General features: G+C 50.6%; 60 protein-coding genes and 1 riboswitch (2 of these 61 running past the window's edge). Of the genes, 47 read left to right on the top strand and 13 right to left on the bottom strand.

Features of this window, described 5'->3' with window-relative positions; genetic code table 11:
- Window positions 1-467: the 5' portion of a polyphosphate polymerase domain-containing protein gene (locus tag AC1VOR_RS18875; protein WP_482620089.1), read on the bottom strand. It extends 247 nt beyond the left edge of the window; the window shows 467 of its 714 coding nt (coding positions 1-467); it begins with the start codon at window positions 465-467; its stop codon lies beyond the left edge, outside the window.
- A gap of 193 nt (window positions 468-660) precedes the next feature.
- On the opposite strand from AC1VOR_RS18875, the gene AC1VOR_RS18870 reads away from it, so the two are divergent.
- Window positions 661-840, top strand: a complete 180-nt coding sequence (locus tag AC1VOR_RS18870) for a hypothetical protein (RefSeq protein WP_482620087.1) — start codon at window positions 661-663, stop codon at window positions 838-840.
- A 335-nt stretch (window positions 841-1175) separates the two neighbouring features.
- On the opposite strand, the gene AC1VOR_RS18865 is transcribed toward AC1VOR_RS18870, so the two are convergent.
- Both AC1VOR_RS18865 and AC1VOR_RS18860 read right to left on the bottom strand, forming a co-directional pair.
- The gene (locus AC1VOR_RS18865; protein WP_482620085.1) at window positions 1176-2954 is read right to left on the bottom strand and encodes a SulP family inorganic anion transporter; all 1779 of its coding nucleotides are present in this window, start codon (window positions 2952-2954) and stop codon (window positions 1176-1178) included.
- Window positions 2955-3057: 103 nt separating this feature from the next.
- On the bottom strand, window positions 3058-3387 hold the full coding sequence (locus AC1VOR_RS18860; protein ID WP_018753832.1) for an ArsR/SmtB family transcription factor: 330 nt from the start codon (window positions 3385-3387) through the stop codon (window positions 3058-3060).
- A gap of 289 nt (window positions 3388-3676) precedes the next feature.
- Here AC1VOR_RS18860 and AC1VOR_RS18855 point away from each other — a divergent pair, with 289 nt between their 5' ends.
- From AC1VOR_RS18855 to AC1VOR_RS18830, 6 genes are all read left to right on the top strand, one after another.
- Window positions 3677-4741, top strand: a complete 1065-nt coding sequence (locus tag AC1VOR_RS18855) for an ABC transporter ATP-binding protein (protein WP_482620082.1) — start codon at window positions 3677-3679, stop codon at window positions 4739-4741.
- A 35-nt stretch (window positions 4742-4776) separates the two neighbouring features.
- Entirely contained in the window at window positions 4777-5109 is a 333-nt protein-coding gene (locus AC1VOR_RS18850) for an antibiotic biosynthesis monooxygenase (RefSeq protein ID WP_482620080.1), read from the top strand.
- A 102-nt stretch (window positions 5110-5211) separates the two neighbouring features.
- Window positions 5212-5967: an exodeoxyribonuclease III gene (locus tag AC1VOR_RS18845; RefSeq protein WP_482620078.1), complete on the top strand. Its 756-nt coding sequence runs from the start codon at window positions 5212-5214 to the stop codon at window positions 5965-5967.
- Between the two features lie 226 nt (window positions 5968-6193).
- Window positions 6194-6661, top strand: coding sequence for a flavodoxin (locus AC1VOR_RS18840; protein ID WP_482620076.1), 468 nt, complete (start codon window positions 6194-6196; stop codon window positions 6659-6661).
- Window positions 6658-7383 (top strand): hypothetical protein, encoded by a 726-nt coding sequence (locus tag AC1VOR_RS18835; protein WP_482620075.1) that lies wholly within the window; start codon window positions 6658-6660, stop codon window positions 7381-7383. Before AC1VOR_RS18840 ends, AC1VOR_RS18835 begins: the two co-directional genes overlap by 4 nt.
- Before the next feature lie 186 nt (window positions 7384-7569).
- Window positions 7570-8979 carry a deoxyguanosinetriphosphate triphosphohydrolase family protein gene (locus AC1VOR_RS18830; protein WP_482620073.1) on the top strand — a complete coding sequence of 470 codons (1410 nt, stop codon included), beginning with the start codon at window positions 7570-7572 and terminating at the stop codon, window positions 8977-8979.
- Between the two features lie 63 nt (window positions 8980-9042).
- Here the strand turns inward: AC1VOR_RS18830 and AC1VOR_RS18825 are convergent, their stop codons facing one another.
- On the bottom strand, window positions 9043-9612 hold the full coding sequence (locus AC1VOR_RS18825; RefSeq protein WP_482620072.1) for a thymidine kinase: 570 nt from the start codon (window positions 9610-9612) through the stop codon (window positions 9043-9045).
- A 272-nt stretch (window positions 9613-9884) separates the two neighbouring features.
- Window positions 9885-10373 (bottom strand): hypothetical protein, encoded by a 489-nt coding sequence (locus tag AC1VOR_RS18820; protein ID WP_482620070.1) that lies wholly within the window; start codon window positions 10371-10373, stop codon window positions 9885-9887.
- 267 nt (window positions 10374-10640) lie between these two features.
- Between AC1VOR_RS18820 and AC1VOR_RS18815 the strand changes: the two genes are divergently transcribed.
- From AC1VOR_RS18815 to AC1VOR_RS18805, 3 genes are read left to right on the top strand one after another with little or no spacing between them, the layout of a single operon-like run.
- Complete coding sequence (locus tag AC1VOR_RS18815) at window positions 10641-11855, top strand: ABC transporter substrate-binding protein (RefSeq protein ID WP_482620068.1); 1215 nt, start codon at window positions 10641-10643, stop codon at window positions 11853-11855.
- Between the two features lie 17 nt (window positions 11856-11872).
- The gene (locus AC1VOR_RS18810; RefSeq protein ID WP_482620066.1) at window positions 11873-13714 is read left to right on the top strand and encodes an ABC transporter permease; all 1842 of its coding nucleotides are present in this window, start codon (window positions 11873-11875) and stop codon (window positions 13712-13714) included.
- A gap of 9 nt (window positions 13715-13723) precedes the next feature.
- The gene (locus AC1VOR_RS18805) at window positions 13724-14827 is read left to right on the top strand and encodes an ABC transporter ATP-binding protein (protein ID WP_482620064.1); all 1104 of its coding nucleotides are present in this window, start codon (window positions 13724-13726) and stop codon (window positions 14825-14827) included.
- A gap of 14 nt (window positions 14828-14841) precedes the next feature.
- Here the strand turns inward: AC1VOR_RS18805 and AC1VOR_RS18800 are convergent, their stop codons facing one another.
- Window positions 14842-15684, bottom strand: a complete 843-nt coding sequence (locus AC1VOR_RS18800; protein WP_482620063.1) for a MurR/RpiR family transcriptional regulator — start codon at window positions 15682-15684, stop codon at window positions 14842-14844.
- A gap of 167 nt (window positions 15685-15851) precedes the next feature.
- Here AC1VOR_RS18800 and AC1VOR_RS18795 point away from each other — a divergent pair, with 167 nt between their 5' ends.
- The 6 genes from AC1VOR_RS18795 to AC1VOR_RS18770 all read left to right on the top strand — a co-directional run bounded on the left by AC1VOR_RS18795 (window position 15852) and on the right by AC1VOR_RS18770 (window position 19835).
- Window positions 15852-16613: a PHP domain-containing protein gene (locus tag AC1VOR_RS18795; protein ID WP_482620062.1), complete on the top strand. Its 762-nt coding sequence runs from the start codon at window positions 15852-15854 to the stop codon at window positions 16611-16613.
- Window positions 16614-16624: 11 nt separating this feature from the next.
- A complete protein-coding gene (locus AC1VOR_RS18790; protein ID WP_482620060.1) occupies window positions 16625-17521 on the top strand; it encodes a Cof-type HAD-IIB family hydrolase in 897 nt (298 codons plus the stop codon).
- 80 nt (window positions 17522-17601) lie between these two features.
- Window positions 17602-18015, top strand: a complete 414-nt coding sequence (locus AC1VOR_RS18785) for a DUF4183 domain-containing protein (protein ID WP_482620058.1) — start codon at window positions 17602-17604, stop codon at window positions 18013-18015.
- A 257-nt stretch (window positions 18016-18272) separates the two neighbouring features.
- Window positions 18273-18935, top strand: a complete 663-nt coding sequence (locus tag AC1VOR_RS18780; RefSeq protein WP_482620056.1) for a TetR/AcrR family transcriptional regulator — start codon at window positions 18273-18275, stop codon at window positions 18933-18935.
- Between the two features lie 16 nt (window positions 18936-18951).
- A complete protein-coding gene (locus tag AC1VOR_RS18775) occupies window positions 18952-19173 on the top strand; it encodes a hypothetical protein (protein ID WP_482620055.1) in 222 nt (73 codons plus the stop codon).
- Window positions 19128-19835 (top strand): alpha/beta fold hydrolase, encoded by a 708-nt coding sequence (locus tag AC1VOR_RS18770; protein WP_482620121.1) that lies wholly within the window; start codon window positions 19128-19130, stop codon window positions 19833-19835. Before AC1VOR_RS18775 ends, AC1VOR_RS18770 begins: the two co-directional genes overlap by 46 nt.
- Before the next feature lie 118 nt (window positions 19836-19953).
- Here AC1VOR_RS18770 and AC1VOR_RS18765 read toward each other — a convergent pair whose 3' ends face one another.
- The gene (locus AC1VOR_RS18765) at window positions 19954-20499 is read right to left on the bottom strand and encodes a DUF1697 domain-containing protein (protein WP_482620053.1); all 546 of its coding nucleotides are present in this window, start codon (window positions 20497-20499) and stop codon (window positions 19954-19956) included.
- A gap of 90 nt (window positions 20500-20589) precedes the next feature.
- On the opposite strand from AC1VOR_RS18765, the gene AC1VOR_RS18760 reads away from it, so the two are divergent.
- The 5 genes from AC1VOR_RS18760 to AC1VOR_RS18740 all read left to right on the top strand — a co-directional run bounded on the left by AC1VOR_RS18760 (window position 20590) and on the right by AC1VOR_RS18740 (window position 23404).
- Window positions 20590-21204 (top strand): hypothetical protein, encoded by a 615-nt coding sequence (locus tag AC1VOR_RS18760; RefSeq protein WP_482620051.1) that lies wholly within the window; start codon window positions 20590-20592, stop codon window positions 21202-21204.
- Window positions 21205-21390: 186 nt separating this feature from the next.
- Entirely contained in the window at window positions 21391-22011 is a 621-nt protein-coding gene (locus tag AC1VOR_RS18755) for a hypothetical protein (RefSeq protein ID WP_482620049.1), read from the top strand.
- Between the two features lie 117 nt (window positions 22012-22128).
- Window positions 22129-22605: a YfbM family protein gene (locus tag AC1VOR_RS18750; RefSeq protein WP_482620047.1), complete on the top strand. Its 477-nt coding sequence runs from the start codon at window positions 22129-22131 to the stop codon at window positions 22603-22605.
- A gap of 290 nt (window positions 22606-22895) precedes the next feature.
- Entirely contained in the window at window positions 22896-23192 is a 297-nt protein-coding gene (locus AC1VOR_RS18745; RefSeq protein WP_482620045.1) for a hypothetical protein, read from the top strand.
- Window positions 23193-23197: 5 nt separating this feature from the next.
- Window positions 23198-23404 (top strand): helix-turn-helix transcriptional regulator, encoded by a 207-nt coding sequence (locus tag AC1VOR_RS18740; protein WP_482620044.1) that lies wholly within the window; start codon window positions 23198-23200, stop codon window positions 23402-23404.
- A 113-nt stretch (window positions 23405-23517) separates the two neighbouring features.
- Here AC1VOR_RS18740 and AC1VOR_RS18735 read toward each other — a convergent pair whose 3' ends face one another.
- Both AC1VOR_RS18735 and AC1VOR_RS18730 read right to left on the bottom strand, forming a co-directional pair.
- Window positions 23518-24378, bottom strand: coding sequence for a sulfurtransferase (locus AC1VOR_RS18735; RefSeq protein WP_482620042.1), 861 nt, complete (start codon window positions 24376-24378; stop codon window positions 23518-23520).
- A gap of 93 nt (window positions 24379-24471) precedes the next feature.
- A complete protein-coding gene (locus tag AC1VOR_RS18730; RefSeq protein ID WP_482620040.1) occupies window positions 24472-25197 on the bottom strand; it encodes a copper amine oxidase N-terminal domain-containing protein in 726 nt (241 codons plus the stop codon).
- 183 nt (window positions 25198-25380) lie between these two features.
- Between AC1VOR_RS18730 and AC1VOR_RS18725 the strand changes: the two genes are divergently transcribed.
- The gene (locus AC1VOR_RS18725; RefSeq protein ID WP_482620039.1) at window positions 25381-26328 is read left to right on the top strand and encodes a DMT family transporter; all 948 of its coding nucleotides are present in this window, start codon (window positions 25381-25383) and stop codon (window positions 26326-26328) included.
- A 55-nt stretch (window positions 26329-26383) separates the two neighbouring features.
- Here the strand turns inward: AC1VOR_RS18725 and AC1VOR_RS18720 are convergent, their stop codons facing one another.
- Entirely contained in the window at window positions 26384-26596 is a 213-nt protein-coding gene (locus AC1VOR_RS18720) for a hypothetical protein (RefSeq protein ID WP_482620037.1), read from the bottom strand.
- An 897-nt stretch (window positions 26597-27493) separates the two neighbouring features.
- On the bottom strand, window positions 27494-28492 hold the full coding sequence (locus tag AC1VOR_RS18715) for a beta-ketoacyl-ACP synthase 3 (protein WP_482620035.1): 999 nt from the start codon (window positions 28490-28492) through the stop codon (window positions 27494-27496).
- A 194-nt stretch (window positions 28493-28686) separates the two neighbouring features.
- Between AC1VOR_RS18715 and AC1VOR_RS18710 the strand changes: the two genes are divergently transcribed.
- The 9 genes from AC1VOR_RS18710 (at window position 28687) to AC1VOR_RS18670 (ending at window position 37294) form a co-directional block, all read left to right on the top strand.
- A complete protein-coding gene (locus tag AC1VOR_RS18710; protein WP_482620033.1) occupies window positions 28687-30807 on the top strand; it encodes a DNA topoisomerase III in 2121 nt (706 codons plus the stop codon).
- A 79-nt stretch (window positions 30808-30886) separates the two neighbouring features.
- The gene (locus tag AC1VOR_RS18705) at window positions 30887-31150 is read left to right on the top strand and encodes a DUF1294 domain-containing protein (protein ID WP_482620031.1); all 264 of its coding nucleotides are present in this window, start codon (window positions 30887-30889) and stop codon (window positions 31148-31150) included.
- 142 nt (window positions 31151-31292) lie between these two features.
- The gene (locus tag AC1VOR_RS18700) at window positions 31293-31727 is read left to right on the top strand and encodes a universal stress protein (RefSeq protein ID WP_482620119.1); all 435 of its coding nucleotides are present in this window, start codon (window positions 31293-31295) and stop codon (window positions 31725-31727) included.
- 231 nt (window positions 31728-31958) lie between these two features.
- Window positions 31959-32687 carry an amino acid ABC transporter ATP-binding protein gene (locus tag AC1VOR_RS18695; RefSeq protein WP_482620029.1) on the top strand — a complete coding sequence of 243 codons (729 nt, stop codon included), beginning with the start codon at window positions 31959-31961 and terminating at the stop codon, window positions 32685-32687.
- 47 nt (window positions 32688-32734) lie between these two features.
- Window positions 32735-33589, top strand: coding sequence for a transporter substrate-binding domain-containing protein (locus AC1VOR_RS18690; protein ID WP_482620027.1), 855 nt, complete (start codon window positions 32735-32737; stop codon window positions 33587-33589).
- An 11-nt stretch (window positions 33590-33600) separates the two neighbouring features.
- Complete coding sequence (locus AC1VOR_RS18685; protein WP_482620025.1) at window positions 33601-34254, top strand: amino acid ABC transporter permease; 654 nt, start codon at window positions 33601-33603, stop codon at window positions 34252-34254.
- Window positions 34255-34281: 27 nt separating this feature from the next.
- Complete coding sequence (locus AC1VOR_RS18680) at window positions 34282-34932, top strand: amino acid ABC transporter permease (RefSeq protein ID WP_482620023.1); 651 nt, start codon at window positions 34282-34284, stop codon at window positions 34930-34932.
- A 111-nt stretch (window positions 34933-35043) separates the two neighbouring features.
- Window positions 35044-36345 (top strand): ATP-binding protein, encoded by a 1302-nt coding sequence (locus tag AC1VOR_RS18675; protein ID WP_482620022.1) that lies wholly within the window; start codon window positions 35044-35046, stop codon window positions 36343-36345.
- 40 nt (window positions 36346-36385) lie between these two features.
- Complete coding sequence (locus AC1VOR_RS18670; protein WP_482620020.1) at window positions 36386-37294, top strand: response regulator; 909 nt, start codon at window positions 36386-36388, stop codon at window positions 37292-37294.
- Between the two features lie 98 nt (window positions 37295-37392).
- On the opposite strand, the gene AC1VOR_RS18665 is transcribed toward AC1VOR_RS18670, so the two are convergent.
- Together AC1VOR_RS18665 and AC1VOR_RS18660 are read right to left on the bottom strand one after the other, a co-directional pair.
- The gene (locus tag AC1VOR_RS18665) at window positions 37393-38517 is read right to left on the bottom strand and encodes an NADH-dependent flavin oxidoreductase (RefSeq protein WP_482620019.1); all 1125 of its coding nucleotides are present in this window, start codon (window positions 38515-38517) and stop codon (window positions 37393-37395) included.
- A 101-nt stretch (window positions 38518-38618) separates the two neighbouring features.
- The gene (locus tag AC1VOR_RS18660; protein WP_482620017.1) at window positions 38619-39188 is read right to left on the bottom strand and encodes a TetR/AcrR family transcriptional regulator; all 570 of its coding nucleotides are present in this window, start codon (window positions 39186-39188) and stop codon (window positions 38619-38621) included.
- Between the two features lie 166 nt (window positions 39189-39354).
- A riboswitch (purine riboswitch) is annotated at window positions 39355-39456 on the top strand.
- Between the two features lie 650 nt (window positions 39457-40106).
- Between AC1VOR_RS18660 and purE the strand changes: the two genes are divergently transcribed.
- From purE to AC1VOR_RS18580, 16 genes are all read left to right on the top strand, one after another.
- Window positions 40107-40604 (top strand): 5-(carboxyamino)imidazole ribonucleotide mutase, encoded by a 498-nt coding sequence (gene purE, locus AC1VOR_RS18655; protein WP_482620015.1) that lies wholly within the window; start codon window positions 40107-40109, stop codon window positions 40602-40604.
- Entirely contained in the window at window positions 40601-41854 is a 1254-nt protein-coding gene (gene purK, locus AC1VOR_RS18650) for a 5-(carboxyamino)imidazole ribonucleotide synthase (protein WP_482620013.1), read from the top strand. Before purE ends, purK begins: the two co-directional genes overlap by 4 nt.
- Window positions 41851-43146, top strand: a complete 1296-nt coding sequence (gene purB, locus AC1VOR_RS18645; RefSeq protein ID WP_482620012.1) for an adenylosuccinate lyase — start codon at window positions 41851-41853, stop codon at window positions 43144-43146. Before purK ends, purB begins: the two co-directional genes overlap by 4 nt.
- Window positions 43147-43173: 27 nt before the next feature.
- Window positions 43174-44073, top strand: a complete 900-nt coding sequence (locus AC1VOR_RS18640; RefSeq protein ID WP_482620011.1) for a phosphoribosylaminoimidazolesuccinocarboxamide synthase — start codon at window positions 43174-43176, stop codon at window positions 44071-44073.
- 82 nt (window positions 44074-44155) lie between these two features.
- Complete coding sequence (gene purS, locus AC1VOR_RS18635) at window positions 44156-44401, top strand: phosphoribosylformylglycinamidine synthase subunit PurS (RefSeq protein WP_059050613.1); 246 nt, start codon at window positions 44156-44158, stop codon at window positions 44399-44401.
- A gap of 4 nt (window positions 44402-44405) precedes the next feature.
- A complete protein-coding gene (purQ, locus tag AC1VOR_RS18630) occupies window positions 44406-45095 on the top strand; it encodes a phosphoribosylformylglycinamidine synthase subunit PurQ (protein ID WP_482620009.1) in 690 nt (229 codons plus the stop codon).
- Window positions 45073-47316: a phosphoribosylformylglycinamidine synthase subunit PurL gene (gene purL, locus AC1VOR_RS18625; RefSeq protein WP_482620007.1), complete on the top strand. Its 2244-nt coding sequence runs from the start codon at window positions 45073-45075 to the stop codon at window positions 47314-47316. Before purQ ends, purL begins: the two co-directional genes overlap by 23 nt.
- Window positions 47301-48779, top strand: coding sequence for an amidophosphoribosyltransferase (gene purF, locus AC1VOR_RS18620; protein ID WP_482620005.1), 1479 nt, complete (start codon window positions 47301-47303; stop codon window positions 48777-48779). Before purL ends, purF begins: the two co-directional genes overlap by 16 nt.
- 126 nt (window positions 48780-48905) lie before the next feature.
- A complete protein-coding gene (gene purM / locus AC1VOR_RS18615; protein WP_482620003.1) occupies window positions 48906-49949 on the top strand; it encodes a phosphoribosylformylglycinamidine cyclo-ligase in 1044 nt (347 codons plus the stop codon).
- Window positions 49949-50569, top strand: a complete 621-nt coding sequence (purN, locus tag AC1VOR_RS18610) for a phosphoribosylglycinamide formyltransferase (protein ID WP_482620001.1) — start codon at window positions 49949-49951, stop codon at window positions 50567-50569. The genes purM and purN overlap by 1 nt, the downstream gene beginning before the upstream one ends.
- A 163-nt stretch (window positions 50570-50732) precedes the next feature.
- The gene (gene purH, locus AC1VOR_RS18605; RefSeq protein WP_482620000.1) at window positions 50733-52280 is read left to right on the top strand and encodes a bifunctional phosphoribosylaminoimidazolecarboxamide formyltransferase/IMP cyclohydrolase; all 1548 of its coding nucleotides are present in this window, start codon (window positions 50733-50735) and stop codon (window positions 52278-52280) included.
- Window positions 52281-53201: 921 nt separating this feature from the next.
- Window positions 53202-54470 (top strand): phosphoribosylamine--glycine ligase, encoded by a 1269-nt coding sequence (gene purD, locus AC1VOR_RS18600; RefSeq protein WP_482619998.1) that lies wholly within the window; start codon window positions 53202-53204, stop codon window positions 54468-54470.
- Window positions 54471-54663: 193 nt separating this feature from the next.
- The gene (locus AC1VOR_RS18595; RefSeq protein ID WP_482619996.1) at window positions 54664-54885 is read left to right on the top strand and encodes a hypothetical protein; all 222 of its coding nucleotides are present in this window, start codon (window positions 54664-54666) and stop codon (window positions 54883-54885) included.
- Window positions 54886-55081: 196 nt separating this feature from the next.
- Window positions 55082-56344, top strand: coding sequence for a threonine ammonia-lyase IlvA (ilvA, locus tag AC1VOR_RS18590; protein WP_059050630.1), 1263 nt, complete (start codon window positions 55082-55084; stop codon window positions 56342-56344).
- Between the two features lie 169 nt (window positions 56345-56513).
- Window positions 56514-57500, top strand: coding sequence for an ABC transporter ATP-binding protein (locus tag AC1VOR_RS18585; protein WP_482619994.1), 987 nt, complete (start codon window positions 56514-56516; stop codon window positions 57498-57500).
- Window positions 57493-57671, top strand: partial view of an ABC transporter permease gene (locus tag AC1VOR_RS18580; protein WP_482619992.1) — the beginning only. 583 nt of this gene lie beyond the right edge of the window; 179 of the gene's 762 nt are visible here — the first part of the coding sequence; it begins with the start codon at window positions 57493-57495; its stop codon lies off the right edge, out of view. Before AC1VOR_RS18585 ends, AC1VOR_RS18580 begins: the two co-directional genes overlap by 8 nt.

The following is a 57671-nucleotide window of genomic DNA, read 5'->3' as shown; positions in this document are numbered from 1 at the left end:
CCGCTCTCGCAGACAAAGGGCTCGCGGACGTAATCGACGATGACACGAGGAGCCAGCAGACGATGCTTCATCTCGTGATACAGCTCCATCAGCAGCGGCTTGTCCGGCACATGTAGCACCTCGATATTGCCGCTCAGAATGGAATCATACATCTCCCGGGTTAGCGGCTCCTTGAGCTTGGCGATAAAATCGCCGTTTTTGATTTTCTTCTCAAAATGAATCAGGGTATCTCGATTATTGTAAATGCGAATCCGGTATTTGCGCCGGTCACGTAGGCCGCCCAATTTGTCATGCAGCGCCGAGTCGTCGATATCGTCAAAGTACAAGCTGCGGATATGGTATTCACCGTTGTGCCCGGCATACTCATCGTGGCGGATCAAGCTCGTCAAACGCTGGCGAATAATAAAATATTGCTGCCGGTTAATCGTAAATTTCAACTCGTGGCGAAATCTCAGCTTGGCGTTCATTGTGGTAGCACCTCTTTTCTCGCGATGATTAAGTACAGACCTTATCCTAACAGCGCTTGCTGATTGTTCACTTAACGGGAACTGAAAATGAACTGAAAGTTTTAACATTGCGATAACAAATGGAAGAATGAGGAACGAAAGGGTAGGGGTAGACTACGCATAAATCCAGGGTTGGATAAAGAGGTGAGGATATATGAAAAAGATTAAATACACGACGATTGCCATTACTTTGCTGTTAGTTGTAGTGATGGTGCTACTTTATCAACAGTTCCAAAATACTTCATTTCAAGAGGTAGTATTGAATAAAGTGTCTGTGGATGAAATTAGCTCCCTGCAAGTAATCAGCCGTTTATATGATTCTGCCGATGAATAGGAGGTGCTCATTACAAATAAACAGGAAATTGCCAAAATCCTCAATTATCTGTCTCAGTTCGAATTGAGCAAGTCCAAGTTGTCTAATATAACCTACACAGAATCCTTCTGGATAACGATTAAAATGGGGGAAGAGCGGGCATTCGGGTTAACGCTTTACGATAATGCATACCTAAGCGTGTATCAATATATCCCTCAGCGGAGTGCATCCTACAGAATAAAAAATGAAGCAGGTCCTCCAACTGTCATTCGTGAGTTATTTGAGAAATAAGTAAAAATGCAGCTCTCTTGGGAAGAGGGCTGCATTTTTACTTATTTCTATTATGCTGGGGGTTATTACACAGTAACCTTACCGTCGCGAACAAGGGCTCCCTTGCGATCGGACAACTTGTGGCGTTGTTCCGGTTCTGCTCCGCATAGGGCGGGACATTCCCTGAACGCAAAATGTCTGCATCCACGACATTTATCCTGGTGAATCAGTTCAAGTGCCGTGCTTAAGGCTTCGCCGGTATGCTCGAAGAAATGAGCTTCCCCAATCAACTCGTAGCAGCCCGTCTTCATCATCAGCTTGCGTGGCTGGATACGCAGGCCGGAGACCAGCACCGTGATTCCTGCTTGCTGGAGTTGCTTGACCATCGAGGTGAAGTTGGCTTCCCCGGTAGTATCCATAAAGGGTACCTTACCCATGCGGATCAGCACCACGCGCAGCAAATTGCTGTCGATTTGGGCGACGAACCGGTCAAAGGCCTGAGAGGCCCCGAAGAAGAGCGGACCATCTACGGTAAAGATTGAAATTTGCGGACAATCATGCTCCTTGGTGACCATATGTGCCATGACCTTCTCTCCGGCACAGGAGCGGTCCGGCAGCACCTTGTCGACCGTTAGAAGGTCGCCCATTCTCTTCACGAAGAGAATGACGGCCAGGATAAGTCCTACTTCCACGGCCACAGTCAGCGTAGCGAACACCGTTAGAAGGAAGGTCACTAGCAGGACCAGTGTATCGCTCGAACGTGTTCTTAGCATATGGGCAAAGGATTTTCGTTCGCTCATGTTCCAAGCGACAACCATCAAGATGGGCGCCATACTGGCAAGCGGGATGTTCGAAGCGTATGGCGCGAACAGGGCCACGACCAACAGAACGACAATCCCGTGGATGATGCCGGACAACGGCGATACCGCACCGTTCTTAATATTGGTCGCCGTCCGGGCGATAGCCCCGGTGGCTGGAATACCGCCAAATAGCGGTGCGGCTATATTGGCAATTCCTTGACCGATCAGCTCACGGTTACTGTTGTGACGGGTGCCCGTCATGCCATCGGCAACCACGGCGGAGAGCAAGGATTCAATACTGCCAAGCAAGGCGATAATGAGGGCTGGCTGTAGCATAGGTACGATGTTGTCCCAGGTTAGCGAGATCGGATGGAAGCTGGGCAAGCCGCCGGGAATTACACCGTAGGCCGAGCCGATCGTCGTTACCTTGCCAGGGAACAGCCAGATGGCGGCAAAGGTAGAGACAAGAATACCCACCAGCGAAGCAGGCACCTTCGGCAACCATTTAGGAGTCAATAGCAGAGCAGCCAGACATATCCCTGCCGTTAAGATGCTGTATATATTCAAGGTAGGCAGACGCAATACAATTTCCTTCATGTTATCAAAGAAATACTCATGCCGCTCCATACCGGTCAGGCCCAGGAAGTTGCCGATTTGTCCACTGAAAATCGTAACGGCTATCCCGGCGGTGAACCCGATGGTCACCGGACGGGGAATGAACTTGATCAGGGTTCCTAATCGGAGTACCCCCATCAGGATAAGGAAAATCCCGGCGAGAAAGCCGGCAATTAATAAATTTTCATATCCATATTGCAGCACGATGGCAAGCAGAATCGGAATAAATGCACCGGTTGGCCCACCGATCTGGAACTTGGAGCCCCCGCAGAGCGAGATCAGAATACCGGCGATAATCGTCGTGTACAAGCCGTATTCCGGCTTAACTCCTGAAGCGATAGCGAAGGCCATTCCGAGGGGAATAGCGACGATGCCGACAATGCACCCCGAGATCAGATCCTTGCGAAATTTTGCAGCGTCATAATGAGTGAGCCTTTCTTTCCACTTCATCTGTTAAACCCTTCTTTTCTGAGAAATCTGCATGTTATGAAACCAACCGTTCCTGAAAAACAAAAAAGACCCCCGCAGCCCGGCGGGGAAAAAATGGGGTATCCTATGTTTGGTTGCGAATCCCTTGCAGTAGGGAAATCGATTCGACTAAATGGTTATCAAATATTTGCCGGGCAACCGCAAGTAAATCCTTAAGCAACGGATCTCGCAGCGAGTAAACGACCGTCGTTCCTTCCTTGACGGTATTGACCAGGTTCTTGGCGCGAAGAACGGCTAGCTGCTGGGATACGGCGGACCCTTCCGAGCCCAATATCGTTTGCAGTTCATTGACATTTCGCTCGCCTTCGCTTAGCACCTCCAAAATACGAATTCGCATCGGATGGGCGAGAGCTTTGAAAAATTCTGCTTTAAACTGCTGCAAGTTCGCATCCATCGTCTAAACTCCTTAAAATCTGAAATTTTATATATCTGAATCTTTGCATATTTAGTATATTAGCACAGGATCGTGGAACTGGATAGAGGAAAAATGACGTATTTTCAACTTTCTCAATAAGTAAGCGAATTCATTTGGCAAAAGCTTCGAGCTGGCAGATGATTCCCGATTGAGTAACGGAAGCCGCTCATGCTATACTCAATAATGATAATCATTATCATCCCAAGGACTGCAGCTATTATTTCGTAATTTATAGATGGATTCAAAGGAAAGCGAGGAATAGATGAAGATGGAGCACTTATTGGAAGTTAAAGATTTGGCAATCTCATTTAAAACGCGGGAGGGTGAGGTTCAGGCGATTCGGGGCGTCAGCTTCCACGTGAACAAAGGAGAAACCTTGGCCATAGTCGGCGAATCCGGCTCGGGCAAAAGTGTCACCTCGCAAGCGGTCATGCAACTTGTTCCCCGTCCGCAGGGCGTATATAAACGTGGGGAAATTTGGTTCGACGGTCAGGAACTGATCCGCAAGACGGAGAAGCAGATGCAGAAAATTCGCGGCAAGGAAATCGGCATGATCTTTCAGGACCCGATGACTTCGCTGAACCCGACGATCAAGATCGGTAAGCAGATCACTGAGGTGCTGCATTTGCATGAAGGGATGAATAAGCAACAGGCTTATAACCGGGCGATTGAGCTGCTGGGCCTCGTTGGCATTCCGAATCCGGAACGTCGGTTCCAGCAATATCCGCATGAATTTAGCGGCGGGATGCGGCAGCGTGTCGTCATTGCCATCGCCTTGGCGGCTAATCCGAAGCTCTTGATTGCCGATGAGCCAACCACAGCACTGGATGTAACCATTCAGGCACAAATTCTTGATCTGATGAAGGAATTGCAGCGGAAAATCGGTACAGCTATTATTTTCATTACGCATGATTTGGGTGTCGTCGCGAAGATGGCGGATCGGGTCGCGGTCATGTATGCGGGCCAGATTGTAGAGATGGGGACAGCGGAGGAGATCTTCTATGATCCACGTCATCCATACACCTGGGGTCTGTTGGCCTCAATGCCGAGCCTGGATCAGCAGGGCGGGGCGAAGCTGGCGGCCATTCCGGGCACTCCACCTGATCTGATTCGTCCGCCGCATGGTGATGCCTTTGCGCTGCGCAGCTCGTATGCGATGGAGATTGACTTTAAGCAGGAGCCGCCATTGTACCAGGTATCCGATACCCATGCCGTGAAGTCGTGGCTGCTGCATCCCTATGCCCCGCCTGTAACGCCACCTGAGGCGGTGCTGCGTAAGCGCCGCAAGCTTGCGGGCGTGTATGAGCAACCTGTTTTAGCACAACAAGGTTAAGCGACGCTATTATTTTTTCATAGGGAGGAACTTGAATGTTCATCATGACAAGAACGATGGAGGTTGAGAAGGGCAGCAGTGAGAAGGTAATGGAGCGCTTCCGTGCCGAGAGCCCCATCGATCAAATGGAAGGCCTGGTTGACATTAGCGTGCTGGTCAATCGGAAGAGCACCGAACACGAAGAAGTGGTTGTCATCATCCGCTGGGAATCGCAGGATGCGTGGAAGAACTGGGAGAAGAGCGACGCCCATATTCAGGGACATAAGAATAGCCGGGGCCAACAGCCGCCCTCACATATTCTGAGTACAACCGTTCAATTGTACGACGCCGAAGTGGTCAAGAAGGGACAAGCCTACTCTAATGCCTAAGCCTGCCCATGAACATGATCGACTATCGTCCTGTGATATACTTGTAGCAGGATGATAGAGTTCGAGAGTCCAACTACAACAGGCGATTTAGGGGAGAGCGGTATGAAGCTGGTTTCATGGAATGTGAATGGCTTGCGCGCTTGCGTAGGCAAGGGGTTTATGGATTATTTCCGGGAAGTGGACGCAGACATTTTTTGCCTTCAGGAGACAAAGCTCCAGCAAGGTCAGATCGAGCTCGACTTGGGCGATGAATATAAGCAATACTGGAACTATGCGGAGAAAAAAGGGTACTCTGGCACCGCGGTCTTTACACGGGTTGAGCCACTTTCTGTGCGTTACGGCATGGAGGAGGATTTCGAGCCGGAGGGAAGAATAATCACGCTTGAGTTCGAGAGCTTTTATCTCGTCACGGTATATACGCCCAACGCCAAGAGGGACTTGTCCCGTCTTGACTACCGAATGGAATGGGAGGATCGATTCCGGGGCTATCTCTTATCTCTGGATGCTGTGAAGCCCGTTATTGTCTGCGGGGATATGAACGTAGCGCATCAGGAGATTGATATCAAGAACGCCAAGTCTAATCTTGGCAATTCCGGCTTTACCAACGAAGAACGCGGGAAGATGACAGACTTGCTGGCTGCGGGCTTCACCGATACGTTCCGTTATATCTATCCTGACCGCGAAGACGTATATAGCTGGTGGTCCTACATGCCGAAGGTACGTGAGCGCAATGTTGGCTGGCGAATTGACTATTTCCTGGTGTCTTCCATCCTGGAGCCCAAGCTGAGCGAAGCCGACATTCATTGTAGCGTGATGGGCAGTGACCATTGTCCGGTGGTCTTAACGGTGGATCTATAATAACTCATTTGTAGCTTAGGGTGAGTGAAAAAAAGCCGAAGGGATTGTGTTCCTTTCGGCTTTTTTATGATGAAAATGGAGCGTACGTTGGAGTTGCTGATGTACGGCCTCACCGATCGTCCTGCAGAATAACCCGTCTATCCTTTCACTTTAAGTTCCTCTCCTTATTGACAATGAGAATCATTATCAAATATACTTCGATATAAGATGTATTTTTGATGGGAGGATGGAGCCGTTGAGTAAAGTGGTAATCGTATATGCCAGCTTGACCGGCAATACGGAGGAGATGGCCGAACTGATCGCCGAGGGTGTACGCAGTACCGGAGCGACAGCCGATTTAAAGATGGTGGAGGACTGCAACGCAGTTCTTTTGATGGAATATGATGCATACTTGCTGGGAGCCTATACTTGGGGAGATGGCGAGCTTCCTGATGAATTCGAGGATTTTATCGATGAGATGAAGGAATTGGACTTGCAAGGCAGTCGTTCTGCTGCATTTGGTAGCGGGGATACTTCCTACCGATTATATTGTGCTGCCGTGGATGAGCTGGAGCAGCGGCTTCGCGAATTTGGCGCGGTCATCGTTCAGGAGCCTCTGAAGGTGGAATATGGCCCAAGTGCGGAGGAGAAGGTACTATGCCATGAATTTGGCGCTAGCTTCGCCCGCAGCCTGGAGGCGATCTCGCGCCCATGATGATGAAGCAAGTGGCGGACTATGAACTGGAGACCTGGATTCGCTCATACAAGATGGTATCGGCGGGAACCGGGCGGGGCCAGAGCCAGCGAATTACCTGGCAGCAGCGTGTTCAATACGCAGTCGGTCATGCCATCAATGACTACTTCACCTTGCCCCCCGCAGTTCGCCTCCATACCCCGATCCAGGTGCTGCTGAATCGGCGATGGCCCCGTAATCAGAGTGATTTTCCCGACCCTTTGCTTTACTGGCAGGTATATAACCAGGTTGTGGGACAACTAACCCTGATTACAGGGATGATGATCTATGATTATCCGGTGGCCTTATATGAGAATTGGAGTACCGAAGCGACGGGTCTTGATATGCAGTTATCCCTCATTGTTCAAGCCGTATGGCAGGAGCGCGGCGATCCCCGGCAGATGAAGATACAGAAGTTCCTTGTTGAGGATGACGAGGAGATGGTCGATGCCTTTGTCCACATGGCTAATGTGTTTTGGCATAGCGCTTTTGGCCGGCCCCCGGCAGAAATCGAGGTTCATGCGTTGCTGGAGGACCGCCGGTATTCCTTCACCGGAGAAACTCTCAATCTGTCCAAGTCGGTGGATTATGTGAGTTTGCTGGTTGAGGCTTGGGAGAGCGAAGCGCGGAGAGAAGACGGGGAGGGCCAGCGCAGTGCGGAATGCTCCGGGACATGCGATTTATGGCGGTTAGGTTACTCCTAGGGGACATTTACAAGCACCTATAAATTGAAGAAAAAGCGGCGAACAGGAACGCTGCTTGCAGGACAGGCTTGCCGAAGGGCCGGCCTTTTTTGTATGCGGCTGGTGAAAATATAGACGAATGCTTTATGTTCGGGAGCAAGGCGGATACAATAACAAATAGTAGAGAAAGAAAAGGAGTACGAACCCATGAATATTCAGGAGTTAAGGGAGCACCGGCAATATCCCGATAATATTGGGCAGGAGACACACCGTGCCACCTTTGAACGCGACTATTCGCGGCTGATCCATTCCCCGACCTTTCGCCGCCTGCAAGGCAAGTCACAGGTGTTCGGAGCGGGGACCGGCGATTATTACCGTACGCGCCTGACCCATTCGCTGGAGGTGGCACAAATTGCCAGAGAAGCGGCGCGAAGCTTGCTGCGTGCCTATCCGGTGGTGGCGACGGAGAAGGCAGCCCACCCCGGCCTGGTTATCGATCCCGAGGTCGTGGAATGCGCGGCGATTTGTCATGATTTTGGTCATCCTCCATTTGGTCATAAGGGCGAGGAAGTGCTAGATCAAATTCTGGAGAAGCTGATTGCAGACAAAACCAAGGAAGCTTTGAAGGGAGGGGCAGCATCGGAACAGGAGGAAGCACGGATTCGGGAAGCACTAAGGCAGAAGTATGAGCATTTTGAAGGCAATGCCCACAATTTTCGCTTAATGATGTTCCTGGAGAAGCGGGAAAATATCGACGGTCTCAATCTATCCAATGCCGTGCTGCTGGGCACCAATAAATACCCTTATCCTGGTACGGTTAACAAGAAAGGGCTGTATCTTCACGAATGGGAGTACATCTCCCATATTCGAGATGTTTGGAACATCCCTGCGGGGAAGAAAACCTTTGAAGCTCAATTAATGGACCTCTGTGATGACATTGCCTATTCGGCTCATGATCTGGAGGATGGAATCAAGGCTGGGAAGATTGAGGTGCATGAACATTTTCTGAAGGATTCCAACATCCAGCGGCTAATTGTAGAGAAGATCATGACTTTGGAGGATGCGTTCTGGGAAGGGTGGACACCAGACCGGATTGAGGTAAAGGTATCAGAGGTGCTGGACGACTTCTTGCGCATTTGGAACGAGAAAATGCCGATATGCGATCAGGATTACTCGCGTACACGCCGGGAGGTCAAGGCCTATTGGGTTAGCTTGTTTGTAGGCAATCTGGGCGTGGTGGAGGACGGCGACTGGCAGAAGGTGACGTTCGTGAAGGAAGGGCGAGAGAACCTGGATATGCTGCGTACGGTAAGTGTACTTAAGAGTTTTGCCTGGGTGACAATGATTCGCGATCTGCGGGTGCAACGTCTCCAGAAGCGCAGCGCCTGGGTGATTAAGCGGCTGTGGGATGCGTTCGTTGATCCAGAAACGTCAAAATCGATTATCCCTGGCGATTGGCTGCGGCGCTTTGACCGGGATCAGCAGAAGGCCAAGCCGATTTGGACCTGGGAGCATATGATTATCGACTACATTGCGGGGATGACCGATGCCTACGCCGAGAAGATTTACAATGAACTCTATGGGCTGAAGGTCGGGACAATTTACGATTTGGACTAAAATGAAGAAGACCTCAAATTCACCTTCTGGTGGGCTTGAGGTCTTTTTACTTATTAGAATCGGTTATAACGGCGGATTGGCGTGACACTTGCGGCATACAGGATAATAGGACTCGCTGCCGCCAATCTGAATCTGTTCTCCGGTATAGACGGGCCTGCCGTTCTCTACCCGTAGATTCATGGTCGCCTTGCGGGCGCAGAACCAGCAAATCGTCTTCATCTCTTCAATCTTGTCCGCATAGATCAGCAGCATCCGGCTTCCTTCAAAAAGCTGGTTCTGGAAGTCATTCTTCAAACCAAAGGCCATCACGGGAACATCCAATTCGTCCACGATGCGCACCAACTGTTTGATGCTCTTCTCGCTCAGGAACTGACATTCATCCACGAGGATGCAATACAGCTTCGGTGAATGACCCTGGACAATATCATAAATGTTTGTATCCTCGTAGATCGGAATAGCTTGCCGCCGCAGTCCAATTCGAGAAGACACATAACCGACTTCGTCACGATCATCCACAGCCGAAGTGAACAGCAATACCGGCTTGTTCTGCTCCTCATAGTTATGAGCGACCTTTAGAATCTCAATGGATTTGCCGCTGTTCATTGCCCCGTATTTGAAAAATAATTGTGCCAAATGATAACGTTCCCTTCTCTATGTAAATTCATGGACTCCCTCACGAAAAATCATCCACCTAAGTTAGAGGTTGTTCAAAAAGTCGTCTTCCCAGGACGGAGTTGCTCGAGGAGTAAATTCGACATCGAATCTTGAATTCAGCCGGGCCTTCCGTTGCTCACGCTCTCATGCTTCCGAAGTCGTTTTCTTCGAAAACGTGTAGCTCCGCTACTCAGTCCCTAGCTTCATCCAACCTTCTTGGTCCTGAAAACCCGACTTTTTGAACTCCACTATTAGTTCTGCCCAGCCGAGGCCTGTAAATCCTCAAATTTCTGTGCAAGCTCGGCTTCTGTGCCAAGGTGGACCTGTAAGCCTTGATAAATGTAAAATTCCTTGAGCTTCTCGCGATAAGTGGTCGCTTCTTCTTCGGTTAACGGTGCAGAGGCGAGTCGTGTCACCACCAGCAAATCCCGTGTGCTTACTTCTTCTGGCGAGTGGGACAGAATCTCCTTAATCTCATCCGTAATGGGGCTTGCCTGAGCAGTCTCAGTACCCGTGGCTGCATAATCCGCAGCATTCGACGATGAATTAGCCGCCTGGCCTTGCAGCATATAGGTCATCACGACAATAACTAGCAGCAGAATGGATATAAAGATATGTAAAAGTGACTTTTTCCAGCTTCCTTTTTTAAAGTAAATATACGAAAACAAAAACATCATAGCAACAATAAAATAGATGGCAATGATTGCGCCGGCTATTTCCAAACCTTGAATTAGGGTCATTCATTTCTCCTTATCTATATGTAATCGTAAGTCTCATTGACTCTCCATGAGGGATGACTAGGGAAGACAAAGGCTAGTATAGTCACACGTTTACCAATTGTCAATGAACAGGACAGGTGTCGAAAATTTGAGGAATTTTTGTAAATAAAATAATCAAAATTATAAAATGAAATAAAATTTACAAAACTTAACGCTTAGCTAATATCCGCTTAATATAAGCTTTCTATACTGAGGCTACTACTCAATATTAGGAGGCTTTATTCGTTCATGAACAAGAATTCGCGTTGGACAAGCCTGGTATGCACACTGGCTATCTCGCTTGCCCTTACGGCATGTGGAGCCGCTTCATCCCCATCTGCCACTAATTCCACAGCTTCGCAAGACCCATCCAATTCTTCGGCCGCCCCGGCAAGCAGTTGGCTGCAGCAAGCAGAACTGGACAAGACGGAGACGACAGCAGAGCTGTATGAGCAAGCCAAGCAAGAAGGCAAGGTTACCGTCTATTCTCAATCAAGCCGAATCAAGGACGTGAAGGCCAGCTTCGAAGCAGAATATCCGGGCATTGAGGTTGAGGCTTATGATATGTCGACGAATGAAATGATTGAGAAGATTACGCGTGAGCAAGAAGCGGGTCTATATAATGTAGACGTTGTATTCATTAAGGATGCGGGTGGTACCGTGTCGGAGGAATTGGTGACCTCTGGCGCGCTACATGCTTATATGCCGGAAGATATCGTGAGCAAGCTCGCTCCGGGCTTTGAGGATTCCCCGGGGTTGCCATTTTATTTCTCTACACGAACCATTTTTTACAATACCGAAGCTTATAGCGAAGCCCCTGTGAACAACTGGTGGGACCTGACGGACGAGAAATGGAAAGGCAAGGTTGTCATTGACGATCCTATGCTCTCCGCTGACACGATGGATTTGCTGGTAACTATGGTTGCTAACAGTGAGGATATGGCCGCTGCCTATAAAGAGAAATTTGGCGAGGAAATCGTGCTGAACGATACGGAGAATGCTGGTTATGAATTTATCAAGCGTCTGTTGGCTAACGACCCGGTATTCGTGCAATCGAGTGATGATGTCGTGACTGCTGTGGGTACGGCCGGTCAGCAAAATCCGCCGCTTGGCGTAACTACCTCCAGCAAGTCCCGGAACATTGTCGATAAAGGCTTCAAGATGCAATTTGTATACGATACGGCGCCTAAAATGTCTGTTGCAGGCACGTCCTATCTGTATATGGCCGATCAGGCCAGCCATACCCATGCCGCCAAGCTGTTGATTCGCTGGATGGCCGGAGAGAGCGATGGTACGGCTGAAGGCTTCCGTCCTTACAATGTTCTAGGCTCATGGTCTACAAGAACAGATATTAAGCTGACGGAACAACGCCCTACAAGCGAGCTTAATTTGTGGCCATATGACGGTAAGTTCTTGTATCAGAACACGCAAAAAGTGATTGATTTCATATTAGCCAATAAGTAGCAGGGATGGTGTAGCAATTGTCGGTATCACAGGAGGGGACGCGGTCCCCTCGTTCTTCTTATCGTTGGCAACGTTTGTTTAATCGTTTGAAGGGGTATGCCGTAAGCCCCCTGTATTTGATTACTGGCGTGTCCTTGTTATTTCTGGCCTATACCGTATTGCTCCCATTATGGGAGATTTTCAAGCAGAGCTTGCAGTGGACAGCGAGTGATGCCAGACGTGTAGAGGGGGCTGTGTCCGGCGAGTTCACGCTGCATCACTGGATACGTGTAATCAGCAGTGAGATTAGCCAATCCCTGCTATATGAGCCATTGCTTAATTCCGTAAATATCAGCATCTGGGTATCAGCCTTGTCCATGATCATCGGCGGAGTGCTGGCCTGGCTAACCACCAAAACAAATCTTCCATTCAAGAAGACCCTGGTCTTCCTGGCGATTATTCCGTATATGCTGCCCTCCTGGATTACGTCGTTTGCCTGGATTTCGGTATTCAAGAACGACCGGATCGGCGGAAGCCAGGGTATTGTTCAGATGCTGTTTGGCATCCAGCCGCCTGATTGGGTGTCCTACGGTTTCCTGCCGATTGTTATCTGCTTGAGCTTGAACTATTTCACCTTTTTCTTCCTGCTAATCTCTGTGACATTAGGCTCGATCAATACCAGCCTGGAGGAAACCGCCAGTCTGCTGGGGGCCAGTCGATTTACCGTATTACGCAAGGTGACGTTCCCGTTAGTGATGCCGGCCATTCTGTCGGCCTTCATCCTGACCTTCTCGAAAGCGTTAGGTTCGTTTGGGGTCCCTGCTTTCCTGGGATTACCCATCAAATACTACACGATTGCTACGATGCTGCATGGCAGCATGCAAAACCGCATGGTATCGGAATCTTACATCTTGAGCTTGATTTTGCTGCTGGTCTGCGCGTCGACCATATATATGAATCAACGAATGATTGGACGCCGCAAGAGCTACGCCACCGTGGGCGGTAAGGATTCGCGCAAGGTATTGTTTGATTTGGGGCGCTGGAAGTGGCCGGTTGCCATTGCTGTTCTGTGCTTTATGGTGGGCATCGCCATTGTGCCTATGCTCATTTTGGTTCTGCAATCTTTTATGCTGGCTGAGGGTGATTTTAGCTGGAGCAACTTCACCTTACATTTCTGGACGGGGCAATCCAATCCGCGTATTGCGTCAGGCGAGGTAGGGGTGCTGGTCAATAACAGTATTGGGCAAGCCCTCGGTAACTCGCTGCATATTGCTCTGGTGGCTTCCGCTGTAGCCAGCGTGGTTGGGCTGCTATTCGGCTACATTATCGTCAAGCGGCGCAACTCTTTGTCTTCAAGGCTCATTGAGCAGGTATCCTTCTTGCCTTATCTGATTCCCGGCATTGCGTTATCCGCGATCTATTTGTCGATGTTTGCCAAGCCAACGTTGTTCCTGCCGGCGCTATACGGCACCATGACCTTAATTATCTTGATCTCTATCGTCAATGAGCTGCCCTTCGCCACCCGCTCGGGGGCAAGCACCATGTATCAGATTGGCGGTGAATTGGAGGAAGCGGCTCAAATGCAGGGAGCAAGCTGGTTCAAGCGATTTACTCGTATTCTGCTGCCGCTTTGTCACAAGGGACTCTTCGGAAGCTTCCTGCTGTTATTTATCAGTGTCATGAAGGAACTGGATCTAATCATTCTACTGGTAACGCCGCAAACGGGAACATTGACCACGCTCATCTATAAATACGCGGAGCAGGGCTTCCAGCAGTACGCCAACGCCATTATGGTCATTATTGTAGCTATTATTCTGGTGATGTACTTCCTGGCGAGCAAGCTTGGTAAGGCGGATCTGACCAAAGGAATCGGAGGTTAATGAATAACGATGAATCTGATTGAATTGAAGCAAATTAACAAGCAGTTTGCGGGCCAGCCCATATTGAAGAATATTGATTTGGTAGTGGAAGAAGGCGACTTCATGACGTTCCTTGGCCCTTCCGGCTGCGGTAAAACAACCACCCTGCGTGTCATCGCCGGGTTGGAAAATCCAGAGGGAGGTATTGTGCGTATCGGGGGCACTACAGTGGCAGATGGAGATAAGCTGCAATTTGTGCCGCCAGCGAAACGTGGGCTTAACCTTGTCTTTCAGAACTATGCGCTTTGGCCTCATATGACGGTCATGGAGAACGTAGCTTTCGGCTTACAGATGAAGAAGCTGCCCAAGCCAGAGATTCGTGCCAAGGTCGAAGCCACACTGGGGAAGCTGCACATTCTGGATTACAAGGATCGCTATCCGTCCGAATTGTCTGGCGGACAGCAGCAACGCGTAGCCATTGCCCGGGCGATTGTGACCGAGCCGCGGATCTTGTTGCTGGATGAACCGTTGTCCAATCTGGATGCCAAGCTAAGAGTGGAGATGCGTTCGGAACTGAAGCGGCTTCATCGTGAACTGAATACTACGGTGATTTATGTAACGCATGATCAATCGGAGGCACTGACCCTGTCAACAAAGGTGGCGGTATTTTCCGAGGGGAGACTGCTTCAGGTAGACACGCCGCGCAACCTGTATCGTCGGCCACGACATGTGAAGATTGCTGATTTTATCGGGAATCCCAAGATCAATCTGCTCTCCGCCAGCTACTGGCAAGAGAACGAGGGGACGGGAAGCACCCGCATTGATTCTCCGCTGGGCAGTATTTCGCTAGAGGGCTTGATTCCCCCGGGTAAGGGGAAGGTTACTCTGGCGGTTCGTCCCGAGGATATGACCATTTCCCATGAGCCGACAGGACAGGCGGTACCCTTTCAAGTTTATGCCGTCCTGCCGGCGGGATCGGAGACGTTAATCCAATTGCAAAGCGGAGATACAGGGTTGCTTGTGAAGGAGATCGGCGAGCAGGATTATGTGCTGGACTCTATCGTATGGCTGGACATCGATCCCCGCAAATTGCTGGTATACGATGGAGAGAGTGGCGAACTGCTATCGCTATAGGCTCGCTGGCAGAATCACTTGGGAATCAGTGAAGCATATTGCTTGCGCAACTGGTTCAGGTAGTTGAGCTTGGGCAGGGCCTGCTCCTGCTCGGCTTGCCCAATGCCGACGATCAGGCTCTCGACCAATACGGTCGGGGCCACCATGGAATGGAAGTCTGTCAACTGGCCGCGATAACAATAGAGCACAATATCGGCCTCATTAAGCATGTCCGATACCATGAAGTCGGTGATGAAGATCGTTTGGTAGTTTACTTTCTTGCCGAGCTGCATAATGGCCTTGGTCTCTGGCAGCACATTGGAGAAGCCGAACACGATCACGACATCATCGGCTTGCAAATGCATCAACGTCTCATAAATTTCATGGCCGCCTCGGCCCATACTAATAATTCTCATCCCGTAGCGCTTGAGACGGAAAGAGAGAAGCTCTCCCAGACCGTGAGCGGGACCGGGCGCATAAATATAGATGGAGCGGGCTTCCCGCAAGGCTGCGATGGCGCGTTGGAAGTCAAGCAGGGATAGCTTGTCCGCCGTCTCGTTGAGATATTGTACGCCAAGCTCCAGCATTTGGACGGGCAGATCCTCACTGCCTACCTTGTCTATCAGATTGCGAATTTTATAGGCGGGTGCGGGGGTATATTCAGGATTGTCCGCAAGCATCTGCTTGAATTCCTTAAAATTCTTGAAGCCGATAACTCGCCAGAAGCGGGAGATGGAGGCAATACTCACCTGCGTTCGGTCCGCCATCTCTTGCTCGGTCAAATAGGCTAGGAGACTTGTGTTTTTTTCGATGAAATCGGCAATTTTCTTTTGTTTCTTGGACAGTTTGTCCATATCCCATTGGAAACGTTGATTCACGGTAAGTAGCTCCTTCGCGGATGGTCGATTTTTCGGAAAATATGCCTTCATTATACTGCAAGGCTTTCCTCTCTGAAACAAATTTTACATTTTTAATAAAAGTAAGTTTTTATAGCTGAAATTTTACCTTCGAAGTACAAATTGTTCATTAAGGAGTTTGACTATAGATGAAGATTGATTTTCATATCCATGTAAAACTGTCCAAAAAGGTCTCGTTCTCTCCTGATTATTTCCGCGACATGATTGCCGAAGCCAAACAAGAGGGACTGGATGCCATTACAATGACTGAACACTTCAATACGCTACGCTTCCATGACATTTATGAAGATTTGGACCGGAGATACCCTTATCTCGGCCATTATTATGATGTGGACGGGTTTAAGGTCTTCCCCGGCATGGAGGTGGATGTGGCGGAAGGAGGTCATATCCTCGTCATCGGGACACGCGAGTCCATTCTGGCGGTACGTGCCGGGCTGGAAGGTCACACTACACCTGAGACTTTTGTTCCCTTTGACCAGTTGATAAGCCTGTGTGCGGCGCATGAGTTGTTGATTATCGGAGCCCATCCGTTCAGAGAAAGCAATTCGCTCCAGCGTTTGACCCCTGAGCAGCTTGCCCGGCTGGATGCCGTGGATCTGAATGCGAAGGACCTGCGCACCTACGGCGTGGAGGCGATGCAGGCACAGATGACAGCTTGGGCGGCGGAGCAGCAATTGCCACTGGTTGGAGGGAGTGATACGCATCATCCTCTTCAGGCGGGAAGCATCATCAATACGTTGGAACGTGCTTGTGAGACAGTTCCTGAATTGAAGCAATGCATTCAGGAAGGAGCCTACTCTATCACGATCTCGCCTTGTTTGCCTGTCAAGGTACGGGCTGCAGATGAGGTGAAGCAGCTATTGCAGGCCGAACTGCTACGGCATAGCTGATGGGAGCGGATATGGAGACGGAAGAGGAAGGGGCTGTCATGCGGTGGTCAGCCAGCGAAACGGTGATCGTCAGCGATCTGGACGGTACATTGCTGGATCGTCAGCAGCAGATTAGCCCGGAGAATGCGGAGGCTATTGCCGCATTTCGCAAGGCCGGGGGAACATTCGTCATCGCCACGGGACGGCCTTGGGCTTCGGCGCTGCCGTATGCGCGGCAGTTGGAGTTGGAACAGCCGTTTATTGCAGGCAATGGAGCACAGCTGTATTGTCCGCGAAGGAGTGCTGTGCTGCACGCGTCCAGGCTGTCCATTGAGCCGGAGCATAGTCGGTGGCTATATGAGCAGCAAGTGCAGGGGAAGGGTCTTGGTCTGCTACTATATGATGGCGACCAAATGCTAACCCCTTGCCGCAATGACTTGATCATACAGCATGATCGGAAGGACAACGTGCTGAGTACGGCAGTGGAGTTGGTTGAGTGGCAGGAGGTAGCCCGGAGTGCTGTTAAGCTGCTGGCTGTTGCTGCAACGCCAGAGATTGCCGAGGTGCTGGAATACCAGTGGAGCCGATTGCGGCCAGACAGCACCACCGTTTTCTCAGAGAGTAACTACTTCGAGATCTTGCCTGATGGCTGCTGTAAGGGGAGCGCTTTGCGACAGCTTGTCTCCAGGCAAGGCTGGCAGCATAAGCATCTTATCGCGGTCGGCGATCAAATGAATGATGCCGAGTTGCTTGAAGCAGCTACCCTTGGCATGGCTACGGGAAATGCGATAGCTGCCCTGAAGGATAGGGCTGATGCCGTAACAGTATCGCATGAAAGGCACGCAATAGCCCAGATTATTAAGGAAAGGATTGCCGATCTTACCCCTGTGTTCCAATCTACAAAAGCGACGGAGGAAAAGGCTCTCTAGCAATCTAGCATAAGTCCACGCAGCCGGAAGCTTCCCGTCATACTATACAAAATAGCTACTCTATGACTGGAGGGGAGATTATGCCGGTTATTCGCTTATATTTGACGGCGGAGAGTACAATAACAGGCAGTGTCAATACGACAACAACAACGTCTGTAGTCCCTACGGTTCAACGTTATTCGGCAGCGATTGTGTTAGGGGATATTCTGGGGACTACGACAACTCTGGCAGCTACCCGCTTCACGAACAACAGTGGGGCGACTGTACCAGCGGGAGGGCTGGTTGTCCCGACGGCCAATGGATACTACAACTTGTATGTCAACGGGGTCATGCAACGTGGTGGATTAAGTACCTTGACACCTACTAGTCTGGTCATTAACTCTGCCTTGGTGATTGGCGCTACGGTTGTAGTGAAGGTAGTTAATTTTAACTCAACCTCCAACTCAGTATCCAATACAAGCAACCTGTCCGTCACGACTACCGTAACTTATTGAAAATGCAAAAACACCAAAGCAAGCTCTTGGCGGGCTTTGGTGTTTTTGGCATGAACTTGTTCATGCCACTGCACCCGGCATCTAATGTTCCCTCGGCAATTGTTTAATGGCTTGCTCCAGCTAAGCCTTGTATAAGCCAATCATCCGGAATAGTGATAGTAACTTGGTTCATCTCTATATATTAACGAACGATTGTTAGTTATAATGATTGGTGATGTACTAGGGTTAGAAAACTTTTGAAGGGAGTATTGATAATATTGAAACAAACTCGTCAGTTGGGTCTGTTTTTCGATACAAATGGAGTATTGATTCAGAATCATAATAAAAACTTGATCCTCCATGTTGCCATAGATCTCTTCTCGCAAAATGGCTACAATGCTGTCTCAATCAGAGATATCACTAGAGATGTCGGCATAAAGGAGAGCTCTTTGTACAATCATTTTAAAAGTAAGAAGGTGATATTACAAACGATTTATTATAATTTTCGAATGGACATAGCCAAAATCATCCCCCCACTGGATCGCCTTGATTCTATTGTATCGGACATAAATATAGAAGTGTTTCTGACTCAAGGCTTTCATAACTTTCTGGAGCACGTTCAGCACACGCAGATGGAAAAGATTTGGCGAATAATTTATTTGGAACAAGTAAGAGACAAAGAAGCAAGGGAAATTTACCTTAACGATATCATGGAGGGTATATGTAATTGTATGGAAACTACATTTAGAAAGTATATTGCCCTTGGTCAACTTCAATTACACGACCCTAGAATGCTCTCCATTCAATACCAATATCCATTGTTTATGATGGTCAACTCTTATATTTTAAGGCGGTTGGATGGACAAGAGACAGCAAGTATTGAACAAATGATGGTAAAGCATATTCATCATTTTCTAAGTTTGTTTCGGTTACACAAGTAAAGGAGGGAGTCATGGAATGAATGAGGAACAGCATTACACTTCTATATACAGGAAGAGTGGCCAACCAGAGCTTTTCATAGAAGCATATAATCATACACTTGGGTTATGGAAGGTGCCTGTTGAAGGTGTATTTGTACCTACTTCGTTTGGTCAGATTCATGTTCTAATTACCGGGCCGAAAGATGCCGAACCATTAATACTGCTGCATGGTTATGGGTTCAGTTCGACAGTTGGCTAGACCATATTGAAGCGCTGAGCCGTTGCTATAGAGTATATGCTGTGGATTTTCCGGGAGATATCAATATGAGTCGCTCAATAAAACCAATCAAGAATAAAGACGATTGTGCGGCGTGGTTTATGGAGCTACTGGATGGTCTACATATCGATAAAGCACATGTTTGCGGACACTCCTTTGGCGGATTCCTTGCTTTGATCCTCGCTGCCCGCGTATCCTCGCGAATACGAAAAGTAATCCTTTTGGCCCCAGCAGCAAGCCTGCAGCCACAAAGTAAAGGGTTCTTTATCCGATGTTTCCTTGCAGGAATGATGCCTACAACATCAAGAATCAATCAGTTAATGGAGTTCATGACTGGTAAGGGAAACTACATCAATCAGACGATCAAAAATCAGTTCATTATTGGCATGCAAAATGCACTTCCACGAACTCAATTATTTGTTTCATACATAAAGGATGCTGAATTACAGTTAATTAAAGCTCCAGTTCTGCTGCTCATAGGTGATCAGGACATTCAATATAATGTTGAGAAAGCTGTTGCACGGGCCCGCAAGCTTATAAAGGATATTGAAATAAATGTCATTCCCCAAACAGGGCATGGACTGCCACTGGAAAAACCTAAAGTTATCAATGGACTGATGCTGGATTTTCTCAGTTCCAGCTAATGAAGATAAAGAGGAGCTTGAATTAATGGAGTTGCACTGCCCTCCCATGGTCTTAGCCTTGCCTACGGGGGACGATCAGGGCAGCGCTTCATTTGGCATTGTATTGAAGAGATTTCAACTACGGTTGCAGCTCCCTCATCAGCTTCACGATTTGCCTTGTCGTATTGACGTTCCTTACGGTCATTTGCGCGTAAAGTCTGGAGCCTATGAGCTTGTTCATACCGCTGCGCCCGGCATCGGCGCGATCAACCGAATACAGCACCGCGCCTGGGGCAAATAGCAGGGTCCCGACACCTGGCTTCAGGGGCAATTCCGCTGGAACGGTGTCTTCGTCTACTTCGTCCCAGAGAAACAATACATCACTCTTCAATCGCTCGTCGTTGGTCCAATCCTCCGGCAGCATAGCGGCTACCCATTCCATCTGCTCCAGACTGCGAACCAGAACCCGGATGCGAAGCCCAAATTCGGCTTCAATTGCTGCTTCCAGCACTGTCGCGAGGTCGGTCCGGGACAACTGGTCGTTGACAAATATGATATTGCCCGAATTAATATACGTCTTGACTCGTTGCATCCCCGCTAACTCAAACGCAGCTTTGAGCGCCTTCATATCAACCTTGTTGTTGCCTCCTACGTTAATGCCGCGCAGCAGTGCTACATAGATCACGGTATCATCTCCTTTTGTTGGGCCTATCTCCTCCGGGCCATCACGTGCAGTGTCTTACGACATAAATTTAATAAGATAGGAGCTATCTCTATGAATGAGTTGAAATTAAAGCAAGATTGGATGAAGCAATGGCTTGATACCCATTTTGATACCCCTCATCGCGAATTCCTTATGTCACATCCGGCCAAGACGGATGAAGATGATTTTGGCGTGCCGATTGATATGCAGGTTGGGAAAGTGGATGAAGAGGGATGGGTAAGATGGAATATGATTCCCTCAACAGTAACTGCTATACAGATTCGCGAACTTGAGCGTGCTTACGGCCTTCCTGTGACCGTGCCTCCACTGTATGAAGCTTATTTGACAACATGTCATCTAATGAGTGTGATATTGAGATACGATCATTTCAGCATTGAATTACCGGGTCTGCCGTCGAGCCATCCGCTCCGACATTTGCAAGTCTTATGGGAGAACGGGAAATCGTTAATCGCACAGGGTTATATTCCCTTCGCCACTTATGAGGACGGGGCAGGTCCAATATGCTGGGATACGCATAAGCCGCAGACAGATGGAGATTATTCCGTTGTAGGGTTCGATCATGAAGCACTTACTGACGGCGAGAGCATCAACCGTTCCTTTTTGGAGACTTCCGCGCAAGGGTTATTTCCTGGTTTTCGAGAGTTGCTGGTCTCTAGCCAAGCGTGATGAATTCAATCTATTAACTCTCCCAAGCCATATGGTCAAAGTTACCGTCACTATCAAAGAACTTATTTCAAATTATAATTTATCAAGCACATTGCAATCCACTCTTTTAAAATTGTGGGAAGCTGTGTTGAACGCTTATAATAATGGCAAATACGAAAGGTTAGCCAAAAGTCGAGGAGGTAGCCGATGCTGGACAACAGATTCGCGAATAGCAAAGCATTTTGGGCCCGGTATGAATGGAGGCTTCAGGACGATTTCTCATATCCGGATCTTGAAGATGAGCCGATTCGGATGAAAGTCACGGAGGAGGCTTCTTTGTTGGTCGAAACGGGTGATGATTTCTCCTACATTTCGCTGCTTTTTGAGGAGAAGGGACAAGAGGAACTGGAGATCGCCTGGGATGATGAGGGTCATTTTCACCCCTTTGTCTTGCGTATTGAAGAATGGAATGCACTATCCAAGCGAATCGCAGCCAACTATGGAACTGAGGTGTGGATTCCCGGACTGTTACTCCAGCGCTTTGTAGGGTTCACATCTCGCTCGGAGCTGGATGCCATTATGGAGCAGGGCAAGGCGTTGCGCAAGCAATCCGGCCTCTATACCGAAGCAGAGATTGATAACTGGCCACAGCATCCGGTGCAGACGCATGAGGGCTTCTGGGAGAGCGTTGACCGTAAGTGGCGGCTGCAAGAACCGTATGGCTGGGTCTTTGAGGGCGAGGATGCCTACTCCCTGCGAATTGCAGATAATCCCGACTTTCCTTATGAAGTGTGGAACCGGATGATTGCTGAGTCTTTACGGCTATGAAATAACGACTTTACACCCTTGTTGCCACACTTCGCGTACCTTTATACTAGACAAAATAATAGGCAAGAGGCTATGCCTTGCAGCAAATACTGTCAATACTACGAGGGGGCGAAGAGGATGGGAATGATTGGCTTATACAAGGCTTTGCCGGAGCAGGCGATTAAACAACTTGCCGAGGGGCAATTGGATGCAGGAGAAGTAATAAGCACCAGTGGGGACCAGCTAGACATCGACAAAGCATGGCAAGGCATTCATTATGCCCTTACCGGCGAACTGATCGGAGGAGAGCAGCCGCTTAGTTACGTCGTACCTATGATTGATGGTCAAGGGCTCGATCTGGGCGATTTTGGAGCATTCTATCTGTATCCTGCTCAAGTGCAAGCCACGGCCGAGGCGATTAAGAACTTTACCCAAGAGGAGTTTGCTGCTTTATTTGCCAAATATGATCCACTTCAGGAGGAAGTATATCCTGCAACAGCAGAGGATGACGCTGAGGAGTTTCTCGCATATCTGTACCAATATTTCACCGACATTCAAACCTATTATCAAAATGTGGCTGCGACAGGTAAAGGCATTGTCTTTTATATTGTCTGATATGAGTAATAGTATGCCGAAAACATAAGCGTTGATATCATGACAACACAAAGGAACCCACGTCTGACGTGGGTTCCTTTGTGTTTTTATTTCTTTTCCGTGGCCGCCGGATTCTCTTCATAGCTAATCCAGTCGCTCCAGCCGCATACAGACACGCCGGGTTAAGGGGAAGCACAACAACCTGCTCGATGACAAAATGTAAAATACTATTGACATTATTCTGAGAAAGCAGTACGCTAAAAATGTAAAGAGAATTTTACATTTTAATATGTTATTTGGGAGGTTATCTTATGAAAAAAATGGATGAGATGGAGCAACGCATTAACCAAAAGGGGATTAAATGGAGTTATGCATTTATGGTATTGGGGCTTCTGGTTTGGGGAGTATATCACTATGTGAACTACAGGGAAGCCTCGTTACCTTTAATTTTGATGATCTTGCAATATGTTGTTTATTTTTTGGTTACAAGTGTAGAAAAGATGAAGATGGATGACAGTAATGGCAAAAAGCAGCTACTATCTGTTTCCGGTTTTATTCTTCTTATGTTAGTCTTTGGCGCAATTGCCTACGTGATGATTGGACGCTAATTGCTATGAACAATCGTATAAGAGAGCTACGTAAGGTACTAAAATACACACAGGAGGAATTAGCCACAGCGTTAGATGTCACCCGTCAAACGATCAATGCCATTGAAAATGACAAGTATGACCCAACCTTGCTACTTGCTTTCAAACTAGCCAATCAGCTTGGAACCACTGTAGATGAGTTGTTTACACCTGATCAGAATAAATTGAAATAGATTTCATTAAATGCTGTTTTAAAACCCATGAGCACAGCAAAGTGCCGCCCAAAGCCCTACGGCTCTAAGCGGCACATTCTCCTAATACACATCTGTATGCTGTTTGGAAGCAGTCAGTTCTCTCCCGTAGCCACCGGGTTCTCCTCATAGCTAATCCAGTCGCTCCAGCCTCCCGGGTATAACCTCACATGCGTGAAGCCGATTTCCTTTAAGGCCAGAATGTTCGGGCAGGCCGAGACGCCGGAGCCGCAATAGACCACGATCTCCTGGTCCTTATCTAGTCCGGAGAAATGTTCCTCTAACGCTGCTGTTGATTTGAGCCGTCCTTCTTCGGTCAGAACTTCCTTCCAGAAATAATTGAACGCATTCGGAATACTTCCGGATTTGGTGTCAATAGGCTCTTCCAGGCCCAAATAACGTCTGTGCTCCCGGGAATCAATAAGCACTTTGGCTGTGGTTTCAACCTGTGCAGACGGGTCCTGGTAGGCGATCTTGCGAACCTCATCCAGCGTGGCGATAAGCTCTGGCTGCGGGCGTGCTTCAAATGTCTTGGGTATGACCACCGGTTGGTCGGCGGTAAGTGGAAAGGCTGCTTCTTTCCAGACACTAAAGCCTTGCTCTAACAGGAAGACTTGCTTGTGTCCAAGGTAGGTGAGCATCCACCACAATCTTGCGGCAATCATTCCCTCATTGTCGTCATAGATGACGATGCGGTCGTCCTGGCTCAGCCCGGCTCGTCCGAAGGTGTAAGCCATCTGCTCTGGCTCAGGCATAGGATGTCTGCCACCATGCTGGGACAGAGGGGCGGACAGGTCCTTGTCCAGGTCGAGATATACGGCCCGTGGAATATGTGCTTTATTGTACCGTTCTCTTCCGGCAGGGGGATCGTTCAACCAGAAACGGCAATCTACGATGACCAGATCAGGCTCATACATGCGGGCGAGCAGCCACTCTTTTGATACCATCTGATTCATATTAAATCCTCCAAGGTTACAAAATAGGCCGCTTCACATGGAGCGGCCTTATCCACTTCTAAATATAGCACAAAGGTAAATCGTAGGGTAATGTTATGGGCATGGCACCCAATCCAGACTTCCTCCATACACCGGATGGTACCGCCAAACGCTGCACAGGCCATCCCGGGTACTATCCGTGCCTTTGTCCTTCTGACCTGTCTTATCTTTATCCTTGTCTTTGTTATCCTTCTTCTCGGCATCCTTTTTCTTTTGTTCTTCGACCAGTCTCTGATGCTCGGCAAGGCTTTCTTCCAGGTATTTATTGAAATTGTCCGTCAATTCTTCCTTAGTCATATTGCTCTCTTTGAGGAAGTCCGTATCGTAGATGTAAATTTGTTTCAGGTAAGGCTGCCACAATACCAAGGCTTCGCTGGCCTCGCTAATAAATCGCAACGGTACGAATGTGAACCCGGCTTGAACCAAGGCAGGTTCGGATAACTTAGCAGGGGCTTGATTGACCAGAGCATCCTTGCTACCGATGGTTAAGGACAGTTGAAGTCCTTCTTTGGCTCCTTTTACCGTTTTCGTCACAGGGTCCCAGGTTAACTCCATTCCTAGCGCTTCAAACAAAGGACGCATAGGTACAAAGGTGGTTCCATTTTTAACAAGAGGGTCGACTTCAAGTTCTAATTGCTGATCATTCAAAAGGACAGTGATTGCCTGATTGCTGGCCTGAGCTTCTGCATCTGCTGTATATGAGCTTCCACCAATAGCAGCAACGGCCACAACCAGGATCATGGCGATGTATTGTTTCCATTGAAACGCGGCATTCTTCACTAAGCAACAACCTCCTTTTTGTAAAAGGATACCTAATGAATAGAGTGCTGTAAATAAGGCGAAGCTCCTCATTTGGCCTCTTGCAAATTTTCATTGAGGAACGGCTTTATCTTAGCTATAATGAAGTGGTTTGCATGGATATCAGGCAAAACTTTCGATGGAAAGCTGGGAATTTAGAAGCATATGCACACTGCGGTCAAGCCCTTGGGCAAGCATGAAATTTTGTATGTTATCGGCATTATTGCCATCTCGTTCTCCTCTATTTTTATTCGTTGGTCCCATGCCGACGTATCGGTTATTGGGATGTACCGCATGTTCTTGACCAACCTGCTAATGCTTCCGCTGTTGTGGAGATACCGCGAGGAACTGCGTGAATTAAGCGCAAAGCAATGGAGAGGTCTGTTGTTCTCCGGTCTGATGCTGGGGCTGCATCTGTTGTTATGGATGAGTTCACTTCGACTAACGACGGTAGCCAGTTCCACCGTAATCTTAACCTTAGAGCCGATCATTGTAATGTTCGGGTCCTTTTTTCTGTTCAAGACGAAAATCAACAAGGCAATGGTCATTGGCGTAACGTTGGCTCTCCTTGGCTCGATTGCGATTGGCTCTGGGGATTTTGCCCTGTCACGCCAGGCTGTCACCGGGGATCTCTTGTCTCTGCTTGGCACGGTGGCAATCGCGGTGCATATGCTGGCAGGCAAGCGACTGTTGCATCATGTGAGCGCCTTTGTTTATAACTTTATCGTATTTTTGGTGGCTGGTATGGTCATGGCGATATACAACTTAGCTGCTGGCATTCCGTTCACTGGGTATAGTCGGGGTGAGTGGGGCATTTTCTTATTGCTGGCCGTCATTCCTACTTTATTCGGTCATTATTTATTCAACTGGCTTATGAAATATTTAAGTGCTTCCGTCGTATCCATGGCGGTGCTGGGTGAACCGGTATTTGCTTCATTACTTGCTTGGGTACTATTAAAGGAAAGCCTGACCCCGTTGCAGCTATCTGCCGGGGTACTAATCTTGTTCGGAGTCTGGATCTTTATTCGTTATGGTAAGGAGGCTCCGGTATTGGAGCCGGGTAGCCCGCAGATTTTGGCTGCGGGTGCAAGGCAGGAAGGAAAGGTGGGCTAGGGTAGGTTAACGGCAGGGCTACAGCAGCATGCATGGCTTAACTTGGCATACGTAGTTATTTGCGCACCTCGAAGAACTGGCATTCCTGGCGTGGGTGATAGGCTAGCTCGCTAACGCTGGACTGGGTAATGACCGTCTCCTCGGTAAAGCGAATCATGATGCTCCCCGAATCAATGAGGTGATCGTTATGAAACACGCGAATACGCAGCTTCTTGTCGATAGCTTCCTGGAAGTCCTGCTCTGTAAATAGTTGTCTGACGGTAGGCATGAATGGCTTCTCCTTATAGTGGGTTAGATTGTTAAACATATCTGTTATTGTACCTGCTGCTTTCCCGTCTGAAAAGGGAGGGCGAAGCAGGCAGGGCCATCGCTTGCTTGCGATCGCTTACGAATAGCGATTCGGTAGGTGGGAGGGGATACGTATCTAGTGGCCGTCTCCGTCTAGTGCACCCTGTCCCCTGGCACATCGTACCTTAATGCTGATGCTCAATAGTGGGAGCGCCAGTGGGAAATCCTCCTGCTAATTTGGGAAAATGGGCCGAATTTCGGCGTTTAACTGGAAAAACTCCCTATAAATCCACGCTTTAGCACCAAATCCAACGTTTTAAGCCGAATTATATGGAGGAATTCCCTATAATTGCGCAATAAGGCGGGTAAAGAGAAATATTAGCTGGAGGATTTCCTGTTAGTGTGGAATGTTGGGGGATGTTCATTATAGCTCCCTCCACTAAATAATGGCTGAGCAAGGATATCAACCGTTAGGCGGTTGTCTGTGAAGCGAGTTCTTGCTCAAAAGAGGGCCGATCCGGTGTACTACGCTGGATCGGCCCTCTCAAATATTAGTTTAGAAGGTTAGACAATAGCAGGGACAGAGCAGCGCAGCGTAGGTGAATCCTACGTGAGCAGCGGAAGGCTCGGGTAGAGTTCAAGATTCGAAGCCGCTCCATCTCCCGGAAATGTCTTCGTGATGGGAAGCAGAATTTTAGATTTCCTGTTCAATGAGGATCTAAAATACAGGTTTCCAGCACCGAGAAGGTTGGACGATATCAGGGACAGAGCAGCGCAGCGTAGGTGAATCCTACGTGAGCAGCGGAAGGCACAGGTAGAGTTCAAGATTCGAAGCCGCCCATCTCCTCGAAATTTCTTCGTGATAGGAAGCAGAATTTTAGATTTCCTTAGAGATGCCCCAGCGGAGGATGAGTCCGGCGTGGGTGAGCCCACCCCCAAACCCGTAAAGCATCACCCGGTCTCCAAGCTTCAGCCGCCCTTCACGAACTGCCGCCTCCAACGCTAATGGAATAGAAGCGGAAGACGTATTCCCCATGTCCTGGACACTTTGCAATGTCTTGGCCAAAGGCATACCGGACTTCTCACAGATGGATTCAATCATGCGCATATTGGCACTATGCGGGACAAACCAATCGATGTCCTCTAGAGAGAGCCCAGCTTGTTGCAGAAGCTGCTCTATGCCGGAAGAAACGGTACGTACCGCCCATTTGAACACCTCGCGTCCATTCTGGACGATTTTACCGTTGCCGATGAGAGGGATGCCGTCCATATGTTCCGCCAAGCCTGAACGGTACACGTGAATCCCACCCTCTCCGTTGGTACCGAGCGTGAAGGCCTCGAACCAGGATTCTTCGGGGTCACCTTCTACCAGAACGGCCCCGGCTCCGTCACCGAACAGAATACAAGTGTTTCGGTCGCTGTAATCCGTGATTTTGGACATCGTTTCCCCGGCAACGACCAGGACTTTGCGATGCAAGCCCGCAGCGATCAAGCCATTAGCCAGGTGCAGGCCATAGGTGAATCCCGCACAGGTAGCGTTCAGATCAATAGCGCCAGCTTGCTCCATGCCAAAATGCTGCTGAATACGGCAGGACACGGTAGGGAATGAGTAATCCGGTGTCGTAGTGGCAACAACGATGAGTTCCACATCATTCAGGGCTACGTGATACCGGCTTTGTAGTTGTTCAACTGCTTGTATACAAAGGTGTGAGGTGAACTCGTCTTCAGCGGCGATATGCCGCTGCTTGATGCCGGTGCGCTGAACGATCCATTCGTCGTTGGTATCCACCATTTTCTCCAGATCATTATTGGTAAGAATCCGCTCGGGAACATAGGAGCCAATGGCGGTAATGCGGGCATGGTTTAACTGAGTCATTCCAATCACTCCTTCATTTTTTTAGAATCAGATATTAAAACCTGGTACTAAACCGCTAATTTGTTTATATCATTTTTAAAATAAATGTTCAATCCTTTTTAAGCAAGTGAGGTATTTATCTCCAGTCAAACTTCGCGCCAAAGGCAGGAGGGATGCTATAATAAGGCAGAAGAAGGGAGTGTCTACGTCCATTTATGAAGACATTAGTATTGGCGGAGAAGCCATCGGTAGCAAGAGAAATTGCGCGGGTCATCGGTAGCCGCGATAAGCATAAGAGTCATTTTGAGGGTCCCAAGTATGTCGTGACCTGGGCCTTAGGCCATTTAGTAGGATTGGCTGAGCCGGAGGAATATGACGGGAAGTACAGGCAATGGTCCCTTGAGGATTTGCCGATTCTTCCGGGGAAGATGAAGCTGAAGGTACTGCGCGAGAGCAGCCACCAGTTCAAGGCGGTACAGCAATTGATGCGACGTCAGGATATCGGTGAACTGGTTGTAGCTACAGATGCCGCTCGTGAAGGGGAACTGCTGGCTCGGTGGATTATGGATATGGTGAAGTGGAGCAAGCCGTTCAAGCGGTTATGGATATCCTCGCAGACGGACAAGGCTATCAAGGAGGGCTTTGCCTCGTTGAAGCCGGGCAGCCAGTATGAGCGGCTGTATCAATCCGCGCGCTGCCGTGCCGAAGCTGACTGGATGGTGGGCCTGAATGTTACCCGGGCATTGACGACGAAATTCGGTTCTCCGTTGTCGGCCGGGCGGGTCCAGACGCCAACGCTTGGAATGATCATGGAGCGTGAGAATGAAATTACTCGCTTCCGCTCGGAAGAGTACCATGTGCTACGGGCCAACTTCGGTTCCTTCGAAGCGGTCTGGCGGGGAACGAACGGAGATTCACGTATTTTTGATGCTGACCGGCTAGAGGCGCTGAAGCACAAGCTTGAGGGAGCCTCCGGCAACATCGTCAAGCTGGTGAAGAACGAGAAGACGATCCCGCATCCATTGGCTTACGACTTAACAGAATTGCAACGGGATGCCAATCGCCAGCTTGGCTTCTCGGCCAAGCAGACTTCTAACGTATTGCAGCGGTTATATGAACAGCATAAGCTGGTCACTTATCCGCGCACTGACTCACGTTATTTAACAGCCGATATGGCGGATACATTAAAGGAACGGCTCACCAGTGTAGCCGTGGGGCCTTATGCTCCATTGGCCCGGCCGCTCCTGCGCAAGCCGTTGCCCCTTGGCAAGCGGATCGTGGACGACAGCAAAGTCACCGATCATCATGCCATAATTCCAACCGAGCAAACGGTATTATTGAATGCGCTAAGCCCGGAGGAACGCAAGCTGTATGATTTGATCGTCCGGCGGTTTATCAGCTTATTCTATCCTCCCGCAAGCTTTGATCAAGTCACGGTGACGGTGGAGGCAGGCGGTGAGACACTGCATGCCAAGGGAACGACGATCAAGGATAGCGGCTGGCGGGCCGTTTATGACGGGCAAGCGATGGAGGACGAGGCGGAAGAGGAAGACGATAGTCAGTCAGCCTTGCCGGAGCTGAAGCAAGGGCAGAAGCTCTCGGTTCAGCGTTGCCAGGTGCTTCCGGGACGGACCCAACCGCCGAAGCGCTATACCGAAGCGGCCTTGCTGACCCAGATGGAGAAGCATGGCCTGGGAACCCCGGCCACCCGCGCGGACATTATTGAGAAGCTGGGCCATTCCGATACGATTGAACGGCAGGGCAATGCGCTGCATCCGACAGGCAAGGGCAAGCAATTAATCGAGCTTGCTCCAGCCGATCTTCGCTCACCGAATCTGACCGCCCGCTGGGAAGCGGAACTGGAGCAGATTGCCCGGGGTCAAGGCAAGCCGGAGCCGTTCCTGCACGGCATTCGCGAGATGGCTGTCGAGCTGGTTCGCGGCGTCAAGTATAGTGAAGCAACCTATAAGCCTCATAATGTATCGAACAGCCATTGCCCGGATTGTGGAACGCGTCTACTGGAGAAGAAGACGGGCCGGGGCATGATGCTCGTATGTCCAAGCGAGGACTGCGGGTATCGTCGCTCCGGTGAGAAGCGCTTGTCCAATCGTCGTTGTCCGCAATGCCATAAGAAAATGGAGATGAAGGAAGGCAAGGCGGGGATGTATGTGCAATGCTTGTCCTGTGGTATTACGGAAGTGATGAATAAGGACAGCAAGCATGTGAACAAGCGAGAGCAGCAAAAGCTGGTCAAGCAATATTCTCAGAACGAATCCGCTGGAACCAATCTGGGAGACCTGCTTAAGGCAGCCTTGGAGAAGAAAGGCGACGCTTAGAAGCGCGTGAAACAACAGGAGCCTGAGCGGCGCGTCAAACCTGCGTCTACGTAGTTCCAAAACAGGAAGGAGGTTGTGTATGAGAATAGCTTTGCTAATCTGGTTTCTCTTTATCAACACCGTGGCGTATCTGGTCATGTCTGACGATAAGAAGCGGGCCCGGCAAAGACGCGACCGGGTACCGGAGAAGACCTTGTTCCTGCTGGCTGCTTTGGGCGGGGCCCTGGGTGTGCTGCTGGCGATGAATGCCAAGCGGCACAAAACGAAGCATATGAGCTTTCGCGTCGGTATCCCATTATTGCTGTTGCTGAACGCCGTGCTCTATGGCTATTTTCTAATATGATTCTTTAAAAGATAACACCGCTCTCAACTGGAAAATTCGGGCTTGGCTTTTCTACCGGGGCCAAACGGGGTATATAATGATATGGAGCAAGATGTTCCATGGCTTACCTCGTTGATTCCAGAACAAGAGAGAGGTGCTTATGATGTTATACCAAAAAATATTGGTAGCGTATGATGGATCGAAGGCGGCGAATAAAGCGCTGGACAGGGCCATTGCCTTGAGCAAATTGTCACCCGGATCGCAGCTTCAGGTGCTGCATGCTTATGACTTCCCTCGTCTGTATGTGGCGGATGGCTTTGCTCCCGTACCCGCTACGATGAATAAGGATTTCTACGAGCTTGCAGAGCAGACCGTGCTGGAAGCGGAGAAGCGGCTAACCTCGGTAGGCGTTGTTCCCAGCGTGACCATGGTGCAGGGTCCTCCGGCGGAGACCATCTTGGACTATGCGAAGGAGCACGGAGTAGATCTGATTGTGATCGGTAGTCGCGGACTGGGCGGCATACGTCAGTTCGTCCTCGGTAGCGTCAGCCATAACGTTGTACAACATGCCGAAATTCCGGTGCTTATTGTCAAATAAATCATTTATACCAAAGCTTCCATCCCTACAATTTGTGGGGGTGGGAGCTTTTTTTTTGCGTGAGGATAGCTAACGCTTGTCCATCGTCGTGCCCATTATTTTTCGTGCAAAATGGAAAGAACGCATAGGAAAATGTAGTTTTATATAGTCTTTGCAGTAAGGTTAATTTCAAATGTCACGATTACTCACATACATTTGGCATTAGCAGGACAGGGGAAGGGAGGAAGAGAGTTGATCCATTTTGGCCAGGTCGATAAGCATTATGGGCATTTCCACGTACTTAAGGAGATTAACCTGGAGGTTGCAGAAGGTGAGGTCGTGGTCGTCGTGGGTCCATCCGGCTCGGGCAAAAGCACGATGCTCCGCTGTATCAACCGTCTGGAGACGATTACGAGCGGTGAGCTGAATGTGGGAGGCATTCCCGTCAACGACCGCAAGACCGATATCAATCAACTGCGGCGGAACATTGGTATGGTCTTTCAGCACTTCAATCTGTATCCCCATAAGAAAGTGATTGACAACATCACGCTGGCGCCGGTCAAGGTGCTGGGCATCACTAAGGCGGAAGCGGAGCAGACGGCGTTGTTCTATCTGGAGAAGGTAGGCATTGCCGACAAGGCGCAGGCTTATCCTTCTCAATTATCGGGCGGACAGCAGCAACGGGTGGCGATTGCGAGGGGGCTCGCCATGAAGCCGAAGATTATGCTCTTTGATGAGCCGACCTCGGCGCTAGACCCGGAGATGGTAGGCGAGGTGCTGGACGTGATGCGTAACTTGGCCCGTGAAGGGATGACGATGGTGGTGGTGACGCATGAGATGGGCTTTGCACGTGAAGTGGCCGACCGCATTATTTTTATGGACCAGGGGCAGATCGTGGAGGAAGCGGGACCGGAGGAGTTCTTCTCCCAGCCCCGTGAGGAGCGAACGCGTACCTTCTTGAGTCGGTTGTTAAGCCACTGATAGCCTGTAATAGCCTGTAATTGTATAAATTGAAGGAGGAACTAGATATGAGAAAAAGCATGAAATTGTTCAGTATTGCGGCGGCTTGTGCAGTATTTGTCTTGGCTGGCTGTGGAAGCAATGGGGCAGAGGGGAATTCAGCCAGCGGTGGTAACACTTCGGCTCCTGCGGCTGGGGAGAGCGCGGGTGCCGCCTTAGGCAAAATCAAGGAACGTGGCAAGTTGGTCGTCGGGGTAAAATATGATACCAAGCTCTTCGGGCTTAAGGACCCGGCCAGCGGCAACGTGGAAGGCTTTGATATCGATATTTCCAAGGCGATTGCCAAGCACATCCTGGAGGATGAGAACGCCATCGAACTGAAGGAGGTGACCTCCAAGACGCGGATTCCCATGCTGAATAATGGTGAAATCGATATGGTGGTTGCCACGATGACGATCACGGAGGAGCGCAAGCAGGAGGTGGATTTCTCCGATGTCTATTTTCAGGCTGGACAATCGCTGCTAGTCAAGAAGGGCAGCGCTATTCAGGGCATTGAAGATGTGACGGCAGATACGACGGTGCTGGGGACGAAGGGCTCGACTTCGGTCAAAAACATTCGTGATCAGGTATCCGGTGTGAAGGTGCTGGAATTCGATAACTATCAGGATGCCTTCAATGCACTGAAGGCCGGGCAAGGCGCCGCATTGACCACGGACGACTCCATCCTGTACGGCATGGCTGCTCAGGACCCGAATTACGAGGTGGTAGGCAAGCCATTCACAGATGAGCCTTATGGCATTGCTGTGCAAAAAGGAAATACGGACGTTGTAGAAGCCATTAATGAGACCTTGAAGGCACTTCATGATAGCGGGGAATACGATGCCATTTATGAGAAATGGATTGGCAAGAAGCCCGCTGAGTAAGGAGTAATCTGATGGACATTACAATACTCACCGAGTATTTCGGTACTTATATGGAAGGATTTCGGGGAACGGTGCTGTCCAGCCTGATGGCCTTGGCCGGCAGCTTCCTGCTTGGGGCGCTGATTGCGGTATTCCGCATCGGCCCTCTCCCGCCCCTTCGCTGGTTCGGCACCGGATATGTGGAATTCCTCCGCAATATTCCGCTACTGCTGGTCGTCTACATTTTCTATTATGGGCCCTCGGTGCTCGGGATGCCGCTGGATGGCTTCACGGCCGGAACGGTTGGGCTGGCAGTCTACACCTCATCCTTCATAGCGGAAGCGATTCGCGCCGGGATTATGGCGGTTCCTCAAGGGCAGACCGAAGCGGCACGCTCTTCCGGACTTAGTTATTCGCAAACGATGGTGCATGTGATTTTACCCCAGGCCATTCGGTTGGTCATACCGCCGCTAGGTAATCAATTCATTAATTTGATCAAGAATTCCTCCGTGCTGACCATTGTGGCTGGCCTGGATTTGATGTATTTTGCTGACATCATTAATGCCGATACGTACCGTACCTTCGATACTTATGTATTTGTGGCTCTGTTCTATCTGGCGCTGACGCTCCCGCTAAGCTACGGCGTAAGGGTCTGGGAGCGAAGACTTGAGCGGAAATATGAATAGGCTGCTTGTGCGAAAGGAGGGTGAGAGATGGACTTTATAGGAGCGTACAGCGCCGAGAATTTAAGCTTTCTGATGGAAGGTCTGGGAGTTACCTTGATTGTAGCCGGAGCCTCCATTGTACTTAGCTTTCTTATTGGCTGCGTGGTCGGCATTATACGTTATATTCAATTGCCAGTGCTGTCACCGGTGCTCATGGTAAGTGTAGAGCTGATTCGTAATTTACCGTTGCTGCTAATCATTTTCTTTATGCGGTTTGCGCTGCCGGAGGCTGGAATTCGTTTGGGTCTGGTCACGGCGACGATTATTGGCTTGACGATCTTTGAAGCGGCGATGATTGCGGAGATTGTGCGCGGAGGGCTGAACTCCATCGATCGCGGGCAGGTGGAAGCCGCACGTTCATCCGGTCTGAGCACATTCCAGACCTTATGGCATATTGTGTTGCCTCAAGGGCTGAGACGAATGATTCCGCCCCTGGTCAGCCAGTTCATAGCGCTGCTGAAGGATACGTCGCTGGCGGTGGTCGTCTCTTTGCCGGAGTTAATGCACCATGCGGGCATTGTCATCGGGCATGGCTATAGCTATACCATTCCGATTCTGCTGCTGGTAGCTCTGATTTATTTTACCGTCAACTTCATGTTATCGATGGTCTCCCGCAGATTGGAGGCCCGGCAGGCTTGAAATCAATTCTGACATACACCTGACACTCCGTGAAATGGAAGGTATAGGCGATAACTCCGAAATATGGTACGATAATGGGCAACAATGAGTTGACGGAATGTGGTGAGGGCCATGGGGGTCGCCTTTTTAAAGTCCCGATATGTGCAAATCGGCGCGGTTGCGTTCGGTACTGCGATTGCCGGAGAATTGAAGATTAATCCTTTTGCCGGTGATATCTTCCGGATTGGCCTGGGGAGTAGCGCGTTCTTGCTGTTCTTGCTGCTTATGCGGCGGCTTCCCTATGTCGCTACGGGAGTCGTGACGGGCATGACGGTGTTGCTGTTCCGCATGGGCCTGGATTCGCTGATGGATCATGGCCTGAATGTGGTGGAAAGTCTGACTCGGCATTGCTCGGCGGGAATTTACTACATCGTATTTGCATTGGGAATGAACGCCATCAAGCTGCGGCTGGACCGCTTCTATCCGCTCGCTTTGGGGGCGGTCATGGCCATCATCGATTTGATGTCCAATGAAGCCGAGCTTCTGACCCGGCTGCTCGTCACCGGGACGACTACCTTTCAACTGAACGAGTGGTCCTTCTTGATGGCGATTGCGATGCTCCGTACCTATTTTGTGACTGGCATTTATAGCAGTATTGCCGTTAGTCGGATGCGAATTATTCAGCAGGAGCAGCATCGGCGGATGGAGCAAGTGCTTGGCTTTAGCTCTGGACTGTATGGTGAGGTGTTCTATTTGAAGAAGTCCATCGGTACGCTAGAGCAGGTGACTCTGCGCAGCTATGAGTTATACCGTGATTTGAAGGAGGAGGACCGTGACGGGCCTGCCCATCAGGTGCTTGGCATTACCCAGCAAATCCATGAAGTGAAGAAGGATTCACAGCGCATTCTGGCCGGGCTGATCAAGCTGACGGATCAGGAAGTACCGGGTGATATGTTGTTGTCAGGTCTTCTTCATTATACGATCAAGAGCAACCAGCAGTATGCGGAAATGCTAGGCAAGAGTATCGTATTTACGCATAAGCTGATGTTCGATTACGCCACCGTGAATTATATTCCTCTGCTGACACTGTTAAATAATCTGACAGCTAATGCGGTGGAGGCCATACAAGCTCAAGGTCAAATTCACTTGGAGGTTCGGGAGCAAGCGGGACTTACCTTGTTCATGGTGAGCGATAGCGGGAGCGGGATTCATCAGGTGGACCGGGAGCTGCTGTTCGAGCCGGGCTTTACGACTAAATTTGATGAAGAAGGTATTGCTGCTACGGGAATTGGTCTATCGCATGTGCGCGATATTGTGAAGCAGTTCGATGGGGTTATTTCTATAGGAAGAGCTCCGGGGCTCGGGGGCGCCTTGTTTCAGGTAAGAATATCTACGGATGCATTACGCAAATCCCAGGTACATATGCAGATTTGACGGCAGGAATGCCACTACCTCAGTAGAGGAGGAGCCCATAATGTCTCTATCTTTCTGTATCGTAGATGATGATGCCGGTGCAAGGAGAATGCTTCAGCATATTATCGAAGACAGTGGTCTTGGCGAGGTGACCGGTGCGGCTGGCGACAGTCTGGAGGGGGTGCGGCAAATCTTAAGCGAAGCGCCCGATATCGTATTAATGGATTTGCTTATGCCGGATCAGGATGGTATCGAGGCCATTGATTCGCTACGCGCTCAAGGCTGTAATTCCCGGTTTGTGATGATTTCGCAAATCGAGAATCAGGATATGGTGGGCCGGGCTTATCGCAGTGGCATCGAGTTTTTTATTCGCAAGCCCATTAATCGGATCGAAGTGGAAACGGTGCTGCGAAAGGTAAATGAGCGTTACGCGATGAGTCATTATCTGGACGAAATTAAGGCCAGTCTGAAGAAGCTGGAGGGTTTGCGAGACGTACGCCTTGTGCCCACGGGCAAACGGACGGTACGAGAAGCGATTCAGCCTATCCTGATGAACATGGGACTAATCGGTGAGGCGGGCAGCCGGGACATGATTGCGATTATGGATTTGTTGCTGGAACGTGGGGATAACGGCAATCTGCCGCCGCTGAAGGAGCTATACTGCCAAGTGGCGTCGGCTTACAAGAGCAAGCCGGAGGACATCGCCAAGGAAGTTAAGGCCATCGAGCAGCGGCTAAGACGTGCTTTGACAGCCGGATTATCCAATCTGGCTTCCTTGGGTCTTACCGATTACGGCAACCCCCGCTTTGAATATTATGCGCCGCTGTATTTTGACTTTGAGGATGTACGGTTGAAAATGAAGGAGATCGAAGAGGAACGCGAGCCCAGCGGCAAAGTGAAGGTGAACATCAAGAAATTTTTGCAGGTACTGTACATTGAGCTACAGGAGCAGATGGGGAGGAACACCTGAAGCCGTAGCCATGGTGAACCTGGGGAGCCTGACGGCCGATATGGGCTTCCACTCGCTGTTCCAAGCTCCATATCGGCTTTTTTGGCAACCCCTCGCAATTAATCCACGACCTGGAACCACCCAGGTGCATTCATAATCATTCCCCATAGGCCATCTGGTATGGCAAGTTCCGTCTGGGCGGAGCGAGAGATGACCGTCTTGATCTGTTTCTCTTGACCACCTTGCACCAACTCGGCCCAATTCGGATTCAGTATCATGGCATGTCCAAGGGCGATCAGTGGAACCCCGGTGTTCAACGCTGCCAAGACATCCTCAGGCGTATATAGACCGCCTACCCCGATAACAGGAACACGTTCGCCCACATGCTTCTGAATCATAACGATTCTTGAGACGGCTGAATCGCTGCTTCTTCTTGGTCCGGCCCAGAAGCGGTCCACAGATACATGGACATAGTCCAGGTTCTGTTCGGCCAGCACGTCCAGGAATTGCAAGGTGTCTTGCATTATAATGCCCGGCTTCTCATTCTCTTCGGGCGAGATGCGGTACCCCACGGCGAAGGGAGAGGTGGCATAGGCGGCCACGGTGGCTTTCACCCGGCGAATGACTTCCAGCGGAAAGGCCATCCGTTTTGCCAGCGTACCGCCCCATTGGTCTTCTCTGCGATTAGCATGTGGGGAGAAGAATTGCTGAAGGAGAAAGCCGTTGGCCCCATGAATTTCAACGCCGTCAAATCCGGCTTCAATAGCTCGGCGGGTCGCTCCAGCAAAGTCATCCAGTACGTTGTTGATGTCTCCATCAGTCATGGCTTGGGGGAGGGCTGAACCAGGTCTTGCGGCAGCGACGGCGCTTGGAGCTATTACCCGTCCTTCCGGAACAAGTGCTGAAGGGCTTAGTCTTCCACCATGATAAAGCTGTACAATTGCTTTCGTCCCTGAGGTCTGTATAGCGGCAGCAAGCTGCTTCAATCCAGGCAACAAATGGTCCCCGTCAATGGCGAAGCCCTGATGAGTCATTTTGCCGTTGGCTGAGACAAGCGCGCTGGAGGTGATTACGGCACCCAAGCCTTGCGCCCGGGTTCGGTAATAATTCAATTCCTCTTGGGTTACTTCCCCCTGGCTACCGGATGAGGCAATCGTCATAGGGGCCATCAGAATACGATTGTTAAGGGACACGCCTGAAGGCAGATGATACGGTGAAAATATAGGCTGATTAATTTCTTTCATAAGTGTTTTCCTCTTTTCTTTGCGATATTGTAGTCATGTTGAATATTACGGACCTATCGGTCCAAAAATGTCATGAGAAGGCGGATGGAATTTCCCCACTACTATTCCACCATCTCAAAGATGACACTCACAGCGTCTTCAATTCGGGAAAGATCGGATTGTGCGCGTACCATGACGTTGATGCCTTGCAGGGAGACTGTGAGAAAACGGGCCAGCTTCAGCGATTCCAGGGGCGTTTGCAAGGAACCATTATGCTTCCCGCGTTCAATGGCTTGCAGAAAGGCATCCTCCACATCTGCGAAATCACTCTCTACCATACCTTGAAGCTGGGCATCATGGGGCGCCAGTTCGACAGCTTCATTAGATGTCATGCAGCCCAGGGAGGATTTCTTATCATCCAGCAAAGCCTGGAAGGCTGCGCGGATCCCTTGGGGAACGTCTTCGGTGCTTAAGCATTGATGCAGGCCGGATAGCCGCTCGTCCCGATAAAGCTGGAAGGCACGGATGAACAAATCGTGTTTGTTGCCAAACGTTTCGTACAAGCTGCTCTTACTTAACCCGGTAGCGTGAATAATGTCGTTTAAGGAAGAAGCTTCGTATCCTTTGCTCCAGAACAGCTCCATGGCCTTACGCAATACCTCGATTTCCTCAAAAGCGCGGGGACGGACCATCTACATCACCTCCTGAAATCACTATACACTATTCGGGACCTATCAGTCCATAATAAAATGACTTATGGTTTAAAGGCGAACATTCGTATTTTACATTCATTTAATGTTCGTGTTTGAGTTGACATAAAGGGGGAGCGATTGGTACACTAGGGGAGAAAAGGCGGTTCGCCGCCGAACATAATGAACTCGTATAATGCCGGGAATAAGGCCTGGAAGTATCTACCCGAGAACCGTAAATTCTTGGACTACGAGCGAATACGGATCGAAGTAAGCCTGGGCCAAATGCACCGGGCTTTGCGTTGCCACGCGGTTTTTGTCTACTGGTGGCGCACATGTTCCGTGTTCCTTCGAAGGTCCGGAATGGATGGAGAATACTTGCTATTTTCCAGGGAGTTCCGGACCTTTTTAACGCCCTGGTGATTACCTATAATACGTGTTCAAAAAGTTGGGTTTACAGGACCGAGAAGGTTGGATGAAGCCAGGGACTGAGTAGCGGAGCGTACGTAGTGGGTACGTGAGCAACGGAAGGCCCGGGTGAATTCAAGATTCGATGTCGAATTCACTTCTCGAACAGCTTCGTCATGGGAAGACGACTTTTTGAACAACCCTTATAATGAATGTATGAAGGCTCAATTCAAGAATCAGTGCTTGACAAAAGACATCTATAGAACGGAGGGTCGTAGGGATTCTGGAGAAACTTAAAGCTTTCTGAAGGAAAGCTGCATCGAAAGCCTATGCTTGGTCGCCTTTGCGAGTGGATTTCTACCTTATAGGAATTTAATAAATTAGGAAATCCAGGAACAATAGCGATCGGAAGAACCCTACGAACCCGTAGCGCCTCATTGCTCCCATGTCAAGCACTGATTTCGGTGTTGAGCCAATATGAATGTCCATCATCTATAGAAAGCAGGTTGAAGCATGACAGCACAGGTTGCCGTAATTATGGGCAGCAAGTCGGATTGGGAGACCATGTCCCACACTTGCGCCATTTTGGAGGAACTGAGCATCCCCTACGAGAAAAATGTCGTATCCGCGCATCGTACGCCGGATTTAATGTTTGAGTTTGCGGAGCAAGCTGCAAGTCGTGGAATCAAGATCATTATTGCCGGTGCCGGGGGCGCTGCCCACCTGCCAGGGATGGTCGCGGCGAAGACGACGCTGCCCGTGATCGGTGTGCCGGTGAAATCGGCGGCACTAAGTGGAATGGACTCCCTGTTGTCCATCGTGCAGATGCCCGGCGGCATCCCTGTAGCGACGGTGGCGATCGGTAAGGCGGGAGCCGTCAATGCCGGTTTGCTGGCGGCCCAAATACTTGGCGTATTTGATGCCGACTTGATGGCTCGCGTCGAGCAGCGCCGAGATCGGATCAGAGATGAGGCGCTTGGCAGTAGTGCTGAGCTGGGAGCGGTCGAATGAGTGGAAATTTGTTGGACAAAGCTAGCGGTAACGGTGGCACGCCTGTGATTGGTCCGGGGGGGACGATCGGAATACTGGGCGGAGGACAGCTTGGCCGCATGATGGCGCTGGCCGGCAGCAATATGGGGTATCGCTTTGTAACGCTGGACCCTACACCGGATGCTCCGTGTGGGCAGGTGGCGGAGCAGATTGTAGCCCGCTACGATGATCAGACCGCAGCCCGGGGGCTGGCGCAGCGATCGGATGTCATTACTTATGAATTTGAAAATGTGGATGCCAAAGTCGCTGCTCTATTGGAGGAAACTTCACTTGTACCGCAAGGAAGTCGGCTGCTCTATACGACGCAGCATCGGCTGCGTGAGAAGCGGGCTGTTGAGGCGGCCGGGGTCAAGGTAGCACCTTACGAGGAAATCAGCAGCGAGCAGGAATTGCGCTCTGCGGTGGAACGTTTGGGTTTCCCCGCTGTGCTTAAGACAGCGACCGGTGGTTATGACGGCAAGGGACAGTGGGTACTTCGCTCGGCAGAGGATATTGCACCTGCTTATGAAGAATTGAGCCGTGCGGGTACAGAACTCGTGTTGGAACAATTTGTTCCTTTCGTCAAGGAGCTGTCTGTCATTGCGGCGCGTAGCCCTCGTGGCGAGGTGAGCACCTTTCCGGTGGCGGAGAATATTCACCAGGACAACATTTTGCATATTTCTATCGTTCCCGCACGGATTGAAGATGATGTGAAGCGCAGGGCTGAGGAACTGGCGGCACGAATTGCGGAAGGCATGGAAGCAGCGGGATTGCTGGCTGTGGAAATGTTTTTGACAGAGGGTGGGGAACTGTTCGTGAACGAACTGGCTCCACGTCCACACAACTCTGGTCATTATACGATAGAAGCCTGCACCACCTCGCAATTTGAGCAGCATATACGGGCTATTTGCAATTTGCCGCTGGGTCGTGCGGAGCTACTGACACCCGTGGTTATGGTGAACGTGCTGGGTGAGCATCTGGAAGCGGTTCGTACGGCGATGGCAAGCGGACAGTGGCTTTCTATAGAAGGTGAGCAAGCGGAGGATGCCGTTCAACGAGCGGACAAGTCCCACAAGGGACGGTCTTCGGTTGTACCCAAAGTGCATTTATACGGAAAGAACGGAGCCGCACCCAAACGCAAAATGGGTCATATCAACCTGCTTTGTCATGAGGTAGAAGACGCGCTTCAATGGATTGAGCAAACCAAAATTTGGAGGAATGAACACAAATGATCGAACGCTACAGCAGACCGGAAATGAGAGCGATCTGGACCGAAGAGAACAAATTCAAAGCGTGGCTGGAAGTAGAGCTTTGCGCCTGCGAAGCTTGGGCCGAGCTTGGCGTTATTCCGAAGGAAGATGCAGCGTTGCTGCGCCAGAACGCCTCCTTCGATATCGACCGCATATACGAGATTGAACAGGAGACGCGCCATGACGTAATCGCCTTCACCCGTGCGGTATCTGAAAGTCTGGGTGCGGAACGTAAATGGGTTCATTACGGGCTGACTTCCACAGATGTGGTTGATACGGCGCTGGGTTATTTGTTGAAGCAAGCCAACGAAATTTTGGAGAAGGATATTGTCAATTTCATTGAAATCTTGAAGGAAAAGGCACTCGCCTACAAGGACACACCGATGATGGGTCGCACGCATGGCGTGCATGCCGAGCCAACCACCTTTGGTCTGAAGATGGCATTGTGGCATGAGGAAATGAAGCGGAATCTGGAACGGTTCCGTCATGCGGCCGACAATGTGCAATATGGTAAAATTTCCGGCGCGGTAGGTACGTACGCCAATATTGATCCGTCCGTGGAGGAGTTCGTATGCCAGAAGCTGGGTACGAAGGCAGCGCCGATCTCGACGCAGACGCTTCAACGTGATCGCCATGCCGAGTACATGGGCACGCTGGCGCTCGTCGCCACTTCGCTGGACAAGTTCGCAACGGAAATTCGCGCCTTGCAGAAGAGCGAATTCCGCGAGGTAGAAGAAGCTTTTGCTAAGGGGCAAAAGGGTTCTTCGGCCATGCCGCATAAGCGCAATCCAATCGGCAGCGAGAATATCTCTGGCTTGTCTCGCGTCATTCGCGGACATATGTTGTCCGCTTATGAGAACGTAACGCTGTGGCATGAACGCGATATTTCCCATTCGTCGGTAGAACGGGTTATTTTGCCAGATGCGACCATGCTGCTGAACTATATGTTGAACCGCTTCGGCAATATTGTGAAGAATCTGACGGTGTTCCCGGAAAATATGAAGCGCAATATGGGTCGTACATTTGGTGTGCCTTTCTCAGGTCGTGTGCTGACGATGCTGATTGACAAGGGCTTAAGCCGCGAGCAGGCCTATGACACCGTGCAGCCACGGGCGATGCAGGCTTGGGAGACCCAGCGTCAGTTCCGTGAGATTATTGAAGAGACGCCAGAGATTACCAGTGTGCTTAGCAAAGAAGAGATCGAGGATGCCTTTAATCCGGCATGGCATTTGAAGCATGTAGACACCATTTTCCGCAAGCTTGGATTGGAATAGGCAATAACCTGGAGGAGGAGCGACAACATGCCAGTATCGGCAATTTCCACGGCAGCGGAGATGATTCAGGCGCCACTGCTGTACAAAGGCAAGGTTCGGGAGCTGTATGATTTAGGGGAGCATTACCTGATCGTGGTGACGGATCGCATCTCGGCATTCGACTACGTGCTTGACCCGGCGGTGCCGGACAAAGGAAATGTACTGAATCGTCTGAGCGCATTCTGGTTCGAGAAGACGAAGCAGGTACTGGATAATCATGTCATTCATACCGATGTGGAGCGGCTCGGTGAAGTGATTCCGGCTCAGCACCGCGAGGCGCTAAGGAACCGGATCATGGTCACACGCAAGGCGGAGCGCATTGATATTGAATGTGTCGTGCGCGGTTACGTGACTGGCGGGGGCTGGCGGCAATATGAGCAAAGCGGCGAGATCAACGGCATTCAGTTGCCGGAAGGCCTGCGCAAGAACGCCAAGCTGACTGATCCGATCTTCACTCCGGCGGCCAAGAATGACGTGGGACATGATGAGGATATTTCCTTCGAGGCCATGGCGGCACAGGTTGGCGAGGAATTGGCCGAGCAGTTGCGCAGCCGGAGCCTGGAGATGTACGCTTTCGCCCGGGATTACTGCGAGGAACGTGGCATTATCCTGGCCGACTGCAAGCTGGAGTTTGGGCTAGTGGATGGAAAGCTGATTTTGATCGATGAAATCTTCACCCCTGACGCCTCTCGCTTCTGGGCGCAAGAGAACTATGCCCTGGATATTGAGATCGACAGCATGGATAAAGAGCCTGTACGCGCCTATCTGTCCGGCACAAATTGGGACAAGAACAGCGCGCCTGACCCGCTTCCAGCGCAGGTTGTAGAGGAAACGACGCGGCGTTACCGTGATATCTACCAAAGGCTGACCGGTAGCGAACTTTCGTAAGCAGGATTTGGTAAAACAGCATTCATTTGATTGATAAAAATATGGACGTGAAGTCCGCACCTTTAGGAGGAATACGAGGAACATGATAAAAGCGAGCGTATATGTCACGATCAAACAAAGCGTACTTGACCCACAAGGGGTTGCCGTTCAGGGGGCGCTTCATTCCATGGGGTTCAAGGAAGTGGATAGTGTCCGCATCGGCAAATATATGGAATTGGTGCTCGATACCCATGATCGCGCTGAGGCGGAAGCCCGCGTCAAAGCCATGTGCGAGAAGCTGTTAGCTAACACCGTAGTTGAAGATTACCGCTTTGAATTGGAGGGCTAATTCCATGAAATTTGCAGTTCTCGTATTTCCCGGCTCCAACTGTGACATCGACTGCTACAAAGCGGTTGAAGATGGCCTTGGAGAATCCGTCGATTACGTGTGGCATACGGCTACTGATCTGTCAGCTTACGATTGCATTATCGTTCCCGGAGGCTTCTCCTATGGTGATTACCTGCGGTGCGGGGCGATTTCCCGCTTTGCTCCAGTGATGAATGAGGTCGCCAAAGCGGCGGAGCAAGGTAAATATGTGCTTGGTATTTGTAACGGATTTCAAATTTTGACGGAGGCCGGCCTGCTGCCAGGAACGCTGCGTCGCAATATGTCGCTGAAGTTCCGCTGTCATGATACCGTCCTGCGCGTCGAGAATAACGAAAATCCGTTCACCTCGCTTTATGAGGCAGGCGAAGAGATCACGATTCCAATTGCGCATGGTGAAGGTAACTATTATTGTGACGAGGCTACCTTGGCTGAGTTGCAGCAAAATAAACAAATCATTTTCCGTTATACCGATAATCCGAACGGCTCGGTGGACGATATCGCCGGGATTTCCAATCAGCGTGGCAACGTGGTGGGCATGATGCCTCACCCGGAGCGTGCGGTAGATGCGGTACTTGGTTCGGTGGATGGCAAGAAAATGTTCACATCTATTTTGAAGGCTTGGAGGGATCGGCATGAGTCAGCAAGTGTCCGCTAAGGAACCGAATACGGAGCAAATCGCGGAGCAGCAAATTTACAAACAAATGGGCGTATCGGACAGTGAATATGAGCTGATCTGTGGATTCCTGGGACGGAAGCCGAACTATACGGAAATCGGCGTATTTAGCGTGATGTGGTCCGAGCATTGTGCTTATAAAAATTCCAAGCCACTGCTGCGTCGCTTCCCGACTAGCGGTCCTCGCGTCTTGATGGGACCGGGTGAAGGTGCAGGGATCGTAGATATTGGCGATAACCAGGCGGTTGTGTTCAAGATCGAAAGCCACAACCATCCATCCGCAGTGGAACCTTACCAAGGTGCGGCTACGGGCGTGGGCGGGATTATCCGCGACATTTTCTCCATGGGCTCAAGACCGATTGCGGTGCTTAACTCCTTGCGCTTCGGCAAACTGGAGAGCGACCGGGTCAAATATTTGTTCGAGCATGTTGTATCCGGGATTGCGGGCTATGGCAACTGTATCGGGATTCCGACCGTCGGCGGCGAAGTCGTGTTCGATGAGAGCTATGACGGCAATCCGCTGGTTAATGCGATGTGTGTTGGCTTGATTGACCATGACAAGATTCAACGCGGCGTTGCTAAGGGCGTAGGGAATCCGGTGTTCTATGTTGGACCACCAACTGGACGAGATGGTATTCACGGCGCGACATTTGCTTCCGAGGAACTGACGGAGGAATCCGAAGCGAGACGGACGGCGGTGCAGGTCGGTGATCCATTCATGGAGAAGCTGGTTATGGAAGCCTGTCTGGAACTGATCGATACGGGCATCGTATTGGGGATTCAGGACATGGGTGCGGCAGGCCTCACCTGCTCCAGTGCCGAAATGGCGAGCAAGGCGGGCAACGGTCTGGAGTTGTATCTGGATGAAGTGCCGCAACGTGAGGAAGGCATGACGGCTTACGAAATGATGCTGTCCGAGTCTCAGGAACGCATGTTGTTCGTCGTGGAGCCAAAGGATGAGGCACAGGCCCTGGAAATATTCGAACGTTGGGGCGTCATTTGTGCCAAGGTGGGTAAAGTAACGGACGATGGCCGTCTGAAGCTGTATCATCACGGGGAAGTTGTTGGCGATATGCCGGTTACGGCGTTGGTTGACGAGTGCCCGATCTACGATAAGCCATCGGCTGTACCCGCTTATTACGAGCAAAATGCGAATGTGGACCCGCTTCGCTATGACGAGGTGAAGGATCTAGGCGCAGCTCTGGATCAAGTGTTGGCTTCGCCTACCGTAGCGAGCAAGGCTTGGGTCTACAACCAATACGACTATATGGTGCGGACCAGCACAGCAGTCCGTCCAGGCTCTGACGCAGCGGTGGTGACCATCCATGGTACGCGAAAGGCACTGGCGATGACAACCGATTGTAACGGACGATTCGTATATCTTGATCCAGAGGTGGGCGGCCGGATCGCGGTCAGCGAAGCAGCACGCAATATTGTCTGCTCCGGTGCCGAGCCATTGGCGATTACGGATAACCTGAACTTCGGAAGTCCGGAGAAGCCAGATATTTTCTGGCAGATGGAACGCTCCGTAGATGGTATGGCGGAAGCTTGCCGCGAGCTTGAGACGCCGGTAATCGGCGGTAACGTGAGTTTGTACAACGAGAACGCTCAAGGTGCTATTTATCCAACCCCAGTGGTGGGCATGGTGGGCCTTGTACATGATACGGATCATATTACGACCCAAGGCTTCAAGTCAGAGGGAGATGTTGTCTTCCTGCTTGGCGAGACGAAGGCCGAGCTTGGCGGCAGCGAGTTCCAATCCGTCATTCATGGCTTGGTGGAGGGTCGTCCGCCGCAGCTTGACCTGGCGGTTGAGAAGAAGCTGCTGGGTGCAGTGCTGGAAGCCATTCAAGGCGGCCTGGTTCGCTCGGCTCATGACTTGTCGGACGGGGGACTGGGCGTAGCTTTGGCCGAATCCTGCATCAGCGGGAACCTGGGTGCCAAGGTTGACTTGACCAGCGAGCTTCGTCCGGACGTGTTCTTGTTTAGCGAATCGCAATCACGCATTCTGCTGTCGGCAGCACCGGAGCAGGCAGATGCCTTGCAACAGTTGATTGAGGGCAAGGGTGTTCCTGTCGCTCGCATCGGTAAGGTTGGCGGTGCCGAATTGAACGTGTCTGTGAACGGAACCACGGCAGTGAGTCGGCCGGTAGAGCAGTTGAAACGCACCTGGGAGGATGTCATTCCATGTCTGATGAAATAATGCCGCAAGGGCTATGGACAGGAGATTACTATAATGAAGGAGCGGGTCGGATCGACCCGTTCGATACCTTGCGCGAGGAGTGCGGCGTGTTTGGCGTGTTCGGTCATGCCGAAGCCGCCTCGCTCTCGTATTACGGGCTTCATGCCTTGCAGCATCGCGGGGAAGAGAGCGCCGGGATCTGTGTTGCCGGTGGCGAGGATTTCAACTATCACCGCAGCATGGGGCTGGTGAAGGAGGTCTTCGACCGCGATAAGCTGGCTTCGCTGAAGGGCGACCGCTCCATCGGCCATGTGCGCTACTCCACGAGCGGAGATAGCAAGCTGACCAATGCGCAGCCGCTGATCTTCAAGTATCGGGACGGCGATCTGGCCGTGGCGACCAACGGGAACATCGTGAATGCGCCGAAGATTCGCCGGGAGCTGGAGCAAAGCGGGTCGATCTTTCAAACAACCAGCGATACTGAGGTGATTGCGCATTTGATCGCCCGTTCCTCCAAGGACTTCGTTGCGGCAGCGAAGGATGCGCTCAGCCAGCTTGTAGGGGGCTTTGCCTTCCTGCTGTTGACCAACGATAAGCTGATCGCTGCCAGTGACCCGAACGGGTTGCGGCCGCTGGTGATGGGACGGCTTGGTGATGCTTACCTGTTCTCATCGGAGACCTGTGCCTTCGAGGTGGTTGGCGCGGAGACAATTCGGGAGATTCAGCCAGGCGAAATGCTGGTGCTAGACCGGGATGGTATGTATGAGGAGCGGTATGCCCCGGCAGGGCGCAAGGCGCTTTGCGCGATGGAATATATTTATTTTGCCCGCCCGGATAGTGATATGAATGGGTCGAACCTGCATGCCAGCCGCAAGCGGATGGGACAGGTTATGGCGCAGGAATCCTTCGTGGATGCGGACGTTGTAACCGGGGTACCGGATTCCAGTATCTCGGCTGCCATTGGTTACGCAGAGCAGACCGGAATTCCGTATGAGATGGGCTTGATCAAAAATAAATACACTGGCCGCACGTTCATTCAGCCTAGCCAGGAGCTCCGCGAGCAAGGGGTCAAGATGAAGCTGAGCGCTGTGCGCAAGGTGGTCGAGGGCAAGCGCGTTGTTATGATTGACGATTCTATCGTTCGTGGCACGACCTCACGCCGGATTGTGAACCTGCTTCGCGAAGCGGGCGCGACGGAGGTGCATGTGCGTATTACATCTCCACCTTTTAAGAATCCATGCTTCTACGGCATTGATACCCCCAATCGTGATGAACTGATTGCATCCTATAAATCGATTGAGGAGATTTGCCGGGAGATTCATGCCGATTCCCTGGAATTCCTGAGTCCCAAAGGCCTGATTCAGGCTGTGGATGGTGGCAACGCCGGAGACTACAAGGGTGGCTTATGCATGGCTTGCTTCGACAATGATTACCCGACCCAAACGGATTTTGACGGAGAAGAGAAGTTCGGTTGTACTTGCTAATGCTGTGAGGATTCGACTTATTTTACGACATGAAATATTTTGTTGATTTTTGGTAAAATCGTTAATGTGAGCATGAAGCAAATTTTGAAGAGCTATGAAAATGAACCTAAGGAGTGTGTCCCTCTCGTGTCAGAAGCATACAAGAAGGCCGGTGTCGATATCGCAGCCGGGAATGAAGCGGTTGAACGGATGAAAAAGCACGTCAAACGGACGTTTCGTCCGGAGGTTATGACGGATTTAGGCGGTTTTGGCGCTTTGTTCGGCTTGAACAAGGATAAATATGCGGAGCCTGTGCTTGTGTCCGGAACGGACGGCGTGGGCACGAAGCTGAAGCTTGCCTTTGCGATGGACAAGCATGATACGATCGGCATCGACGCGGTTGCAATGTGCGTTAACGACGTGGTCGTGCAAGGCGCGGAGCCGTTGTTCTTCCTGGATTATCTGGCTTGCGACAAGGTGGTTCCTGAGAAGATAGAGGCAATTGTTGCCGGTATCGCGGAGGGATGTCATCAGTCCGGTTGTGCGCTGATCGGTGGCGAAACAGCCGAGATGCCCGGCATGTACAGCGAAGGGGAATACGATATTGCCGGCTTTACCGTAGGGGTTGTCGACAAGAGCAAGATCATCAACGGCAGTTCCATCAAGCCTGGGGATACGGTGATTGGCCTTGCTTCCAGCGGTGTGCACAGTAACGGCTTCTCGCTGGTACGCAAGCTGCTGCTTGAGGAAGCAGGTTATGATCTGCATGACAAGCTTGATGCGCTTGATGGGCAGGTCCTGGGCGATGTGCTGTTGACGCCTACGAAGCTGTATGTGAAGCCGGTGCTGTCGCTGCTGGAGCAGGTAGATGTGAAGGGCATGGCTCATATTACCGGCGGTGGATTCATTGAGAACATTCCGCGTGTGTTGCCGGAGAATGTCAATGTTGAAGTGGCCTATGGCTCTTGGCCGATCTTGCCGATCTTTGATGTGCTGCAACAGCAAGGTAATGTCACCCATCGGGATATGTTCACGACGTTTAACATGGGTATCGGGTTGGTCATTATCGTAGCCGAAGAGCAAGCGGAAGCTGCAGCAGAGGCGTTGCGTGCTGCGGGCGAAACCCCTTATGTTATCGGCCGGGTTACTGAAGGCACCCGCGAGGTTACCTTCACGGGAGCAGACGTATAATGGCACAAGGCTATCAGATTGCCGTGTTCGCTTCGGGACAAGGCAGTAATTTTCAAAATTTGCTTGATGCTTCGCGAGCAGGAGGTTTGGCTGCGGAGATTGTACTCTTGGTATGCGATAAGCCCCAGGCCCCTGTGGTCGAGCGGGCACGCCAGGCAGGGGTTGAATGCTTCTTGTTCGACCCGAAGGCATACGCGCGCCGGGAGGATTACGAAGCGGAAATCGCTGTGAAGTTGAACAGCTTGCAGGTCGATTTGATCGTGCTGGCCGGGTATATGAGACTGTTAACCCCCGTATTGGTGGAAGCTTACGCCGGGAGAATGATCAATATCCACCCCTCTCTGTTGCCTGCTTTTCCTGGTAAAAATGCGATAGGACAAGCTTTGGACTATGGCGTTAAAGTGACAGGTGCTACGGTACATTTGGTAGATGGGGGCATGGATACGGGTGCTGTGGTTGCGCAAACGGTGGTGGAAGTTGCCGCAGAGGATACGCTCCAGTCGCTGGAGGCCAAAATTCATGCTGCCGAGCAGGAGTTGTATCCGCAGGTTGTGTCGTGGTTTGCAGAAGGCCGCATTCGTGTAGAGGGCCGGAAGGTAATGGTGTTACCTGCTCCATAGTGGGCTGGGAGTCTCGTCTGCTTTGATGAGAAATGGCGCCTTGGGGCACTCCATCAGTCATCAAGCTTGCATAATGCGTAAGTTGTCGCCACAAACGTTCAGGGGTTTCGATATTTCCCGAGAAATATCGGGCAAGATTCGCCAAATAAAGGAGGAGCCGATAGTGAGTATAAAGAGAGCGCTCGTAAGCGTATCGGATAAAACAGGCATCGTAGACTTTTGCCGTGAGCTGTCGCAGTTGGGAGTGGAAATTATCTCGACCGGAGGTACGAAAAACCTGTTGTCGAAGGAAGGGGTTCCGGTTATCGGTATCTCCGAAGTCACCGGATTTTCGGAAATTCTGGATGGACGGGTCAAAACCTTGCATCCGGCAGTTCATAGTGGATTGCTGGCTGTGCGTGACAGCAGTGAGCATCAGGCACAAATGAAGGAGCTCGGTCTGGATTATATTGACTTAGTGGTGGTAAATCTGTATCCGTTCCAAGAGACGATTGCCAAGCCTGACGTGGCCTATGAGGATGCGATCGAGAATATTGATATCGGCGGACCTACGATGCTTCGTTCAGCAGCTAAAAATCATGCCTTCGTTAGCGTGGTTGTTGATGCGGCTGATTATGGCACCGTGCTGGAGGAGGTTCGTGCAGGTGGAGATACGACGCTAGATACGCGTAAGCAACTAGCTGCCAAAGTGTTCCGTCACACGGCTTCTTACGATGCTCTGATCTCGGATTACTTGTCTAATGTGAACGGCGATCCTTTGCCTGAACGATATACGGTAACTTATGAGAAAATTCAGGATTTGCGTTATGGCGAAAATCCGCATCAGAAGGCAGCCTTCTACCGCAAGCCACTGGCGGGTGCAGATACTTTAACCCAAGCCGAGCAGTTGCATGGCAAGGAGCTGTCCTACAACAATATTAATGATGCGAATGCAGCGCTGCAAATCGTTAAAGAATTTGAGGAGCCTGCTGTAGTGGCAGTCAAGCATATGAATCCTTGTGGCGTTGGCGTAGGTTCCAGCGTGCTGGAGGCTTATCAGAAGGCTTATGCAGCCGATCCAGTGTCAATCTTCGGCGGCATTGTAGCCGCTAACCGGATTATTGATGAGGATACCGCGCTGTTGCTGAAAGAAATTTTCCTGGAGATTGTGCTGGCGCCAGGCTTTACTGAGGAAGCGTTGGGAATTTTGACCCAGAAGAAAAACATTCGTCTGTTGAAGCTGGGTGGACTGGAGCTTGGTGCTAGCCGCAGCAGTCAGTTCGTCGTGACCTCTATCGATGGGGGTATGGTGGTTCAGGATAGCGATGTTCATACGTTGCAGGAGTCTGACATTACGGTAGTGACTGATCGCAAGCCAACTGAAGCGGAACTGAAGCAATTGCTGTTCGGTTGGAAGGTCGTTAAGCATGTGAAATCGAATGCGATTGTGCTCGCTAAGGACGACATGACCATTGGCGTAGGTGCCGGGCAAATGAACCGCGTAGGTGCGGCGAAAATCGCCATCGAGCAAGCTGGGGAACAAGCCAAGGGTAGTATCCTTGCATCGGATGCGTTCTTCCCGATGGGTGACACGCTGGAATATGCGGCCAAGGCCGGCATTACGGCGGTCATTCAGCCGGGCGGCTCGGTGAGAGACGAAGAGTCGATCAAGGTAGCCAACGAGCATGGCATTGCCATGGTGTTCACCGGCGTACGCCACTTCAAGCACTAGAAGGCCAAGCCAAACGGCAGACCGCTGCGGCGGCCTGCCGTTTTTCGGCTGAAAGTGTGGTGCGGGGTGGGATGCTGGCGACGCGGTGCTCGGGAGCTTGATTTTCTGGTGCGTGCGCTCCCAGGCATGGCATGAATATGCTGGCAGCATCAGAAACCATACAGTTGTGGACCACAACTTTCGTGGAAGCACACACGGCTGTTGAACACATACGGTGGGAAACGCATACGGCTGAGGAACATATACAGCGGTGAATACATCCGGTCGTGGAAGAATAGCTAGAAGAGTCGGTTGGAGCAAGAGTTAAAGAATGGCTAAGGCATCATTAACTGAGGGACATAATAGTTGGTTGCGGTTGTGTGGCTAGGGATTAATGAAGAAAGTAGCTGGGGGAAGTAGTGGGAGTTAACTTAAAGTAGCTTTAGTTTGTGTAGTGGCTTCTGGAGTAGCTTGTTAGCAAATTGTGGGGGAATTGAGGTAAGGTGGCTGGAATAGAAACACTTTTTGCTCATTAGTGGGAAAACCTCCTGCTAATTTGCCGATATTGGCCAAATAAGGTGAATTAGCTGGAAAATCTCCTGTTAATTCGTGCAAAAAAGGCAGTATCGGCCGTTTAACCCCAAATTAGAGGGAGAATTTCCCGTTAAATAGGGTAATGAGCAAATAGAGTTAAATTAGCAGGAGAAATTCCAGTTAATCTGCCACCTCTCAGAATTACACCCAGGCTACACTCCTTAAACTACGTTTTCACGTAACTAGTCCCCCATTACACTCATCATTCACACTCTAAATTAGTTACACTCACTCTAGATCAGGTAATCTACTCTTTATCTACGAATTAAATTTTAACTTTTGGAGCTATCACATTACTTAAAGGGAACACCAGGCAAGTTGAGTTGAGTGAGGAGGAGACGTAGACGTATGGATATTTTGGTGATTGGCGGGGGCGGTCGTGAACATGCGATTTGTTGGAGTTTGGCGAAGAGCCCCAAGGCCGATAAAATTTATTGCGCGCCGGGTAACGCTGGCATTGGACAAATTGCTGAACTAGTACCGCTTCAGGTAAATGAGTTTGAGAAGTTGGCGGCCTTTGCTGAGGAGCGCAAGGTGGGCCTGGTGGTGGTTGGCCCTGATGATCCGCTAGCGGACGGGATTGTCGATGTGTTCGAAGCCAAGCAAATCCCTGTGTTTGGACCACGTAAAAATGCAGCGGAGATCGAGGGTAGCAAGACGTTCATGAAGGATCTGCTGCATAAATACGGTATTCCTACAGCCGCTTACCAGAAGTTCGACAATTACGAGCAAGCACTGGAGTATTTGCGGAGCCAGTCCATCCCCATTGTCATCAAGGCAGATGGACTAGCGGCCGGTAAGGGGGTAACCGTGGCGTTCTCCCTTGAAGAGGCGGAAGCCGCATTGAAAAATATTATGGTTGATAAGGTATTCGGCGCCTCTGGAAGTCAGGTCGTCATTGAGGAATTCCTGGAAGGACAGGAAATGTCGATTTTGGCATTTGTGGACGGCGAGACAGTACGCCCGATGTCGGCCGCACAAGATCACAAGCAGGTCTATGATGGTGACAAGGGACCCAATACGGGTGGAATGGGAACCTATTCGCCATTGCCACATATCGCAGATCACATCATTCAGGAAGCGGTGGAGACCATTATCAAGCCTACCGCCAAAGCCATGGTGGCTGAAGGCCGTCCGTTCCGTGGCGTTCTGTTCGCTGGGCTAATGATCACCCCGGATGGTAAGCCTAAGACGATTGAGTTCAACGCTCGCTTCGGTGATCCGGAGACGCAGGTGGTATTGCCAAGACTCAAGAGTGATTTGCTAGATATTTTCCTGGCGGCGGTTAACGGGACATTGGACCAAATCGATATCGAGTGGAGCGAAGAAGCGGCAGTCTGTGTGGTGCTGGCCTCCGGCGGCTATCCGGCCTCCTATCCAAAGGGCTTGCCCATTCAAGGGCTGGACAAGGTGCCTTCGGAGGCGTTGGTATTCCATGCTGGAACGGCCAAGAATGAGAGGGACGAATGGGTGACGAACGGTGGCCGCGTGCTGGGCGTTGTTGGCTTGGGTGGCTCTATTTCGGAAGCCCGGGACAAGGCTTATGCCGCGGCTGAGCAGATCGAATTTGATGGGAAACACAGCCGGACCGATATTGCGGCAAAAGCGCTCATTTAAAAGTGAGGAACAAAGTTGCCGTAGGATGGGTACGGTAAGCACGTAGATGGTGCGCTAAGGAACCAAGTGCCATGACACACACCGTTTAATTGTTATAACAAGCACGCAGTCCCCTTCCGCAAGAAGCTCACCCTCTTAAACTTGGATAAACATTCAGGATAGGGAGATACTACGCGGGAGGAGGCGATCTATAGTGAGCGATAAGATGAAGGAAATGCTGCCCGTCTCGCGCGAAAAAGTGGAAACGGACGGTGTTTATCGGGACGAGACAGGACGCGAGGAATCGCTACAGAAGGGCGAGGAATTCCCAACCGATCCGGTCTATGGTACGGTGGAGTGGGAACTGACCGAATTGGCTCAAGAGACCACCTCTGAGGGTCACACGGATGATCGCTTGATACCCAAGAAGGACTAGCCTGTCCATTCATTTGCAGTTGCATCTGCCTCTCCATGTCTGGCCTCGAGCCGGGTGGAGAGGCATTCATTTTTTGTGCCAAATCGGGCGAATTCCTAGTGTTTACCACAATTTTAGATAAATAGCTTGAACCGAAGGCGGTTTCAGGTGTACTTTTATAAGCATGAGAGATATAACCCAAAGTGAGGAGAAAGTCATGAACCAGGCGGAGAGACAAACGGTGGGCATGGAGGATATCGTCAAGGCGCACCATGTACTTAAGGAAGTTGTGGTTAGAACCCCGTTGCAGCTTGATGCGACGTTATCGTCTAAATATGAGTGCAACGTTTATTTAAAGCGGGAAGACCTGCAAGTGGTCCGCTCTTTCAAAATTCGCGGGGCCTACAATATGATTCGCAGCCTGCAACCGGAGGATTGGGAGAAGGGGATCGTATGCGCCAGTGCGGGGAACCACGCTCAAGGCGTAGCCTTCTCTTGCAATGCGCTGGGCATTCAAGGCAAGATTTATATGCCTAGTACGACACCTAATCAGAAGGTCAAGCAAGTCAAACGCTTTGGCGGTTCCCACGTGGAGGTGGTCCTCATCGGAGATACTTATGATGATGCTTATGCTGAAGCTATGAAGGCCTGTAGTGAAAATGGCATGACCTTTATCCATCCCTTCGATGATCCTAAGATTGTAGCGGGTAACGGGACAATCGGGATGGAGATTATGGAGAGTCTGACCTCACCAGCCGATTATGTGTTTGTGACCATTGGCGGGGGCGGACTGGTCTCGGGAGTCGGTACCTATCTCAAAACGGTAAGTCCCACGACGCAAATCATTGGCGTAGAGCCCGCAGGGGCAGCGTCTATGATCGCTTCGCTCAAGCAGAAGAAGGTTGTCACCCTGGAGTCCATCGACAAGTTCGTTGACGGTGCGGCGGTCAAGCGGGTGGGGGATCTCAACTTCGAGATTTGTTCGACGATGCTGGATGATGTGGTGCGCGTACCGGAAGGCAAGGCTTGTACGACGATATTGGAGTTGTACAATGATAGCGCAATTGTTGTGGAACCCGCCGGAGCCTTGCCGGTCTCAGCGCTGGATATGTACCGGGAGCAGATCCGGGGCAAGACGGTCGTATGCGTCATTAGCGGTGGCAATAACGATATTGACCGGATGCAGGAAATGAAGGAACGTTCCTTGATTTATGAGGGACTCAAGCATTATTTCCTGATTAACTTTCCGCAACGGGCAGGCGCCCTCCGTGAATTCCTGGAAGAGGTGCTTGGACCCAACGACGACATTACCCGGTTTGAATATACCAAGAAGCATAACAAAGAGAACGGCCCGGCGCTCGTGGGCATTGAATTGAGCGACAAAGCCGATTATGAAGCGTTGGTGGAACGCATGGTGTCCAAGGGCATTGCTTATACAGAGCTAAACCGGGATTTGAATTTATTTAATTTGTTAATCTGATCAATAGATAGAACCATGTTGTGGCGGGCGAAGTGGATTCGGTCGGTACATGAACATCGTGAAGTTGTCCCTTAGGGACAACTTCTTTTTTTTCTAATTTGACTTTACAACATCAAATTACTAGTGTACTATTTAACTATAACACCGACACGATGAAGGAGTGAACAAAATGATCGCAGAGGAGCAGGTGCTTACACAGACCACCGATACGGCTCATAAATCGGGCGAGATTGTATTGTCCGTGAAGCAAGCGACCAAGAAAATCGGTAATAAGACGATTGTAGATAGATTGTCCTTTGATCTTCGTCAAGGGGAAATCGTAGGGCTGCTGGGTCCCAACGGAGCAGGGAAAACGACGACCATCCGTATGATTGTTGGATTAATCGGCATGACGGAAGGAGACGTTGTGGTCAAGGGGACCAGCATACGTCAGGGTTTTGCCAAAGCGATTGCCGAAATCGGGGGAATTATCGAGAACCCGGAGTTCTATCCGTATATGAGCGGGAATGACAACCTGAAGCAATACCAGCGAATGAGTGGAGGCATCGACGAGGTAAGATTGCAGGAGGTTACCCGGCTGGTGGGGCTGGAACATGCCATTCACAAACGGGTCAAGACTTATTCGCTGGGTATGCGGCAACGGCTTGGCATCGCGCAGGCGCTACTACACAAGCCTTCCATTCTTATCCTGGATGAACCAACCAACGGGCTTGATCCGGCGGGGATTCGGGAGATGCGGGATTATTTGAAGCAGATCGCAAGTGAGCAAGGGATTGCCGTACTGGTCTCCAGCCATCTGCTCTCGGAGATGGAATTGATGTGTAGCCGCGTCGTTGTGATTCAGGAAGGGAAATTCGTCACGGAACGTGCTTTGGGTGCAGCCGTGGGAGAACCTGACGCTATAAGGGTGAATATCACCTTGCGTGTTGACGATGCCGACCGGACCAAGGCACTACTGGTGAGAATAGAGGATATTCGCTTGCTTGGACTAAGTGCAGAACGTGGGCAGATTACGATTTCGGTACGTGACAGCGATATTCCCGATATCGTTAACACCCTTGGCAACGAGGGCATCCGGCTGTACCGGATCGAAGAAGTCAAGTCGTCTCTAGAGGATGAATTCTTGAAATGGACGGGAGGCAAGCAACATGCGTAGCATGGTCGGATTGGTAACCAACGAATGGTTGAAAATGTCTAAGAAGCGCAGCTTCTTCGTGGCTTATGCACTGATTGCAGCCGCGATTGCTTTAATGCTGTATGTTTTACATGCTTTTGCTCCCGCCGGGGAAGGCATGTTCCTGCCTGATATTATGACGATTGTACTGTC

It is taken from the genome of Paenibacillus sp. 1SOY10 (genome assembly GCF_056836745.1).
Note: the sequence above shows the minus strand (reverse complement) of the source record. Positions and strands in the feature narration are given on the sequence as shown.

Coding starts and splice junctions, on each gene's coding strand:
- AC1VOR_RS18680 (WP_482620023.1), top strand. CDS start 34,282: ATGGACTTTATAGGAGCGTACAGCGCCGAGAATTTAAGCTTTCTGATG.
- AC1VOR_RS18755 (WP_482620049.1), top strand. CDS start 21,391: ATGCTGGACAACAGATTCGCGAATAGCAAAGCATTTTGGGCCCGGTAT.
- AC1VOR_RS18850 (WP_482620080.1), top strand. CDS start 4,777: ATGTTCATCATGACAAGAACGATGGAGGTTGAGAAGGGCAGCAGTGAG.
- purK (WP_482620013.1), top strand. CDS start 40,601: ATGAGTGGAAATTTGTTGGACAAAGCTAGCGGTAACGGTGGCACGCCT.
- AC1VOR_RS18870 (WP_482620087.1), top strand. CDS start 661: ATGAAAAAGATTAAATACACGACGATTGCCATTACTTTGCTGTTAGTT.
- AC1VOR_RS18805 (WP_482620064.1), top strand. CDS start 13,724: ATGAATCTGATTGAATTGAAGCAAATTAACAAGCAGTTTGCGGGCCAG.
- AC1VOR_RS18760 (WP_482620051.1), top strand. CDS start 20,590: ATGAATGAGTTGAAATTAAAGCAAGATTGGATGAAGCAATGGCTTGAT.
- AC1VOR_RS18720 (WP_482620037.1), bottom strand. CDS start 26,596: ATGCCTACCGTCAGACAACTATTTACAGAGCAGGACTTCCAGGAAGCT.
- AC1VOR_RS18785 (WP_482620058.1), top strand. CDS start 17,602: ATGCCGGTTATTCGCTTATATTTGACGGCGGAGAGTACAATAACAGGC.
- AC1VOR_RS18795 (WP_482620062.1), top strand. CDS start 15,852: ATGAAGATTGATTTTCATATCCATGTAAAACTGTCCAAAAAGGTCTCG.
- AC1VOR_RS18690 (WP_482620027.1), top strand. CDS start 32,735: ATGAGAAAAAGCATGAAATTGTTCAGTATTGCGGCGGCTTGTGCAGTA.
- AC1VOR_RS18715 (WP_482620035.1), bottom strand. CDS start 28,492: ATGACTCAGTTAAACCATGCCCGCATTACCGCCATTGGCTCCTATGTT.
- purF (WP_482620005.1), top strand. CDS start 47,301: ATGTCTGATGAAATAATGCCGCAAGGGCTATGGACAGGAGATTACTAT.
- AC1VOR_RS18585 (WP_482619994.1), top strand. CDS start 56,514: ATGATCGCAGAGGAGCAGGTGCTTACACAGACCACCGATACGGCTCAT.
- purS (WP_059050613.1), top strand. CDS start 44,156: ATGATAAAAGCGAGCGTATATGTCACGATCAAACAAAGCGTACTTGAC.
- AC1VOR_RS18860 (WP_018753832.1), bottom strand. CDS start 3,387: ATGGATGCGAACTTGCAGCAGTTTAAAGCAGAATTTTTCAAAGCTCTC.
- AC1VOR_RS18815 (WP_482620068.1), top strand. CDS start 10,641: ATGAACAAGAATTCGCGTTGGACAAGCCTGGTATGCACACTGGCTATC.
- AC1VOR_RS18660 (WP_482620017.1), bottom strand. CDS start 39,188: ATGGTCCGTCCCCGCGCTTTTGAGGAAATCGAGGTATTGCGTAAGGCC.
- AC1VOR_RS18670 (WP_482620020.1), top strand. CDS start 36,386: ATGTCTCTATCTTTCTGTATCGTAGATGATGATGCCGGTGCAAGGAGA.
- AC1VOR_RS18865 (WP_482620085.1), bottom strand. CDS start 2,954: ATGAAGTGGAAAGAAAGGCTCACTCATTATGACGCTGCAAAATTTCGC.
- purL (WP_482620007.1), top strand. CDS start 45,073: ATGAGTCAGCAAGTGTCCGCTAAGGAACCGAATACGGAGCAAATCGCG.
- AC1VOR_RS18840 (WP_482620076.1), top strand. CDS start 6,194: ATGGAGCCGTTGAGTAAAGTGGTAATCGTATATGCCAGCTTGACCGGC.
- AC1VOR_RS18855 (WP_482620082.1), top strand. CDS start 3,677: ATGGAGCACTTATTGGAAGTTAAAGATTTGGCAATCTCATTTAAAACG.
- AC1VOR_RS18740 (WP_482620044.1), top strand. CDS start 23,198: ATGAACAATCGTATAAGAGAGCTACGTAAGGTACTAAAATACACACAG.
- purQ (WP_482620009.1), top strand. CDS start 44,406: ATGAAATTTGCAGTTCTCGTATTTCCCGGCTCCAACTGTGACATCGAC.
- AC1VOR_RS18790 (WP_482620060.1), top strand. CDS start 16,625: ATGGAGACGGAAGAGGAAGGGGCTGTCATGCGGTGGTCAGCCAGCGAA.
- purB (WP_482620012.1), top strand. CDS start 41,851: ATGATCGAACGCTACAGCAGACCGGAAATGAGAGCGATCTGGACCGAA.
- AC1VOR_RS18820 (WP_482620070.1), bottom strand. CDS start 10,373: ATGACCCTAATTCAAGGTTTGGAAATAGCCGGCGCAATCATTGCCATC.
- AC1VOR_RS18750 (WP_482620047.1), top strand. CDS start 22,129: ATGGGAATGATTGGCTTATACAAGGCTTTGCCGGAGCAGGCGATTAAA.
- purE (WP_482620015.1), top strand. CDS start 40,107: ATGACAGCACAGGTTGCCGTAATTATGGGCAGCAAGTCGGATTGGGAG.
- AC1VOR_RS18675 (WP_482620022.1), top strand. CDS start 35,044: ATGGGGGTCGCCTTTTTAAAGTCCCGATATGTGCAAATCGGCGCGGTT.
- ilvA (WP_059050630.1), top strand. CDS start 55,082: ATGAACCAGGCGGAGAGACAAACGGTGGGCATGGAGGATATCGTCAAG.
- purD (WP_482619998.1), top strand. CDS start 53,202: ATGGATATTTTGGTGATTGGCGGGGGCGGTCGTGAACATGCGATTTGT.
- purN (WP_482620001.1), top strand. CDS start 49,949: ATGGCACAAGGCTATCAGATTGCCGTGTTCGCTTCGGGACAAGGCAGT.
- AC1VOR_RS18705 (WP_482620031.1), top strand. CDS start 30,887: ATGAGAATAGCTTTGCTAATCTGGTTTCTCTTTATCAACACCGTGGCG.
- AC1VOR_RS18735 (WP_482620042.1), bottom strand. CDS start 24,378: ATGAATCAGATGGTATCAAAAGAGTGGCTGCTCGCCCGCATGTATGAG.
- AC1VOR_RS18830 (WP_482620073.1), top strand. CDS start 7,570: ATGAATATTCAGGAGTTAAGGGAGCACCGGCAATATCCCGATAATATT.
- AC1VOR_RS18700 (WP_482620119.1), top strand. CDS start 31,293: ATGTTATACCAAAAAATATTGGTAGCGTATGATGGATCGAAGGCGGCG.
- AC1VOR_RS18710 (WP_482620033.1), top strand. CDS start 28,687: ATGAAGACATTAGTATTGGCGGAGAAGCCATCGGTAGCAAGAGAAATT.
- AC1VOR_RS18835 (WP_482620075.1), top strand. CDS start 6,658: ATGATGATGAAGCAAGTGGCGGACTATGAACTGGAGACCTGGATTCGC.
- AC1VOR_RS18725 (WP_482620039.1), top strand. CDS start 25,381: ATGCACACTGCGGTCAAGCCCTTGGGCAAGCATGAAATTTTGTATGTT.
- AC1VOR_RS18685 (WP_482620025.1), top strand. CDS start 33,601: ATGGACATTACAATACTCACCGAGTATTTCGGTACTTATATGGAAGGA.
- AC1VOR_RS18665 (WP_482620019.1), bottom strand. CDS start 38,517: ATGAAAGAAATTAATCAGCCTATATTTTCACCGTATCATCTGCCTTCA.
- AC1VOR_RS18845 (WP_482620078.1), top strand. CDS start 5,212: ATGAAGCTGGTTTCATGGAATGTGAATGGCTTGCGCGCTTGCGTAGGC.
- AC1VOR_RS18745 (WP_482620045.1), top strand. CDS start 22,896: ATGAAAAAAATGGATGAGATGGAGCAACGCATTAACCAAAAGGGGATT.
- AC1VOR_RS18775 (WP_482620055.1), top strand. CDS start 18,952: ATGAATGAGGAACAGCATTACACTTCTATATACAGGAAGAGTGGCCAA.
- AC1VOR_RS18640 (WP_482620011.1), top strand. CDS start 43,174: ATGCCAGTATCGGCAATTTCCACGGCAGCGGAGATGATTCAGGCGCCA.